The sequence below is a fragment of the Pseudomonas sp. KCJK9000 genome (assembly GCF_046230725.1).
In the GTDB taxonomy this organism is placed as follows: domain Bacteria; phylum Pseudomonadota; class Gammaproteobacteria; order Pseudomonadales; family Pseudomonadaceae; genus Aquipseudomonas; species Aquipseudomonas promysalinigenes.
The window spans coordinates 1-49,866 of record NZ_JBJJLN010000034.1; the positions used below are offsets into that span (position 1 = coordinate 1).

At 61.1% G+C, this 49,866-nt stretch carries 53 protein-coding genes; 31 read left to right on the forward strand and 22 right to left on the reverse strand.

Annotation, left to right across the window (positions count from 1 at the left end):
• Positions 1 to 151 precede the first annotated feature (151 nt).
• Positions 152 to 745, forward strand: a complete 594-nt coding sequence (locus ACK59H_RS15475; RefSeq protein WP_060478722.1) for a biliverdin-producing heme oxygenase — start codon at positions 152 to 154, stop codon at positions 743 to 745.
• A gap of 55 nt (positions 746 to 800) precedes the next feature.
• Positions 801 to 1,214, forward strand: a complete 414-nt coding sequence (locus ACK59H_RS15480; protein WP_060478723.1) for a YbaN family protein — start codon at positions 801 to 803, stop codon at positions 1,212 to 1,214.
• On the opposite strand, the gene arcD (ACK59H_RS15485) is transcribed toward ACK59H_RS15480, so the two are convergent.
• Positions 1,194 to 2,621: an arginine-ornithine antiporter gene (gene arcD, locus ACK59H_RS15485; protein WP_409264616.1), complete on the reverse strand. Its 1,428-nt coding sequence runs from the start codon at positions 2,619 to 2,621 to the stop codon at positions 1,194 to 1,196. The genes ACK59H_RS15480 and arcD (ACK59H_RS15485) overlap by 21 nt on opposite strands.
• 424 nt (positions 2,622 to 3,045) lie before the next feature.
• On the opposite strand from arcD (ACK59H_RS15485), the gene arcD (ACK59H_RS15490) reads away from it, so the two are divergent.
• The 12 genes from arcD (ACK59H_RS15490) to ACK59H_RS15545 all read left to right on the forward strand — a co-directional run bounded on the left by arcD (ACK59H_RS15490) (position 3,046) and on the right by ACK59H_RS15545 (position 17,228).
• A complete protein-coding gene (gene arcD / locus ACK59H_RS15490; RefSeq protein ID WP_060478724.1) occupies positions 3,046 to 4,473 on the forward strand; it encodes an arginine-ornithine antiporter in 1,428 nt (475 codons plus the stop codon).
• A gap of 32 nt (positions 4,474 to 4,505) precedes the next feature.
• On the forward strand, positions 4,506 to 5,765 hold the full coding sequence (gene arcA / locus ACK59H_RS15495) for an arginine deiminase (protein WP_060478725.1): 1,260 nt from the start codon (positions 4,506 to 4,508) through the stop codon (positions 5,763 to 5,765).
• Positions 5,766 to 5,836: 71 nt separating this feature from the next.
• Complete coding sequence (locus ACK59H_RS15500; protein WP_060478726.1) at positions 5,837 to 6,847, forward strand: ornithine carbamoyltransferase; 1,011 nt, start codon at positions 5,837 to 5,839, stop codon at positions 6,845 to 6,847.
• Between the two features lie 105 nt (positions 6,848 to 6,952).
• The gene (arcC, locus tag ACK59H_RS15505) at positions 6,953 to 7,882 is read left to right on the forward strand and encodes a carbamate kinase (RefSeq protein WP_261744052.1); all 930 of its coding nucleotides are present in this window, start codon (positions 6,953 to 6,955) and stop codon (positions 7,880 to 7,882) included.
• 55 nt (positions 7,883 to 7,937) lie between these two features.
• Positions 7,938 to 8,306 carry a DUF5064 family protein gene (locus ACK59H_RS15510; RefSeq protein WP_060478728.1) on the forward strand — a complete coding sequence of 123 codons (369 nt, stop codon included), beginning with the start codon at positions 7,938 to 7,940 and terminating at the stop codon, positions 8,304 to 8,306.
• 83 nt (positions 8,307 to 8,389) lie between these two features.
• Positions 8,390 to 9,901, forward strand: coding sequence for a sigma-54-dependent transcriptional regulator (locus tag ACK59H_RS15515; RefSeq protein WP_060478729.1), 1,512 nt, complete (start codon positions 8,390 to 8,392; stop codon positions 9,899 to 9,901).
• 263 nt (positions 9,902 to 10,164) lie between these two features.
• Complete coding sequence (gene gcvH / locus ACK59H_RS15520) at positions 10,165 to 10,548, forward strand: glycine cleavage system protein GcvH (protein ID WP_060478730.1); 384 nt, start codon at positions 10,165 to 10,167, stop codon at positions 10,546 to 10,548.
• 11 nt (positions 10,549 to 10,559) lie between these two features.
• Positions 10,560 to 13,415 carry an aminomethyl-transferring glycine dehydrogenase gene (gcvP, locus tag ACK59H_RS15525; protein WP_060478731.1) on the forward strand — a complete coding sequence of 952 codons (2,856 nt, stop codon included), beginning with the start codon at positions 10,560 to 10,562 and terminating at the stop codon, positions 13,413 to 13,415.
• A gap of 136 nt (positions 13,416 to 13,551) precedes the next feature.
• Positions 13,552 to 14,928: an L-serine ammonia-lyase gene (locus ACK59H_RS15530; protein ID WP_060478732.1), complete on the forward strand. Its 1,377-nt coding sequence runs from the start codon at positions 13,552 to 13,554 to the stop codon at positions 14,926 to 14,928.
• 26 nt (positions 14,929 to 14,954) lie between these two features.
• Complete coding sequence (gene gcvT / locus ACK59H_RS15535) at positions 14,955 to 16,076, forward strand: glycine cleavage system aminomethyltransferase GcvT (protein WP_060478733.1); 1,122 nt, start codon at positions 14,955 to 14,957, stop codon at positions 16,074 to 16,076.
• A gap of 357 nt (positions 16,077 to 16,433) precedes the next feature.
• On the forward strand, positions 16,434 to 16,643 hold the full coding sequence (locus ACK59H_RS15540; RefSeq protein ID WP_060478734.1) for a cold-shock protein: 210 nt from the start codon (positions 16,434 to 16,436) through the stop codon (positions 16,641 to 16,643).
• A 90-nt stretch (positions 16,644 to 16,733) separates the two neighbouring features.
• Complete coding sequence (locus ACK59H_RS15545) at positions 16,734 to 17,228, forward strand: RDD family protein (protein ID WP_060478735.1); 495 nt, start codon at positions 16,734 to 16,736, stop codon at positions 17,226 to 17,228.
• 207 nt (positions 17,229 to 17,435) lie between these two features.
• On the opposite strand, the gene lptG is transcribed toward ACK59H_RS15545, so the two are convergent.
• Complete coding sequence (lptG, locus tag ACK59H_RS15550) at positions 17,436 to 18,497, reverse strand: LPS export ABC transporter permease LptG (protein WP_060478736.1); 1,062 nt, start codon at positions 18,495 to 18,497, stop codon at positions 17,436 to 17,438.
• Complete coding sequence (lptF, locus tag ACK59H_RS15555; RefSeq protein WP_060478781.1) at positions 18,490 to 19,605, reverse strand: LPS export ABC transporter permease LptF; 1,116 nt, start codon at positions 19,603 to 19,605, stop codon at positions 18,490 to 18,492. The genes lptG and lptF overlap by 8 nt, the downstream gene beginning before the upstream one ends.
• A gap of 289 nt (positions 19,606 to 19,894) precedes the next feature.
• Here lptF and ACK59H_RS15560 point away from each other — a divergent pair, with 289 nt between their 5' ends.
• The 5 genes from ACK59H_RS15560 to rlmF all read left to right on the forward strand — a co-directional run bounded on the left by ACK59H_RS15560 (position 19,895) and on the right by rlmF (position 26,442).
• Complete coding sequence (locus ACK59H_RS15560) at positions 19,895 to 21,388, forward strand: leucyl aminopeptidase (protein ID WP_060478737.1); 1,494 nt, start codon at positions 19,895 to 19,897, stop codon at positions 21,386 to 21,388.
• Between the two features lie 50 nt (positions 21,389 to 21,438).
• Positions 21,439 to 21,867 carry a DNA polymerase III subunit chi gene (locus tag ACK59H_RS15565; RefSeq protein WP_060478738.1) on the forward strand — a complete coding sequence of 143 codons (429 nt, stop codon included), beginning with the start codon at positions 21,439 to 21,441 and terminating at the stop codon, positions 21,865 to 21,867.
• Positions 21,868 to 21,872: 5 nt separating this feature from the next.
• Positions 21,873 to 22,241 (forward strand): hypothetical protein, encoded by a 369-nt coding sequence (locus ACK59H_RS15570; protein WP_060478739.1) that lies wholly within the window; start codon positions 21,873 to 21,875, stop codon positions 22,239 to 22,241.
• Positions 22,242 to 22,465: 224 nt separating this feature from the next.
• A complete protein-coding gene (locus ACK59H_RS15575; protein WP_409264617.1) occupies positions 22,466 to 25,312 on the forward strand; it encodes a valine--tRNA ligase in 2,847 nt (948 codons plus the stop codon).
• 176 nt (positions 25,313 to 25,488) lie between these two features.
• Positions 25,489 to 26,442, forward strand: coding sequence for a 23S rRNA (adenine(1618)-N(6))-methyltransferase RlmF (rlmF, locus tag ACK59H_RS15580; protein ID WP_060478741.1), 954 nt, complete (start codon positions 25,489 to 25,491; stop codon positions 26,440 to 26,442).
• A 51-nt stretch (positions 26,443 to 26,493) separates the two neighbouring features.
• Here rlmF and ACK59H_RS15585 read toward each other — a convergent pair whose 3' ends face one another.
• Positions 26,494 to 26,775 (reverse strand): HU family DNA-binding protein, encoded by a 282-nt coding sequence (locus tag ACK59H_RS15585; protein WP_060478742.1) that lies wholly within the window; start codon positions 26,773 to 26,775, stop codon positions 26,494 to 26,496.
• Between the two features lie 393 nt (positions 26,776 to 27,168).
• Here ACK59H_RS15585 and yejK point away from each other — a divergent pair, with 393 nt between their 5' ends.
• Positions 27,169 to 28,176 (forward strand): nucleoid-associated protein YejK, encoded by a 1,008-nt coding sequence (gene yejK, locus ACK59H_RS15590; protein WP_060478743.1) that lies wholly within the window; start codon positions 27,169 to 27,171, stop codon positions 28,174 to 28,176.
• Here the strand turns inward: yejK and ACK59H_RS15595 are convergent, their stop codons facing one another.
• Positions 28,177 to 28,479, reverse strand: a complete 303-nt coding sequence (locus ACK59H_RS15595) for a GIY-YIG nuclease family protein (RefSeq protein WP_155500278.1) — start codon at positions 28,477 to 28,479, stop codon at positions 28,177 to 28,179.
• Between the two features lie 37 nt (positions 28,480 to 28,516).
• Here ACK59H_RS15595 and ACK59H_RS15600 point away from each other — a divergent pair, with 37 nt between their 5' ends.
• On the forward strand, positions 28,517 to 29,389 hold the full coding sequence (locus tag ACK59H_RS15600) for a hypothetical protein (protein ID WP_155500279.1): 873 nt from the start codon (positions 28,517 to 28,519) through the stop codon (positions 29,387 to 29,389).
• Here the strand turns inward: ACK59H_RS15600 and ACK59H_RS15605 are convergent.
• The 13 genes from ACK59H_RS15605 to ACK59H_RS15665 form a co-directional block, all read right to left on the reverse strand.
• Positions 29,368 to 29,853, reverse strand: a complete 486-nt coding sequence (locus tag ACK59H_RS15605) for a nuclear transport factor 2 family protein (RefSeq protein ID WP_060478746.1) — start codon at positions 29,851 to 29,853, stop codon at positions 29,368 to 29,370. The genes ACK59H_RS15600 and ACK59H_RS15605 overlap by 22 nt on opposite strands.
• Positions 29,854 to 29,948: 95 nt before the next feature.
• Positions 29,949 to 31,229 (reverse strand): CynX/NimT family MFS transporter, encoded by a 1,281-nt coding sequence (locus tag ACK59H_RS15610; protein ID WP_409264618.1) that lies wholly within the window; start codon positions 31,227 to 31,229, stop codon positions 29,949 to 29,951.
• A gap of 14 nt (positions 31,230 to 31,243) precedes the next feature.
• Entirely contained in the window at positions 31,244 to 31,894 is a 651-nt protein-coding gene (locus ACK59H_RS15615; RefSeq protein WP_060478748.1) for a FadR/GntR family transcriptional regulator, read from the reverse strand.
• Positions 31,895 to 31,988: 94 nt separating this feature from the next.
• Complete coding sequence (gene hisC, locus ACK59H_RS15620; protein ID WP_060478749.1) at positions 31,989 to 33,038, reverse strand: histidinol-phosphate transaminase; 1,050 nt, start codon at positions 33,036 to 33,038, stop codon at positions 31,989 to 31,991.
• A 2-nt stretch (positions 33,039 to 33,040) separates the two neighbouring features.
• Positions 33,041 to 34,366, reverse strand: coding sequence for a histidinol dehydrogenase (gene hisD, locus ACK59H_RS15625; RefSeq protein WP_060478750.1), 1,326 nt, complete (start codon positions 34,364 to 34,366; stop codon positions 33,041 to 33,043).
• A 126-nt stretch (positions 34,367 to 34,492) separates the two neighbouring features.
• Entirely contained in the window at positions 34,493 to 35,128 is a 636-nt protein-coding gene (gene hisG, locus ACK59H_RS15630; protein ID WP_060478751.1) for an ATP phosphoribosyltransferase, read from the reverse strand.
• Between the two features lie 93 nt (positions 35,129 to 35,221).
• Positions 35,222 to 36,487, reverse strand: coding sequence for a UDP-N-acetylglucosamine 1-carboxyvinyltransferase (gene murA, locus ACK59H_RS15635; protein ID WP_060478752.1), 1,266 nt, complete (start codon positions 36,485 to 36,487; stop codon positions 35,222 to 35,224).
• 23 nt (positions 36,488 to 36,510) lie between these two features.
• A complete protein-coding gene (locus ACK59H_RS15640) occupies positions 36,511 to 36,750 on the reverse strand; it encodes a BolA family protein (protein ID WP_003255121.1) in 240 nt (79 codons plus the stop codon).
• 118 nt (positions 36,751 to 36,868) lie between these two features.
• Positions 36,869 to 37,171 carry an STAS domain-containing protein gene (locus ACK59H_RS15645; RefSeq protein ID WP_060478753.1) on the reverse strand — a complete coding sequence of 101 codons (303 nt, stop codon included), beginning with the start codon at positions 37,169 to 37,171 and terminating at the stop codon, positions 36,869 to 36,871.
• Positions 37,168 to 37,815: a phospholipid-binding protein MlaC gene (locus tag ACK59H_RS15650; RefSeq protein ID WP_060478754.1), complete on the reverse strand. Its 648-nt coding sequence runs from the start codon at positions 37,813 to 37,815 to the stop codon at positions 37,168 to 37,170. Before ACK59H_RS15650 ends, ACK59H_RS15645 begins: the two co-directional genes overlap by 4 nt.
• A gap of 9 nt (positions 37,816 to 37,824) precedes the next feature.
• The gene (mlaD, locus tag ACK59H_RS15655; RefSeq protein WP_060478755.1) at positions 37,825 to 38,310 is read right to left on the reverse strand and encodes an outer membrane lipid asymmetry maintenance protein MlaD; all 486 of its coding nucleotides are present in this window, start codon (positions 38,308 to 38,310) and stop codon (positions 37,825 to 37,827) included.
• Complete coding sequence (gene mlaE / locus ACK59H_RS15660) at positions 38,310 to 39,107, reverse strand: lipid asymmetry maintenance ABC transporter permease subunit MlaE (RefSeq protein ID WP_186477697.1); 798 nt, start codon at positions 39,105 to 39,107, stop codon at positions 38,310 to 38,312. Before mlaE ends, mlaD begins: the two co-directional genes overlap by 1 nt.
• The gene (locus ACK59H_RS15665; protein WP_043213285.1) at positions 39,107 to 39,916 is read right to left on the reverse strand and encodes an ATP-binding cassette domain-containing protein; all 810 of its coding nucleotides are present in this window, start codon (positions 39,914 to 39,916) and stop codon (positions 39,107 to 39,109) included. Before ACK59H_RS15665 ends, mlaE begins: the two co-directional genes overlap by 1 nt.
• A 245-nt stretch (positions 39,917 to 40,161) precedes the next feature.
• On the opposite strand from ACK59H_RS15665, the gene ACK59H_RS15670 reads away from it, so the two are divergent.
• The 10 genes from ACK59H_RS15670 to ACK59H_RS15715 all read left to right on the forward strand — a co-directional run bounded on the left by ACK59H_RS15670 (position 40,162) and on the right by ACK59H_RS15715 (position 47,176).
• Entirely contained in the window at positions 40,162 to 41,136 is a 975-nt protein-coding gene (locus ACK59H_RS15670) for a KpsF/GutQ family sugar-phosphate isomerase (RefSeq protein WP_060478757.1), read from the forward strand.
• Positions 41,137 to 41,151: 15 nt separating this feature from the next.
• On the forward strand, positions 41,152 to 41,676 hold the full coding sequence (locus tag ACK59H_RS15675; protein WP_060478758.1) for an HAD family hydrolase: 525 nt from the start codon (positions 41,152 to 41,154) through the stop codon (positions 41,674 to 41,676).
• Between the two features lie 8 nt (positions 41,677 to 41,684).
• Positions 41,685 to 42,257, forward strand: a complete 573-nt coding sequence (gene lptC, locus ACK59H_RS15680) for an LPS export ABC transporter periplasmic protein LptC (protein WP_060478759.1) — start codon at positions 41,685 to 41,687, stop codon at positions 42,255 to 42,257.
• Positions 42,244 to 42,768, forward strand: coding sequence for a lipopolysaccharide transport periplasmic protein LptA (gene lptA / locus ACK59H_RS15685; protein WP_008092470.1), 525 nt, complete (start codon positions 42,244 to 42,246; stop codon positions 42,766 to 42,768). Before lptC ends, lptA begins: the two co-directional genes overlap by 14 nt.
• Positions 42,769 to 43,494: an LPS export ABC transporter ATP-binding protein gene (gene lptB, locus ACK59H_RS15690; protein ID WP_060478760.1), complete on the forward strand. Its 726-nt coding sequence runs from the start codon at positions 42,769 to 42,771 to the stop codon at positions 43,492 to 43,494.
• 174 nt (positions 43,495 to 43,668) lie between these two features.
• The gene (locus ACK59H_RS15695; RefSeq protein WP_060478761.1) at positions 43,669 to 45,162 is read left to right on the forward strand and encodes an RNA polymerase factor sigma-54; all 1,494 of its coding nucleotides are present in this window, start codon (positions 43,669 to 43,671) and stop codon (positions 45,160 to 45,162) included.
• A gap of 78 nt (positions 45,163 to 45,240) precedes the next feature.
• On the forward strand, positions 45,241 to 45,549 hold the full coding sequence (gene hpf, locus ACK59H_RS15700) for a ribosome hibernation-promoting factor, HPF/YfiA family (RefSeq protein WP_060478762.1): 309 nt from the start codon (positions 45,241 to 45,243) through the stop codon (positions 45,547 to 45,549).
• Between the two features lie 12 nt (positions 45,550 to 45,561).
• Entirely contained in the window at positions 45,562 to 46,026 is a 465-nt protein-coding gene (ptsN, locus tag ACK59H_RS15705; RefSeq protein WP_060478763.1) for a PTS IIA-like nitrogen regulatory protein PtsN, read from the forward strand.
• 2 nt (positions 46,027 to 46,028) lie between these two features.
• A complete protein-coding gene (gene rapZ / locus ACK59H_RS15710) occupies positions 46,029 to 46,883 on the forward strand; it encodes an RNase adapter RapZ (protein ID WP_060478764.1) in 855 nt (284 codons plus the stop codon).
• Positions 46,884 to 46,903: 20 nt separating this feature from the next.
• Positions 46,904 to 47,176, forward strand: a complete 273-nt coding sequence (locus ACK59H_RS15715; protein ID WP_060478765.1) for an HPr family phosphocarrier protein — start codon at positions 46,904 to 46,906, stop codon at positions 47,174 to 47,176.
• Between the two features lie 125 nt (positions 47,177 to 47,301).
• On the opposite strand, the gene ACK59H_RS15720 is transcribed toward ACK59H_RS15715, so the two are convergent.
• The 4 genes from ACK59H_RS15720 to ACK59H_RS15735 form a co-directional block, all read right to left on the reverse strand.
• Positions 47,302 to 47,424, reverse strand: coding sequence for a hypothetical protein (locus tag ACK59H_RS15720; protein ID WP_261744066.1), 123 nt, complete (start codon positions 47,422 to 47,424; stop codon positions 47,302 to 47,304).
• An 11-nt stretch (positions 47,425 to 47,435) separates the two neighbouring features.
• The gene (locus tag ACK59H_RS15725) at positions 47,436 to 48,047 is read right to left on the reverse strand and encodes a superoxide dismutase (protein ID WP_060478766.1); all 612 of its coding nucleotides are present in this window, start codon (positions 48,045 to 48,047) and stop codon (positions 47,436 to 47,438) included.
• Between the two features lie 87 nt (positions 48,048 to 48,134).
• Positions 48,135 to 49,511, reverse strand: coding sequence for a class II fumarate hydratase (locus ACK59H_RS15730; RefSeq protein ID WP_060478767.1), 1,377 nt, complete (start codon positions 49,509 to 49,511; stop codon positions 48,135 to 48,137).
• On the reverse strand, positions 49,504 to 49,866 hold a 363-nt coding region (locus ACK59H_RS15735), incomplete at its 5' end, for a FagA protein (RefSeq protein WP_409264619.1). The genes ACK59H_RS15730 and ACK59H_RS15735, both read right to left, overlap by 8 nt.

Genomic DNA, 49,866 nt, shown 5'->3' on the forward strand with positions numbered 1-49,866 from the left:
CAAAGGCCCTAAAAGGCTCAGATTGTTAGACCCCAAGCCTGAACTCAAATGCCCAAGTGAACAGCATTACGCAAACACCCGGTTTTTTTACTGTCACCGCATCGCTGTTTCGTCTTGTCACCAGACGCCCTCATTTTCCAAGGACACCCCTATGAACGATCGCCCAGCCCTGCGCTCGCAACGCCTGAACCAAGTCACTCAAGCTGCACACAGCGAGCTCGATGCCCTGGTCAAATCCCACGCCCCCTTCGACAGCCGTGAAAATTTCGCCCGTTTCGTCGTCGCCCAGTACCTGTTCCAGGCTGAACTGCAGAGCCTGTACAACGACCCGCAACTGATCGCCATCGTTCCGGACCTTGCCCAGCGCTGCCGCGCCGAGCAAGCCCGCCTGGACCTCGCGGACCTTGATACCGAAGTGCCGGCGAGTGTGCCTGGGGCGCTGCGCAGCCCGAGCCTGGGTGAAGCACTGGGCTGGATCTTCGTCTCCGAAGGCTCCAAACTGGGCGCTGCGTTTCTGATCAAGCGTGCCGTGGCCCTGGAGTTGTCCGAAAATTTTGGTGCCCGCCACCTTGGCGAGCCGGCAGGTGGCCGCGCCGCAGGCTGGAAGCAGTTCACCCGCATTCTCGATGACCTGGCGCTGTCGCCCGAACAAGACGCCGCCGCCGAGCGCGGCGCGCAAGCCGCCTTCGAGCGCTTCACCGAACTGCTCAAGCATGCCTACGCCGCAGACACGGCACTGGCCTGATTCGCTCCAGCCGGCCGCCTTACCGGTGGCCGGACGTTTTCAATGCAGTGAGACCATGACCCGACCTGCCCGCTCGAAACTGTCCCGCCTGCTGTATGGCATCCTGGCTTACACAAGCCTGGGCATCGGCCTGGTCGCCATCGTCATCCCCGGCCTGCCGACCACCGAGTTCATCCTGCTGGCTGCCTGGGCCGCCACGCGCAGCTCGCCACGGCTGTCGGCGTGGCTTGAGAACCATCGGCTGTTCGGGCCGATCCTGTACAACTGGCGCAACGGCAAGGTGATCCAGCGCCGCGCCAAGGTCAGCGCCACCCTCAGCATGCTGTTGTGTGCAGGGTTGATGCTGATTTTCCTCGAACACCACTGGCCGGTGTTTCTGGCGATCGCCGGCATGACACTTGGCAATCTGTGGATCTGGTCGCGCCCGGAGCAGCCCTGCACCGCAGGCTCACAAGCTCAGCAACCCTGAATACAGCAGGTAGGCAGCCAACCCCGCGCCGGCCAGCACAGCCGCGAAAATCAGCTTCTCCCATGCCGTGAACAGGGTTTGGCCCTGTTCATGTTTGGCCCGAGCGAACAGGATAACGCCTGGCGCATACAGTAGTGCCGACAGCAACAAGTACTTCAGGCCGCCGGCGTATAGCAACCACACTGCGTAAATCAACGCCACCAGCGCCACCATCAGGTCTTTGCGCCTTAGGCCCCGCTGGCCCTGGTAGCTTTCCCCGCGCCACGCGATCAATAGCGCGTAAGCCGCCGACCACAGGTAAGGCACCAGAATCATCGACGAGGCGAGGTAGATCAGGCTGGTATAGGTGCCGGCCGAAAACAGGGTGATCAGCAAGAACCCCTGGATCATGCAGTTGGTCAGCCACAGCGCATTGGCAGGCACGTGGTTGGCGTTTTCCTTGGCCAGAAAGCGCGGCATGGTCTTGTCACGGGCCGTGGCAAAAAGAATTTCGGCGCACAACAATGCCCAGGACAGCAAGGCCCCGAGCAGCGACACCGCCAGCCCAATACTGATCAGCAAGCCCCCCCAAGGGCCGACGATATGCTCCAGCACCGAGGCCAGCGACGGGTTCTGCAACCCGGCCAGTTCCGGTTGGGTCATGACCCCCAGCGACAGTACATTGACCAACACCAACAGTGCCAACACCCCGAGAAACCCCACCACCGTGGCCTTGCCGACATCCGACCGGCGCTGTGCGCGCCCCGAATAAACGCTGGCGCCTTCGATACCGATGAACACGAACACGGTGACCAGCATCATGTTGCGCACCTGGCTCAGCACATTGCCGAACTGCGGGTTGCTCTGGCCCCAAATATCGCGCGTGAAGATATCGGCGCGAAACGCGAAAGCGGCAATGACCACGAAGATCAGCAACGGCACGATTTTGGCCACGGTGGTCACTTGGTTGATGAACGCCGCCTCCTTGATGCCGCGCAGCACCAGAAAATGCACGGCCCACAGCAGCACGGAGGCGCAAGCGATGGCAACCGGCGTATTGCCCTGGCCAAATACTGGAAAGTAGAAGCCCAGGGTGCTGAACAGCAGCACGAAGTAGCCGACATTGCCCATCCAGGCACTGATCCAGTACCCCCATGCCGAGGAAAACCCCATGTACTCGCCGAAGCCAGCTTTGGCGTAGGCATAGACTCCCGAGTCCAGTTCAGGTCTACGGTTGGCCAGCGTCTGGAACACGAACGCCAAGGCCAGCATGCCCACAGCGGTGATTGCCCAGCCAATTAGAACCGCGCCGACGCCGGCACTGGCGGCCATGTTCTGCGGCAGCGAAAAGATCCCGCCACCAATCATCGAACCGACCACCAATGCGATCAGTGCGCCCAGGCGCAGCTTTTGTCCTGGTTCGTTCATGCTGTTCCTTGTTCACATTGTCAGGGGCTGAAACAACCCTGTGCGCCATCTTTTAGTGCTACATAGACCGGCTTAAAATTAAACTCATGCCTGTAATGACGGAAGTAACTTATAAAATTCCTGTAACGCTAGCAGTTGTAACACAACAAGAAAAGAAACCTATAAAACGCACAATTTTTTGTGAAAAATTTGCGAAAACGGTGAAAGCAACTAGCTTCAGAGATCGCAGGTTAAACAGAGCGTTCGCTCTAGCCGTACATGGAGGTGCCAGCGCATAAGGCCTGCAGCTGAGCTGTTGGCATTCTCCAGGAGCGCGTGAAGGAAATTTCCTACCTTCACCTTGCCTAGAACTGATTCACGTCAGTTCAAGGTCACGGCGACGGATTTATGCTGTCGTCAACTTTCTCCTGGCAGGAGTTGTTAAATGTCTGATTCTTCGGGAAAACTAAAGCTAGGCGCATTAGTTGCACTTGTGGTCGGCTCGATGATTGGTGGCGGTATCTTTTCGCTGCCGCAGAACATGGCCGCCAGTGCCGGCGTCGGCGCGGTTCTAATTGGCTGGGCAATCACCGCAGTGGGCATGCTGACCCTGGCATTCGTGTTCCAGACCCTGGCCAACCGCAAGCCTGACCTGGACGGCGGTGTGTATGCCTATGCCAAGGCAGGCTTCGGCGATTACATGGGTTTCTCATCAGCATGGGGGTACTGGATCAGCGCCTGGCTAGGTAACGTCGGCTACTTCGTACTGCTGTTCAGCACGTTGGGCTACTTCTTCCCGATCTTCGGCGAAGGTAACACCCCCGCGGCCATCATCGGTGCATCGGTGCTGCTGTGGGCCGTGCATTTTCTGGTACTGCGCGGCATCAAGGAAGCAGCCTTCATCAACCTGGTCACCACTGTGGCCAAGGTCGTGCCGCTGGTGCTATTTGCGCTGATTTGCCTGTTCGCCTTCAAGCTCGAGGTGTTCACCGCCGACATCTGGGCCGTGGGTACTCCCGAGCTTGGCAGCGTGATGAACCAGGTACGCAACATGATGCTGGTCACCGTCTGGGTGTTCATCGGCATCGAAGGCGCAAGCATCTTCTCGTCACGGGCGGAAAAACGCTCCGACGTGGGCAAGGCCACGGTCATCGGCTTCATCACCGTGTTGCTGTTCTTGGTGCTGGTCAACGTGCTTTCGCTAGGCATCATGACCCAGCCGGAGCTGGCCAAGCTGCAGAACCCGTCGATGGCTGCGGTGCTCGAGCATGTGGTAGGCCATTGGGGTGCGGTGCTGATCAGCGTCGGGCTGATCATCTCGCTGCTCGGCGCCCTGTTGTCCTGGGTGTTGCTGTGCGCCGAGATCATGTTCGCTGCGGCCAAGGACCACACGATGCCGGAGTTCCTGCGCCGGGAAAACGCCAACCAGGTGCCGGCGAACGCGCTGTGGCTGACCAACGCGATGGTGCAGATCTTCCTGGTCATCACGCTGTTCTCCAACAGCACCTACCTGTCGCTGATCTACCTTGCCACCTCGATGATCCTGGTGCCTTACCTGTGGTCAGCGGCGTATGCCTTCCTGCTGGCACTGCGCAGCGAGACATACGAACAGGCCCTGGCCGAACGCAAGAAGGACCTGATCATCGGTGCCATCGCACTGCTTTACGCCATCTGGCTGCTGTATGCCGGAGGGGTCAAATACCTGCTGCTTTCGGCCCTGCTCTACGCCCCCGGCGCGATCCTGTTCGCCAAAGCCAAGCGGGAAGTGGGCCAGCCGATCTTCACCAACGTGGAAAAACTGATCTTCGCAGCCGTGGTCGTCGGCGCCCTGTTGGCAGCCTTTGGCCTGTATGACGGCTTCCTGACCCTTTGACCCACGTCTTCGTTCAACTGGAGGAATGAACCATGTCCGCTGAAAAACAGAAGTACGGTGTCCACTCCGAAGCCGGCAAGCTGCGCAAGGTGATGGTTTGCGCACCGGGCCTGGCGCACAAGCGGCTGACCCCAAGCAACTGTGACGAGCTGCTGTTCGACGACGTGATCTGGGTCGACCAGGCCAAACGTGACCATTTCGACTTCGTCACCAAAATGCGCGAGCGTGGGGTAGACGTGCTGGAAATGCACAACTTGCTGACGGATATCGTGCAGGACAAGCAGGCCCTGGACTGGATTCTCGACCGCAAGATCACCGCAGACAGCGTGGGTGTCGGCCTGACCCACGAAGTGCGCAGCTGGCTCGAAGGCCTGGAGCCTCGCCATCTGGCCGAATTTCTGATCGGCGGAGTGGCCGGCCAGGACCTACCGCAGAGCGAAGGCGCCGATGTGGTGCGCATGTACAACGAATACCTGGGCCACTCCAGTTTCATCCTGCCACCGCTGCCCAACACCCAGTTCACCCGTGACACCACCTGCTGGATCTACGGCGGTGTGACGCTGAACCCGATGTACTGGCCCGCGCGGCGCCAGGAAACCCTGCTAACCACCGCCATCTACAAATTCCACAAGGAATTCACCGGCGCCGACTTCCAGGTCTGGTACGGCGACCCGGACAAGGACCACGGCAGCGCAACCCTCGAAGGCGGTGACGTGATGCCGATCGGTAACGGCATCGTGCTGATCGGCATGGGCGAGCGCACCTCGCGCCAGGCCATCGGCCAACTGGCGCAGAACCTGTTCGCCAAGGGGGCCGTGAAAGAAGTGATCGTCGCCGGCCTGCCCAAATCCCGCGCGGCCATGCACCTGGACACGGTGTTCAGCTTCTGCGACCGCGACCTGGTCACGGTCTTCCCGGAAGTGGTCAAGGAGATCGTCCCGTTCATCATCCGCCCCGATGAAAACAAGCCGTACGGCATGGACGTGCGTCGCATTCACAAGTCGTTCATCGAAGTGGTGGGCGAGCAACTTGGCCTGAAGGACGGGCTGCGGGTGGTCGAGACCGGCGGCAACAGCTTCGCCGCCGAGCGCGAACAGTGGGACGACGGCAACAACGTGGTGGCCATCGAGCCAGGCGTGGTCATTGGCTACGACCGCAACACTTACACCAACACCCTGCTGCGCAAGGCCGGCGTCGAGGTCATCACCATCAGCGCCGGCGAGCTAGGCCGCGGCCGCGGCGGCGGCCATTGCATGACCTGCCCGATCGTACGCGACCCTATCGACTATTAACGCCCACTGCACACCCGGCCGCACTCACGAGGTGGCGGCCAGGCCCCCTACCGAATTCAAGGAGAACCGTCATGGCGTTCAACATCCACAACCGTAACCTGCTCAGCCTCGAACACCACACCACGCGCGAGCTCAAATACCTGCTGGACCTGTCACGCGACCTCAAACGCGCCAAATACACCGGCACCGAACAGCAACACCTCAAAGGCAACAACATTGCGCTGATTTTCGAAAAAACCTCCACCCGCACCCGCTGCGCGTTCGAAGTTGCGGCCTACGACCAGGGCGCCAATGTCACCTACATCGACCCCAACTCATCGCAGATCGGCCACAAAGAAAGCATGAAGGATACTGCCCGCGTGCTGGGTCGGATGTATGACGCCATCGAGTACCGTGGCTTCAAACAGGAAATCGTCGAAGAACTGGCCAAGTTCGCAGGCGTGCCAGTGTTCAACGGCTTGACCGATGAGTACCACCCAACCCAAATGATCGCCGATGTGCTGACCATGCGTGAGCACAGCGACAAACCGCTGCACGACATCAGCTACGCCTACTTGGGCGACGCCCGCAACAACATGGGCAATTCACTGCTGCTGATCGGCGCCAAGCTCGGCATGGACGTACGCATCGCCGCCCCCAAAGCGCTGTGGCCCCATGAAGACCTGGTCGAGCGTTGCCAGCAGTACGCCGAAGAAAGCGGCGCCCGGATCACCCTCACCGAAGACCCCAAGACTGCAGTCAAGGATGTCGATTTCATTCACACCGACGTCTGGGTTTCGATGGGTGAACCGATCGAAGCCTGGGGTGAGCGCATCAAGCTGCTCAAGCCCTACCAGGTGAACAAGGAGATGATGAAAGCCACAGGCAACCCCAGGACCAAATTCATGCACTGCCTGCCCGCTTTCCACAACAGCGAAACCAAGGTAGGCAAGCAGATTGCCGAACAGTATCCGGACCTGGCCAATGGCATCGAAGTGACCGATGACGTGTTCGAGTCGCCGGCGTGCATCGCCTTCGAACAGGCGGAAAACCGCATGCATACCATCAAGGCGATCCTGGTTTCGACCTTGGCTGACCTGTAAGGCTGGGCAGCCCGCGTCACCTGTGGCAGCGGGGTTACCCGCTGCCACGGTGCGGTGTCCGGCCACCCAACAGCGCACATTTCTTTCGCTTAAAGGACATTTCCCATGCGTATCGTTGTTGCATTGGGCGGCAACGCCCTGCTACGCCGCGGTGAGCCGATGACCGCTGAGAATCAGCGGGCCAATATACGCACAGCCACCGAACAGATCGCCAAGATCCACCCCGGCAACGAGCTGGTGATCGCCCACGGCAACGGCCCGCAAGTGGGCCTGCTGGCACTGCAAGGGCTGTCGTACAAGCCCGACGAAGCCTACCCGCTGGATGTGCTGGGTGCCGAAACAGAAGGCATGATCGGCTACATGATCGAGCAGGAGCTCGGTAACCTGCTGGACTTCGAAGTGCCGTTCGCTACCCTGCTGACGCAGGTTGAGGTAGATGCCAACGACCCGGCCTTCAAAGACCCCAGCAAGTTCATCGGCCCCGTTTACAGCAAAGAGGAAGCGCAGCGCCTGGCCAAGGAAAAGGGCTGGGTGGTCAAGGCCGACGGCGACAAATATCGGCGTGTCGTCGCAAGCCCAAAACCCAAACGCATCTTCGAAATCCGCCCGATCACTTGGCTGCTCGAAAAGAAAAGCATCGTGATCTGCGCAGGGGGCGGCGGCATCCCGACTCTGTACGATGAAAACCGCAAGCTCAAGGGGGTCGAGGCGGTGATCGACAAAGACCTGTGCTCGGCGCTGTTGGCCGAACAGTTGAAAGCCGACCTTCTGGTAATCGCCACCGATGTCGATGCGGCCTACATTGATTGGGGCAAGCCAACGCAAAAAGCCATCGCCCAGGCCCACCCCGACGAACTCGATCGCCTGGGCTTCGCTGCAGGCTCCATGGGGCCAAAGGTGCAAGCTGCCTGCGAATTCGCCCGCCATACCGGTAAAGTGGCAGTGATCAGTTCGCTGGAGAACATCGAGGATATCGTCAAAGGCGTCGCCGGTACCCGGATCAGCACCCAGACACCGGGTATCAGCTACCGTTGACTGCAGTTGGCGGGCTAGCCTGGCCCGCCTTTTCAATTTTGTGGAGGTTTGAGCCATGGCCCAATTTCACCCCGGTCACGTACACATCGAGCGCATTGCGCTGAACAGCGCCGACCATAGCTACGACCTGAACATCGAATACGAAGCCGTGCAGGACCCCGGCGAAGGCCTGGGTGTGGCGTTTCACATGCACGGCAGCATCGAAGGCAAGCCGGTGGATGAGACTTTCTTCCTGGCCAAGGACCAGGTGCTACCGAGCTTTCTGATGGTCTTGAGCCGCAAAGCCCAGGCGCACCTGGAGCCGCCGAAAAAATTCGAGACGCTCAGCTCGCCACACAAGCTCTACGACGCGATGTTCGAAGACATCCGCGAGAAACTTCACGTGAAATCGGGCGATCCGATCAAGCCTGAACACTTGGAGTGAAGTCGCCAAGAGGGGCCGTTCTGCGGCCCTGACAATGTTGAGGCATACTACTGCCCTCCCCGGCCACAACGCCCCTCTGCCCCATGCGCATCCACGTCAGTTTCATCGACCGCGTTGGTATCACCCAGGAAGTCCTCGCCCTGCTCGGTGCCCGCAACCTCAATCTGGACGCCGTGGAGATGGTCCCGCCCAACGTCTATATCGATGCCCCGACCCTGAGCCCTGCAGTGCTCGAAGAACTTCACGACGCCCTGTTCGAAGTCAATGGCGTGCAATCGGTGGAGGTGGTCGACATCCTTCCCGGCCAACGCCGCCACCTGCAACTCGATGCACTGCTGGCGGCCATGAGCGACCCAGTGCTAGCGGTCGACAGTGCGGGCAAGGTGCTTTTGGCCAACCCGGCGCTGATCGCCCTTTGCGGCCGCGAATCCGCCGGGCGTACGGTGGGTGAGTTGTTCAACGATCCAGAACTTCTCCAGGCCCTACTGGATAACAACTTCCGCTTGCCGATGCGCGAAATGCAGCTGCACGGGCAAAGCTTGTTGCTGGACGCCACGCCCATCACCCACGCAGGCGGGCTGCTTACACTGTATGCGCCCAGCCGCATGGGCGAGCGCCTGTCGGCGCTGCACCACGACCACGCTGAAGGCTTCGATGCGCTGCTGGGCGAATCACCGGCCATCCGCACGCTCAAAGCCCGCGCACTGCGCGTGGCGGCACTGGACGCACCGTTGCTGGTACACGGCGAAACCGGCACCGGCAAAGAGCTGGTGGCCCGCGCCTGTCACGCCATCAGCAGCCGCCAAGCCTCGCCGTTCCTTGCCCTCAACTGCGCGGCACTGCCCGAAAGCCTGGCCGAGAGCGAGCTGTTCGGCTATGCCCCCGGCGCCTTCACCGGTGCCCAGCGCGGCGGCAAGCCCGGGCTGATGGAGCTGGCCAACCAGGGCACGGTGTTCCTCGACGAGATCGGCGAAATGTCGCCGTACCTGCAGGCCAAGCTGCTGCGTTTTCTTAGCGATGGCAGCTTCCGCCGCGTGGGCGGCGACCGCGAGGTGAAGGTGGATGTGCGTATCATCAGCGCCACCCACCGCGACCTGGAACGCATGGTCGCCGAAGGCACCTTCCGTGAAGACCTGTTCTATCGCCTGAATGTGCTCAACCTGCAAGTGCCGCCGCTGCGCGACCGGGGCCAGGACATCCTCATGCTGGCGCACTACTTCATGCAGCAGGCCTGCACACAGATCCAGCGCCCCGCCTGCCGCCTCACCCCCGCGACTCACTCGGCCCTGCTGGCCAACCCCTGGCCAGGCAACGTGCGTCAGCTGCAAAACGTGATTTTCCGCGCTGCGGCCATCTGCGAGGGCAACCTGGTAGATATCGGTGACCTGGATATCGCCGGAACCTCGGTGGCCCGAGGGCAGGATGGCGAGGTGGCAAGCTTGGAGCAGGCAGTGGGCGATTTCGAAAAGGCGTTGCTGCAGCGGCTATACGCCAGTTACCCCTCGACGCGGCAGTTGGCGGGGCGGCTGCAGACATCACATACGGCGATTGCACAACGGTTGCGCAAATACGGCATCACCAGCAAAAGCTCCTGACGGAACGATTTCAATACGCTGTAATTAATTCAATACAGCCTGGGGCTCACGCCGCCGGACAAGGGTCTGATCAACCTCGGGTTTTAGGCCACCCGTCAAATGTAGCGAATTCATTACAGTAGCCGGGCGCGCCTTTATAGCATTTTCTTACAACTCATTGATTTATATGGCTTTATTAATATTGGCCGCATTATTGCTACGGGATTCGCAATTCAAGAGCGCGGCCGCACCGCGCCCATCGCCCTGCTTCCCGAGGATCCCCCATGAGCGAGTTGCGTTTCACAGAAGATCACGAATGGCTACGTGTCGAAGACGACGGTAGTGTCACCGTGGGCATCACCGCCTACGCCCAGAACGCCCTCGGCGATGTGGTCTATGTGCAACTGCCTGAGCTGCAGCCTTATGAAAAAGGCGCCGAAGCCTCCACCGTCGAATCGGTGAAAGCCGCCAGTGGTGTGTACATGCCCCTGACCGGTGAAGTGGTCGCCGTCAACGAAGGCCTCAACGACAGCCCCGAGCTGGTCAACGAAGATCCGCTGGGTGAAGGCTGGTTCTTCCGCTTCATCCCGGCCGACATGAACCAAGTCAACGCCCTGCTCGACCAGGACGCCTACGACCGCTTGATCAAAGCCAACGACGACGCCTGAGGAGCCCGACCATGACTATCAACCTCGGCACCGCCAACGAATTCATTGCCCGCCACATTGGCCCGCGCGCCGCCGACGAGCAGGCTATGCTCGCCACTCTGGGCTTCGATTCGCTGGACGCCATGACCGCAGCGGTCATCCCTGACAGCATTAAAGGCACCAGCGTGCTCGGCTCGCAAGACGGCCAGAGCGAAGCCGATGCGCTCGCGGCGCTCAAGGCCATCGCGGGCAAGAACCAAGTGTTCAAGAGCTATATAGGCCAGGGTTACTACAACACCCACACCCCGTCGCCGATCCTGCGCAACCTGTTGGAAAACCCGGCTTGGTATACCGCCTACACCCCCTACCAGCCAGAGATTTCCCAGGGCCGCCTGGAAGCACTGCTGAACTTCCAGACCCTGATCAGTGACCTTACCGGCCTGCCGATCGCCAACGCATCCTTGCTCGACGAAGCCACCGCAGCGGCCGAGGCCATGACCTTCTGCAAGCGCCTGTCGAAGAACAAGGCCAGCCACACCTTCTTCGCCTCCGTGCACTGCCACCCTCAGACCCTCGACGTGTTGCGCACCCGTGCCGAGCCGCTGGGCATCGAAATCGTAGTGGGTGACGAGCGTGAACTGGGCGATGTCAGCGCCTTCTTCGGCGCATTGCTGCAATACCCAGCCAGCAACGGTGAGGTGTTCGACTACCGCGAGGTCGTCGCGCGCTTTCACGCCGCCAATGCCTTGGTCGCAGTCGCCGCCGACCTGCTGGCCCTGACCCTGCTCACCCCGCCTGGCGAGTTCGACGCCGACGTTGCCATCGGCAGCGCCCAGCGCTTCGGCGTGCCGCTGGGCTTTGGTGGCCCCCATGCGGCCTATTTCGCTACCCGCGATGCCTTCAAGCGTGACATGCCTGGCCGCCTGGTCGGTGTTTCGATCGACCGCTTCGGCAAAACTGCCCTGCGCCTGGCCATGCAGACCCGCGAACAGCATATCCGTCGCGAGAAAGCCACCAGCAACATCTGCACCGCCCAGGTGCTGCTGGCCAACATCGCCAGCATGTTCGCCGTGTACCACGGCCCGGCCGGCCTCAAGCGCATTGCTGAGCGCACTCACGCCCTCACCGCGATTCTCGCGGCCGGCCTGAAAACCCTGGGCCTGGAAGTGGTTGGGGAAACCGCCTTCGACACCCTGACCCTGGCCACCGGCAGTGCCACCGCCAGCTTGCATGACAAGGCGCGGGGCCAGGGTATCAACCTGCGCCAGATCGACGCTGCCCACCTGGGCCTGTCGCTCGACGAGACCAGCACCCAAGCCGACGTCGAGGCCCTCTGGCAACTGTTCGGCAGCGATCAGGCTCAGCCCGACTTCGCTACCCTGGCCGCCAGCACCGGCTCGCGTTTGCCGGCCACCCTGCTGCGTCAGTCGGCGATCCTTGAGCACCCGGTGTTCAACCGCTACCACAGCGAAACCGAGCTGATGCGCTACCTGCGCCTGTTGGCCGACAAGGACTTGGCGCTGGACCGCAGCATGATCCCACTGGGGTCATGCACCATGAAGCTCAACGCGGCCAGCGAAATGATCCCAGTGACCTGGGCCGAGTTTGGCAATCTGCACCCGTTCGCCCCAGCTGAGCAAAGTCAGGGCTACCTGCAGATGACTACCGAACTTGAGGCGATGCTGTGCGCCGCCACCGGATACGACGCGGTGTCGCTGCAACCGAACGCCGGTTCCCAGGGCGAGTACGCAGGCCTGCTGGCGATCCGCGCTTACCACCGCAGCCGCGGCGAAGGCCACCGCGATATCTGCCTGATCCCTTCCTCGGCTCACGGCACCAACCCTGCCACCGCGCACATGGCCGGCATGCGCGTGGTGGTCACCGCCTGTGATGCCCGTGGCAACGTCGATGTCCAAGACCTGCGCGCCAAGGCCATCGAACACCGCGAGCGCCTGGCGGCGATCATGATCACCTACCCGTCGACCCACGGCGTGTTCGAAGAAGCGATTGGCGAGATCTGCGCGATCATCCATGACAACGGCGGCCAGGTGTATATCGACGGCGCCAACATGAATGCCATGGTCGGCCTTTGCGCCCCAGGCAAATTCGGGGGCGACGTTTCGCACCTGAACCTGCACAAGACCTTCTGCATTCCTCATGGCGGTGGCGGCCCAGGCGTCGGGCCGATCGGCGTCAAGTCGCACCTGGCGCCGTTCCTGCCAGGTCACGCGGCGCTGGAAAACCCCGAGGGGGCCGTATGCGCCGCGCCGTTCGGCAGCGCCAGCATCCTGCCGATCACCTGGATGTACATTCGCATGATGGGCGGTGCCGGGCTCAAACGTGCTTCGCAGATGGCGATTCTCAACGCCAACTACATCGCCCGCCGCCTGGAAGAGCACTATCCGGTGCTGTACACCGGTGGCAACGGCCTGGTCGCCCACGAATGCATCCTTGACCTGCGCCCACTCAAGGACAGCAGCGGCATCAGCGTCGATGACGTGGCCAAGCGCCTGATCGACTTCGGCTTCCACGCCCCGACCATGTCGTTCCCGGTGGCAGGCACGCTGATGATCGAGCCGACCGAAAGTGAGTCCAGGGAAGAACTGGATCGCTTCTGCAACGCCATGATCCAGATCCGCGAAGAGATCCGCGCCGTGGAAAACGGCAGCGTTGACAAAGATGACAACCCGTTGAAAAACGCCCCGCACACTGCAGCGGAACTGGTAGGTGAATGGCGCCATGGCTATAGCCGCGAGCAGGCCGTGTATCCACTGCCCAGCCTGGTGCAAGGCAAGTACTGGCCGCCGGTCGGTCGCGTCGACAACGTGTTTGGTGATCGCAACCTGGTCTGCGCCTGCCCGTCGATCGAGAGCTATCAGGACGCCTGATAGCATCTAGGCTTGACACACAACCTGTGGGAGCGGGTTCACCGGCGAATGCGTTAGTGGCTGCATCGCCCTATTCGCGGGCCAACCCGATCCCGCTCGGTCCAGTGTCCGCCCAAACAACCCAGCTGGAGGCAGCATGTCACTGAGCGTCTTCGACTTGTTCAAGATCGGCATCGGCCCCTCCAGCTCCCACACGGTCGGGCCTATGCGCGCTGCCGCGCGCTTTGTTCAGGGGCTGCGCCGCGATGGCTTGCTGGCCAGCACCGTCAGCGTCAAGGCCGAACTCTACGGCTCGCTTGGCGCCACCGGCAAAGGCCACGGCAGTGACAAGGCGGTATTGCTCGGCCTGCAAGGCGAGCACCCAGATACCGTCGATACTGAAACCATCCCCGCCCGCCTGCAGGCCATCCGCGCCAGCGGTCAGCTCAGCCTGCTGGGTGAGAAGACCATCGCGTTCGACGAGAAGCAGCACCTGGCGATGATCCGCAAACCCCTGGCCTACCACCCCAACGGCATGATTTTCCGAGCCTTCGATGGCGCCGGTCTACAAATTCGCAGCCGCGAGTACTACTCGGTAGGTGGTGGCTTCGTGGTGGATGAGGATGCTGCCGGCCAGGACCGAATCGTCGAAGACAGCACCGTGCTGGCCTATCCATTCACGACCGCCAAAGCTTTGCTCGGCCACTGCATCGCGCACCAGTTGTCGATCAGCCAGGTGATGCTGGCCAACGAGGCCGCCTGGCGCCCTGAAAGCGAAACCCGCAGCGGCCTGCTGCACATTTGGCAGGTGATGCAGGATTGCGTCGAAGCCGGCTACCGTCACGAAGGGGTTCTACCCGGCGGCCTGAAGGTCAAGCGCCGCGCTCCGGCACTGTACCGCCAACTGAGCCGCCACCCGGAAGCCAACCTGCGCGATGCGTTGTCGGTGCTCGACTGGGTCAACCTCTATGCCCTTTCGGTCAACGAGGAAAACGCCTATGGCGGGCGGGTAGTCACCGCGCCGACCAACGGTGCGGCGGGCATCGTGCCGGCAGTGCTGCACTACTACATGCGCTTCGTCCCAGGTGCCAGCGAAGAGGGGGTGGTGCGTTTTCTGCTGACCGCTGCCGCCATCGGCATCCTCTACAAGGAAAACGCCTCGATTTCCGGGGCTGAAGTCGGCTGCCAGGGCGAAGTGGGGGTAGCCTGTTCGATGGCCGCCGGGGCCTTGTGTGAGGTGATGGGCGGCACCGTGCAGCAAGTCGAGAACGCTGCTGAAATCGGCATGGAGCACAACCTTGGGCTGACCTGCGACCCCATTGGCGGGTTGGTACAGGTGCCGTGTATCGAGCGCAATGCCATGGGCTCGGTCAAGGCGATCAACGCGGTGCGCATGGCCCTGCGCGGTGACGGGCAGCACTACGTGTCGCTCGATAAGGTGATTCGTACCATGCGCCAGACCGGCGCCGACATGAAAAGCAAATACAAGGAGACCGCCCGCGGCGGTCTGGCCGTCAACATCATTGAATGTTGACCCGATATACAACCAAGGAGTCATCGATGTCCGAAACACTGCAAAAGACCCCGCTGCACGCCCTGCACCTGGAGCTGGGCGCGCGCATGGTGCCATTCGCCGGCTTCGACATGCCGGTGCAGTACCCGCTGGGGGTGCTCAAGGAGCACCTGCACACCCGCGAACAGGCAGGCCTGTTCGACGTATCGCACATGGGCCAGATCCTGCTGCGCGGCGCAGACGCCGCCAAGGCACTGGAGACTCTGGTGCCGGTAGACATCATCGACCTGCCAGCGGGTATGCAGCGCTATGCGATGTTCACCAACGACCAAGGTGGCATCCTCGACGACCTGATGGTCGCCAACCTGGGCGACGACACCTTGTTCCTGGTGGTCAACGCGGCCTGCAAAGAGCAGGACCTGGCCCACCTGCGCAAGCATATCGGCAACCGTTGTGAAGTGCAGGCGCTGTTCCAGGAGCGAGCCCTGCTCGCACTGCAAGGCCCGGCTGCGGTGAAGGTGCTGGAACGCCTGGTACCCGAGGTTGCTGGCATGACGTTCATGCAGGTGCGCGCAGTGAAACTGCTCGATGAAGACTGTTACGTAAGCCGCTCGGGCTACACCGGGGAGGACGGCTACGAGATTTCAGTGCCTGTCGGCGCCGCCGAGGCATTGGCGCGTCGCCTGCTGGCCGACCCGCAGGTGCAGCCCATCGGGCTGGGGGCACGCGACTCGCTGCGCCTTGAAGCAGGCCTGTGCCTCTATGGCCACGACATGGACACCCAGACCACGCCGATCGAAGCCAGCCTGCTGTGGGCAGTGTCCAAGGTTCGCCGAGCAGACGGCGGCCGTGCCGGTGGTTTCCCCGGCGACGAGGTCATATTTGCCCAGCAGCAAACGGGGGTGGCCCGCAAGCGCGTGGGTCTGTTACCGCAAGAACGCACGCCGGTACGCGAAGGCGCGGAGATTGTTGATGCGTTCGATAATAACGTTGGCAAAGTATGCAGTGGCGGATTTGGCCCGACACTCGGCGCCCCAGTCGCCATGGGCTATATCGATATCGAACACTGTGCATTGGACACTCCACTGTTCGCCTTGGTGCGCGGTAAGAAGATTGCCTTGAAAGTCAGCAAAATGCCTTTCGTTGCACAGCGTTACTACCGTGGTTGAAGACAGGACATAAGGTTCAGTGGCAGGTTGCAGATATTCGATTTCGAACCTGCCCAATAACGTTTGAACAGGGTTGCAGCCCAGGCACTACGGCGTTTTCGGCAAATTTTCGAAGGCCTGGAGAAAGCCCTGTTTTAGACGCGACCCAGGGCTTGTTTTTCTCTCGGGAGTTGGCGTAGAGTCACAACACTGTGTTTGCATGGGTCGCAACAGTTCGTGACCTGGGCCAGTAGCCTAGATTAGCTACAACCCGTTCGACGTCTCTTACTTTCCTGCAACCCAGCCCAGTGCTCTTTGGCGTATATATAACGCAAAAGAAACTGTCATCAATATTTAAGCTTCATAGGAAATAAGACAATGTCCCAGCGTCAGAACGGTACCGTCAAGTGGTTCAATGACGAAAAAGGTTACGGCTTCATCACTCCAGAAAGCGGTCCGGATCTGTTCGTGCACTTCCGCGCCATCGAAGGCAACGGCTTCAAGAGCCTGAAAGAAGGTCAGAAGGTCACTTTCGAAGCAGTTCAAGGCCAGAAAGGCATGCAGGCTGACAAAGTTCAGATTGCCTGAGGCAAACAGCGACTCCCATAAGCCCCTGCGATATGCAGGGGCTTTTTTTTGCCCGTAGAATAGCGGCTTCGTTACTCGGAGCTAATTTGCATGCCCAAGCCCTTGCTCTCTCCCCAGGGTGACTTTCCACCAGTCGGCCTCGGTCGGCGCCTGGCGGCGATGTTCTACGACTTCCTGCTTTGCACGGCACTGCTGATCGTCACCGCCGGTGCCTACAAGATGGTGCAGATGGCCATCATTGGCGAAGCCCGCATGCGCGAGCTGACCGAGGCCGGCGCGCTGGATGGCGACCCGCTGCTCTCGACCCTGCTACTTTTCGCACTGTTCGGCTTCTTTGCCAAATTCTGGACCCACGGTGGTCAGACCTTGGGCATGCAGGTTTGGGGGGTGCGTGTGCAGAACGCCGACGGCAGTGCGATCAGCCTGTGGCAGGCGCTGCTGAGGTTCATGGTGGCCATTGCGTCCTGGCTTTGCCTGGGGCTGGGCTTTATCTGGTCATTGTTCGACAAGCGTCAGCGCAGCTGGCACGACATTTACTCACACACCCAGTTGGTGCGCGTGCCGAAACCGAAAAAGCAGGTGTGAGGCAGCCGACCTTTAGGCTAATGCCATTCAATCAAGGTCGTACGCCCAGCTGTGGGGCCGCGTCGCGGCCCGTGGCGGGAACCCGCAGGGGGTTTTTAGGGGAGACACTGTGGAAGCGGGTTCATCCGCGAAGGGCTGCCAAGCAGCCCCATTGACGTCACTGACCGACTTTGACCCGTAGGCCGGCTCATCTGTCAGTTGTCGCCATCAGCCGGCACGGCGCAACAGCCAGAGACCGGCCACTGCACAGATCCCCGCTGGGATCACCACCGCAAGCAGCGGTGGGAAGCCGAACACTTGGCTCGACGGGCCCAGCAAGTCCTGGCCGATGCGGAATACGAAGCCCACCAGCACACCTGTGAACACGCGCTGGCCGAGGGTCACCGAACGCAGCGGGCCAAAGATGAAAGAAATCGCCATCAGCACCAGCGCTGCGGTGACCATCGGCTGCAGCACCTTGGTCCAGAACGCCAGCCAGTAGCGGGAGTTGTTCAGGCCTTGATCGGACAAGTAATGGATGTAGTCCCAAAGCCCGGTGATCGACAACGATTCAGGCGCCATGATCACGGTATTGAGCAACTGCGGGGTCAGCGACACGTCCCATTGCTCCGAAGGCGCCTTCACCACTTCGGTGTGGTCGCCACGGAAGTAGGTAGTGCTGATGTCGTTCAGGGTCCAGTGATCGCTTTCGAACTGGGCCCGACGGGCAAAGCTCGCCGACTGGATCTTGCGCTCGCTGTCGAAGCGATAGCGCGTCACACCCAGCAGCAAGCCATTGGGCTGCACCGCGTTGATGTGCACGAACTCCTCCCCCTGGCGGTGCCACATGCCATGTTTGGAGCTCTGCGCTTCACCGCCACCCTGCGCCAAGGACCGATCGGCCTGGGCTTTGTTCTCGGTGACCGGAGCGACATATTCACCTACCAGCAGCCCAACCAGCATCAGCACCAGCATGGGCTTCATCACCGCCCAGACGATGCGGCCAATGGAAACGCCCGCCGCGCGCATGATGGTCAGCTCGCTGTTGCTGGCAAGGCTGCCGAGGCCGATCAGGCAGCCGATCAGCCCCGCCATGGGCAGCATGTCGTATAGCCGCCGAGGCGCTGTCAGTAGCACGTATTTGCCAGCGTCGAGCAGGGTGTAGGTGTCGCTCAGGTCGCCCATCTCGTCGATGAAGGCGAACAGCGAGGCCAGGCCAAGGATGATCCCCAGCACCGCCAGAATGGCCAGCAGCACGCTCTGGCCGATGTAACGGTCAAGCTTAGCCACGGGCCACCTCCGCACGACGGGCAGCCATTTTCAGGCGCAGCGGCTCCCAGTACATCAGGCCCAGGCCGATCAGCAGGAACAGCCCATGTACCCACCACAGGCCAAGGCCAATGGGCAACTTGCCCTTTTCCAGAGCGCCACGAACGGAAATCAGCATCGTCAGGTAAGCCATGTACAGAAGAATCGCCGGCAGCAGCTTGAGGAAGCGGCCCTGGCGCGGGTTGACCCTGGCCAGCGGCACCGCCATGAGGGTCACGATGAACACCAGGATCGGAAGCGACAGGCGCCATTGCAGTTCGGCACGTTCGCGTGGGTCGGTCTTGCCGAACAGCTCCAGGGTCGGAATCGCCTCGCGGTCGGTTACCTCTTCAGCCACCTCCGGCTTGGGCAGCAACACCCCATAGGTGTCGTACTTGATGGCGCGGTAGTCAGCCTGGCCCGGATTACCGTCATAGCGGTAGCCATTTTCCAGCACCAGGTAGCGATTGCCGTCGGCCTGCACTTCCTGGTGGCCCTTCTCGGCAACCAGCACCGACGGGGCACGGTCCTTGGTCTTGTCCTGGTTGAAGCGCTTCTCGGAAATGAACACCCCGGCCAGCTTCACGCGGTCGTCAGACAGCTGCTCGGTGTAGGTCACCCGTGAACCGTCGCGCAAAGTCTGGAAGCGGCCCGGTACCAAGGTATCGAACTCGGTCATCGCGTCCTGCTGGGCGATGATCTTTTGTACCTGGGCAACGCCCAAGGGGGACAAGCTCATGCTCAGCCAGGCGACCAGCAGGGCGACCAGTGCAGCCGGCGCCATGGTCAGGGCCAGCAGGCGCTGCTGGCTCATGCCGGTTGCCGACAGCACGGTCATTTCGCTTTCCAGGTAGAGCCTGCCATACGCCAGCAGGATCCCCAGGAACAGGCCCAGCGGCAGAATCAGCTGCAGGAAACCTGGCATGCGAAAGCCCATGATCAGGAACAGCACGCCAGGGTCGAGGATACCCTGGGCGGCCTGGGCCAGGTACTTGATGAAGCGCCCACTCATGATGATCACCAGCAGCACGGCGCTGACGGCGCTCAAGGTCACCAGGACCTCGCGGGACAGATAACGAAAGACGATCAAACCAGACACTCCTGGGTTGTCAGGGGCGGACTGCCAAACATTGGCCTGTGACATCCAGAACCAAAGCCGGTTCGCCTACGGCGAACCTCCATATGAAGTGCGCGCATTATCCTGTGATTGACGGCGCCTGTCACTTGGCCGCGCATCAACAGCCACATCGGGCTTGTCAGCACGCTTGCCCGAGGCTCAAACTGGCAGCTTTTCCACTGGTGCGCGACAACGCGGCCAGGCCCGTCCAGAGCGCGAAAAACCATAGCGCCACCTGCAAAGATCATTCGGGGACCCTGACATGGAACTGGTTGTAAAAAGCGTAGCTGCTGCATCCGTAAAAACCGCCACCCTGGTGGTAGCGGTCGGTGAAGGGCGCAAGCTCGGCACCGTCGCCAAGGCTGTCGACCAAGCTTGTGAAGGCGCCATCAGCGCAGTGCTCAAGCGCGGCGATCTGGCTGGCAAACCTGGCCAGACTCTGCTGCTGCAAGCCTTGCCTGGCCTGAAGGCCGAACGGGTGTTGCTGGTCGGCAGCGGCAAGGACGAAGCACTTGGCGATCGCGCCTGGCGCAAACTGATCAGCAGCGTTGCTGGCGTGCTCAAGGGCCTGAACGGCACCGATGCGGTGCTGGCACTGGATGACATCGCCGTCAGCCACCGCGATGCCCACTACGGCAAGTATCGTCTGCTGGCCGAGACCCTGCTCGACGGCCAATACGTGTTCGACCGTTTCAAAAGTCAGAAAGCCGAGCCGCGTGCCCTCAAGAAAGTCACCCTGCTGGCAGACAAAGCCGGGGTGGCCGAGGTCGAGCGCGCCGTCAAGCATGCCAGTGCCATCGCCACCGGTATGGCGTTCACTCGCGATCTGGGCAACCTGCCGCCGAATCTGTGCCACCCAAGCTACCTGGCCGAGCAGGCCAAAGACCTGGGCAAGGCGCACAAAGGGCTGAAGGTCGAGGTCCTCGACGAGAAAAAGATCAAAGACCTGGGCATGGGCGCGTTCTATGCCGTGGGCCAGGGTAGCGAGCAGCCGCCACGCCTGATCGTACTGAACTACCAGGGCGGCAAAAAGGCCGACAAGCCGTTCGTGCTGGTGGGCAAGGGCATCACCTTCGATACCGGCGGCATCAGCCTCAAGCCCGGTGCCGGCATGGATGAAATGAAATACGACATGTGCGGCGCCGCCAGCGTGTTCGGCACGCTGCGTGCCGTGCTGGAGCTCAAGTTGCCGATCAACCTGGTTTGCCTGCTGGCTTGCGCCGAGAACATGCCAAGCGGCGGCGCCACTCGCCCAGGCGACATCGTCACCACCATGAGTGGTCAAACGGTCGAAATCCTCAACACCGACGCCGAAGGCCGCCTGGTACTGTGCGACACCCTGACCTACGCCGAGCGCTTCAAACCGCAGGCGGTGATCGATATCGCCACCCTGACCGGCGCCTGCATCGTCGCCCTGGGCAGCCACACCTCTGGCCTGATGGGTAACAACGACGAACTGGTCGGTCAACTGCTCGAGGCTGGTAAGCGTGCCGACGACCGCGCCTGGCAGTTGCCGCTGTTCGACGAGTACCAAGAGCAACTGGACAGCCCATTTGCCGACATGGGCAACATCGGTGGCCCGAAAGCCGGCACCATCACCGCAGGCTGCTTCCTGTCGCGCTTCGCCAAGGCCTACAACTGGGCGCACATGGACATCGCCGGCACCGCGTGGATCAGCGGCGGCAAGGACAAAGGCGCTACCGGCCGCCCGGTGCCCCTGCTGACCCAGTATCTGCTGGACCGCGCCGGCGCCTGATGCCGTGAAGCCAGCGGCGCCCCTGACGCCGCTGGCTGGCAGAGCACACCATGAGCAAAGTCGATTTCTACATTCTTCCCACCGACTCGCTGTCGGCGCGGCTCGATTTCGCCTGCAAACTGTGCGAAAAGGCCTGGCGCCTCGGTCACCGGGTCTACCTGCATTGCCAGGACGCCGAGCAGCGTAGCGAGCTGGACCAACGGCTTTGGCAGTTCAAGGGTGAGGCGTTCGTGCCCCATGACTTGGCTGAAACGCACCCGCACACGTCAGTGGCGCTGGGGTTGGCGGACGACGCAGGGGAGCATCGTGACCTGCTGATAAACCTGGGTGCCGATGTACCGGGTTTCGTTGGCCAGTTCGAGCGGGTTGCCGAAATCGTTGTCGAGGACCCAGGCATTCGCCAATCGGCCCGGGAGCGGTTCCGTTTCTACCGTGAACAGGGCTATGCTCTGCAAGACCACCGCTTACAGCGACTTTGACGACGATGGACAAGCCCTCCGCCCTACCCGATTCTGCTCACTTGCTGGATGACCTGGAGTCGATTCGCCAGCTGCTTGGCGATTCTGACCTGCAACCGCCGCTGCTGACCGAAACAGTCGAGCAAATCCCGCTGTTGCTTGATGTGCCCAGCGGACATGCACCACAAGCCTCTGAACAGCCTATGGCAAGCCCACCCCAGGACGACCCGCAGACTCGCCGCCAGGACACTCTGCTGCACCTGGACAGCGAGCTGCGCGCCGCTGCGCAGATGATCATGCAGGACGTGATCAACGACTTCACCCCACACATCGAAAACGAGATCAAACGCCGCCTGGATGCGCGGATCGAGCGCTTGATCAAACGTTCGGAGTGAGCCTGCAAGTGTGCGGTGCCGGTGCCACACACCGCACTGCATGCTTCGCGGGTAAAGCCGATCTCCCAGCTTGGTGCTCACCTTGAGGTATTAGCAGGCCTTGTGGGTTGAGCTAAGCACAAGCCAGGCCCGCCTTGCCAGATAGCAGCAGCTTGTCGCCTGCGGCCCCCAGCTTGGTTATACTTCCCGGCTTTCCCGAATAAATGCACAGGGTCCCGCCGCGCATGGATAAGACCTACCAGCCGCACGCCATCGAAACTTCCTGGTACAACACCTGGGAGTCCGAAAACTATTTCGCTCCACAAGGTGCAGGTGAGTCCTACACCATCATGATCCCGCCACCGAACGTGACGGGCAGCCTGCACATGGGCCACGGCTTCAACAACGCGATCATGGATGCCCTGATCCGTTTCCGCCGCATGCAAGGCCGCGACACCCTGTGGCAGCCTGGTACCGACCACGCCGGTATCGCCACCCAGATGCTGGTTGAACGCCAGCTCGAAGCCAAGGGCCAAAGCCGCCACGACCTGGGCCGTGAAGCCTTCCTGGAGAAAATCTGGGAGTGGAAGGACCAATCAGGTGGCAATATCAGCCGTCAGATCCGTCGCCTGGGCTCGTCCGTGGACTGGAGCCGCGAACGTTTCACCATGGACGACGGCCTGTCCGAGGCGGTGAAGGAAGCCTTCGTGCGCTTGCATGAGGACGGCCTGATCTACCGTGGCAAGCGCCTGGTCAACTGGGACACCAAGCTGCACACGGCCATTTCCGACCTCGAGGTGGAAAACCACGACGAGAAAGGCCACCTGTGGAACCTGCGCTATCCGCTGGCCGACGGCGCCAAGACCGCCGAAGGCAAAGACTACCTGGTGGTTGCCACCACGCGTCCGGAAACGCTGCTGGGTGACGCCGCCGTTGCCGTCAACCCGACTGACGAGCGCTACCAGGCCTTGATCGGCAAATTCGTCGAGCTGCCACTGGTCGGCCGCCGCATCCCGATCATCGCCGACGATTATTGCGATCCCGAGTTCGGCACTGGCTGCGTGAAGATCACCCCAGCGCACGACTTCAACGACTACGAAGTCGGCAAGCGCCACAACCTGCCACTGCTGAACATCTTCGACAAGAACGCACTGGTGCTGTCCGCCGCGCAGGCCTTCAACCTCGACGGCAGCGTCAACGAGCAGATCGAAACCGGCCTACCTGCCCAGTACGCAGGCTTGGACCGCTTCGTCGCCCGCAAGCAGATCGTCGCCGATCTCGATGCCCAAGGCCTGCTGGTCAGTATCGATGACCACGCCCTCAAAGTGCCAAAGGGCGACCGTTCCGGCACGGTCATCGAGCCTTGGCTGACCGACCAGTGGTACGTTTCTACCAAGCCTTTGGCAGAGCCTGCCATCGAAGCCGTGGAAGATGGCCGTATCCAGTTCGTGCCAAAGCAATACGAAAACATGTACTTCTCTTGGATGCGCGATATTCAGGATTGGTGCATCAGCCGCCAGCTGTGGTGGGGCCACCGCATTCCGGCCTGGTACGACGAAGCTGGCCAGGTCTACGTCGGGCGCAACGAAGAAGAAGTGCGTGCCAAGCACAAGCTGGGCAGCGATGTGAAGCTGCGCCAGGACGACGACGTGCTCGACACCTGGTTCAGCTCGGGCCTGTGGACCTTCTCCACCCTGGGCTGGCCGGAGCAGACCGAGTTCCTGAAGAAATTCCACTCCACCGATGTGCTGGTGACCGGCTTCGACATCATCTTCTTCTGGGTTGCGCGCATGATCATGCTGACCATGCACCTGATCAAGAACGAAGACGGCACCCCGCAGGTACCGTTCAAGACCGTGTACGTACACGGCCTGGTGCGCGATGGCCAAGGCCAGAAGATGTCCAAGTCCAAGGGTAACGTGCTCGACCCGCTGGACATCGTCGACGGCATCACCCTCGATGCCCTGCTGGAAAAACGCACCAGCGGCATGATGCAGCCCAAGCTTGCCGAGAAGATCGCCAAGCAGACCAAAGCGGAATTCCCGGAAGGTATCGCCAGCTACGGCACTGACGCCCTGCGCTTCACCTTCTGCTCGCTGGCCTCCACCGGCCGCGACATCAAGTTCGACATGGGCCGCGTCGAAGGCTATCGCAACTTCTGCAACAAAATCTGGAACGCCGCCCGCTACGTACTGGACAAGGGCGAGGACTGCGGGCAGAACGGCGAAGCCTACGAGCTTTCGCTGGCAGACCGCTGGATCATCTCGCAACTGCAACGTACCGAAGCCGAAGTCACCCGCCAGCTGGAGCAGTTCCGCTTCGACCTGGCCAGCCAGGCGCTGTACGAGTTCATCTGGAACCAGTACTGCGACTGGTACCTTGAGCTGTCCAAGCCGGTGCTGTGGGACGAGAACGCTCCGGTCGAGCGCGCCCGTGGCACCCGCCGCACCCTGGTGCGAGTGCTGGAAGTGGCGCTGCGCCTGGCGCACCCATTCATGCCGTTCATTACCGAAGAAATCTGGCAGCGCATTGCGCCGCTGGCTGGTATCGAAGGCAAGACCATCATGCTGCAGCCATGGCCAGTGGCCAATGAAAGCCGCATCGATGGGGCTGCCGAAGGCGATATCGAATGGCTCAAAGAACTGATGGTCGGCCTGCGCAACATCCGCGCCGAGATGAACATCGGCCCCGGCAAACCGCTGCCGCTGTTCCTGAAGAACGCCAATGCTGACGACCAGCGTCGCCTGCAGGAAAACGAAGCGTTGCTCAAGAAGCTGGCCAAAGTCGAATCGTTCACGGTACTGGGCGATGCCGACGAGGCCCCGCTGTCGGCCACTGCCCTGGTCGGCGACCTGCAGGTACTGGTACCGATGGCCGGGCTGATCGACAAGGACGCCGAGCTGGCTCGCCTCAACAAGGAGATCCAGCGCTTGCAAGGTGAGGTTCAGCGCGTGGGCGGCAAGCTGTCCAACGCCGCATTCGTCGACAAGGCACCGCCTGCGGTAATCGAGAAGGAGCGCGCCAAGCTGGCTGAGTCCGAGCAAGCCCTGGCCAACTTCACCGAGCAGCATGCGCGCATTGCAGCGCTTTAATCTCTAGAGAGACCGATGGGCCCGCTTTGTGGCCCTTTCGCGACACAAGGCCGCTCCACAGAACGGCGCCGACTCTAAAGGCGCTACTGTTCTGCTGGAGCGGCCTTGTGCCGCGAAGGGGCTGCCCAGCAGCCCCAGGCTCCATAGCCACCGCTCGTATAGGGCTGGACACTGTCATGACTTCGAACAAACCCACCCTGCACCCGCGCAACCGCCATCAGGGCCGCTACGACTTTCCCAGCTTGATCAAGGCCCACCCAGACCTGGCCCGCTTCACCATCACCAACCCCCACGGCAAACCCAGCATCGACTTCGCCAACCCAGAGGCGGTGCGTGTGTTCAACCGAGCCTTACTCAAGGCGCAGTATGGCATCCAGTATTGGGATATCCCTGCCGATTACCTGTGCCCGCCCATCCCAGGGCGTGCCGACTACCTGCATGTGGCCGCAGACCTGTTGGCCGCAGACAACGCCGGCGAAGTGCCGAGGGGCCCTCAGGTCAAGGCATTGGACATTGGCGTGGGCGCTAACTGCATCTATCCATTGCTAGGCCATAGCGACTACCGCTGGCGCTTCCTGGGCTCGGACATCGACCCGGTTGCGCTGGGCTCGGCCAAGGCCATCGTTCAAGCCAACGGTTTGAGCAAAGCCATCAGCCTGCGCCAGCAAGCCAACCGCAAATGCATTCTCACCGGCCTGCTGAAAACCGAAGAGCGCTTCGACCTGACCCTGTGCAACCCACCCTTCCATGCTTCGCGCGAGGAGGCTACCCGCGGCAGCCAGCGCAAGTGGAAGAACCTGGGCAAGCAAGACCCCAAGCGCAAGTTGCCAGTGCTCAATTTCGGCGGGCAGAACAACGAACTGTGGTGCGAAGGCGGCGAGATCCGCTTCGTTACCCAACTGGTGGAGGAAAGCCAGCAATACGCGCAACAGGTGCTGTGGTTCACCAGCCTGGTGTCCAAAGCCAGTAACCTGCCAGGTATCGAAGCGGCGCTCGAAAAGGCCGAGGCCAAGGCCGTACGCATTACCGAGATGGGCCAGGGGCAAAAGCAGAGCCGTATGGTCGCCTGGAGCTTCCTCGACGATGCCGCGCGCCAAGCCTGGCATGCCCGGCGTAAATCGCAGGCATGAAAAAACCGCGCCTGGGCAACCCGGGCGCGGTTGTAATCAACGCATCGACAATTACTTGTTGATGGCGTCGCTCAGGCCTTTGGCTGGAACGAACTTCACAACTTTCTTGGCAGCGATTTCGATGGCAGCGCCGGTCGAAGGGTTGCGACCGGTGCGGGCAGGACGCTCGGAGACTTTCAGTTTGCCGATACCTGGCAGAGTGATTTCGGCGCCGTTTTCCAGTTGGTCGGCAACGATCTGGCCCAGTTGCTCCAGTGCGTTACGCGCGGTGGTCTTTGGCGCGTCGATAGCTTCAGCGATATCGGCAATCAGTTGGTCTTTGGTCAATGCCATGGTGATGTTCCTTCCCTATCAAATTCAGTGGTTATGCAGCGTTCGACGACGTTATCGGGCCAGCCCCTGAACTGTGGAGGGCCGCGCCAATCGCGCATGTAGATGCGTAATCCGGCGTTTGGTTCGACACCGCGTGAGCACGCTGCCAGCAATGCGCCACACGGGGTGCGCAAGACCGCGCAAAGCTAACACAGGAATGGATAAATATCCGCTACCGGCCTCGATTTAGTGCAGGTTTTTCGGGGGTTTTGGCCGAAAAGCTACAAATCTGAACAAAAAACGAACAACCGACATTTCAGCCAACATCCGGCCACAGCACCACCTGTGGTCTGGGGTAAACTGGCCAACTTTTACAGCGCGGCCTGCGGCCGCCCCGGACTTACCGAGAATTCCATGCCAATCCGTCATTGCATCGTTCACCTGATCGACAAGAAGCCCGATGGCAGCCCCGCCGTGCTCCATGCACGGGATAGCGAACTGGCCGCATCGGATGCCATCGAAAACCTGCTGGCCGACCTCAACGACAGCTACAACGCCAAGCAAGGCAAGGCATGGGGCTTTTTCCACGGCGAGTCCGGTGCCTATCCACTCAGTGGTTGGCTCAAGCAGTACCTGGAAGCCGAAAAGGACTTCACGGCATTCAGCCGCTTGGCGGTCGAACATCTGCAAAAGCTGATGGAAGAGTCCAACCTCTCCACTGGTGGCCACATTCTGTTCGCCCACTATCAGCAAGGCATGACCGATTACCTGGCCATCGCCCTGCTGCACCACAGTGAAGGCGTAGCGGTGGATGCCGAGCTGGATGTGAAGCCCTCGCGCCACCTCGACCTTGGCCAACTGCACCTGGCGGCGCGCATCAACCTGTCGGAATGGAAGAACAACCAGAGCTCCAAGCAGTACATTTCGTTTATCAAAGGCAAGAACGGCAAGAAGGTCTCGGACTACTTCCGTGACTTCATCGGCTGCCAGGAAGGCGTCGACGGCCCGGGCGAAACACGCACCCTGCTCAAGGCCTTCAGCGACTTCGTGGAAAGCGAGGACTTGCCTGAAGAGTCCGCCCGCGAAAAGACCCAGACCCTGGTCGACTACGCCACCACTCAAACCAAATTGGGTGAGCCAGTTACCTTGGAAGAGCTTTCGAGCCTGATCGACGAAGACCGCCCAAAAGCGTTCTACGACCACATCCGCAACAAGGACTATGGCCTATCGCCGGAAATCCCCGCGGACAAACGCACGCTCAACCAGTTCCGCCGCTTCACCGGCCGCGCCGAGGGCCTGTCGATCAGTTTCGAGGCGCACCTGCTCGGTGACAGGGTGGAATACGACGAGGCCGCCGGCACCCTCATCATCAAAGGCCTGCCGACCACCTTGGTGGATCAGCTCAAGCGCCGCAAGGACTGATCACCCGCCATCATAGGAGGCAACCAGAGCCTCCTTGGCCGATTTGCGCAACTTCTTCACCAGGCGCTCCTGACGCAGTGCTTCGCCCTTGTCGGGCCACTGCTCGACATAAACCAGTGCCTGCGCGGGGCTGGTCTTGAAATAGCGGGCGCCCTGGCCTTTCTGGTGGGCCACGAACCGCCGCTGAGGGTCATCGCTGACACCGCAATACAGCGAGCCGTTGGCGGCCCGCACCAGGTAGACATACCAAGGCTTCACTACCTCAGGCGGTATATTTTCACTCACGACGCTCGCTCTTTTCATCATTAGCTTGATGGGCCCAATTCAAAAGGGCTTCATCATGTTTCCTACACTAACCCAATTGCTGGTCAGCGCCACGCTGTCGATTGCCGTGGCCAACGCCAATGCCTCTACCGGCACGCAAGTCGCCGCACAGATGCAGCGTAACCACGACTCGACCCCTACCCAATGTCAAGGCAATGCCGTACCCGCCCATGCCTGCTCAGGTGTGCTGCTGCGCAGTACCCGGCCCTCGCCCCAGTATCACACCTGGCATCACAGCCCCAACTCCAAAGCCAAAGGCGGCGTATCCTTCTCGTATCTGCGGGCAGATGTTCCAACCCTTCAATTGGCAGAAGATGGCCGCAGTGGATACACCTTGTATCCCCTGCTGCAACGACCAAAAGGCTCATTGCGGTACGAGCTGCTCTGCGCCTCGCCAACCGACAGTGACAGCTGGGAACGTGACAGGCACGGTTGTGGCAACAACCGCAAGACCGCAGACGTACAAATGGCCTGCCATGAACGAGGCATCCTAACCGCCGAGGATTGGATCGAACAGTTCAGAGAAAACCCGGACTACAAAGCTCAGTGCACATTCGACATACAACGGGAACGGGTGCCAGAACGCGCCGATGCTTTTTATCAGAGCCTGCGGGTCAAGCAGCTTTATGGCAACGAAATGCCCTACCCCTGGAACGAGGTGATCATACGCGCGTGGGATGAAGATCGCTCGAGCACCTTGCCGATTCAGTCGTTCTTCTACATCGAGGGACCGGGGGGAGCCTTGCAGCAGGCTCAGGCAGACCAGAAAGACTGGCACCGGACCAACGGCACCTTCATCCCGGTTATCCGCATCCGGCTACCCGCCACACTCCAAGAACGTGCTCAGTTCAGCTATCACGAAAGCGATCAGGCGGTGGCGCTGCCTTGACTGCGCTGAAACGCTCGCAAACCGTTGCACGCCTGCTGGCGCACCTTGTTCTGCAGCATCGGCGACCAGCCCAGCAGCAGCCCAGGTGCGCCCAAGGCCTGGCGTGACCAGCGCCACAGGTCGAAGCTGTCATCATGCTGGCAGATTTGCCCGTCGCGAATGACGAAACGCGCCTGAATATCATTGACCACGGTGCGGCCAGTCTGGCTGAACAGGTAGGTTGCAACCCAATGGGCGCACCCGCTGTGCAGGTCGGCCCGCACTTGGTCGAAGGTCAGCGAAAAGTCTTTGGCTCGGCTGGTCAGCATGCGCCACATATCACCCGCATCGCGGCCGCGCAGGGTACCGAACACCGGGTCGCTGAACACGATATCGTCGCTGTAGCAAGCCACCATGGCTTCTGCGTCCAAACGCTGAAAAGCCTGGTAGAAGCGGGTGATCAAAGCACAATTGGCATCGCTCATGGGCTTGTTGGTCCTTGCTCTGGGAAGCTGCACGATAATCCTCCCTGCCGGCATACGCCAGCAGGCGATCGCGCCAGATAAGCGCACCACAGGTGTCAGCGCTGCTCGCACGTCACCTGTACATGCAAGGCTCGCCCTGCCCCCAGCCCAAAGATGATCGCCCCAACGCCAAGCACGGCGAAGATCCAGCCCACTGCCGCCCAGCCACCGGTCAGGTCATGCACCAGGCCAACCGCGAACGGCCCCATGGACGCAACGGTGTACCCCACGCCCTGCGCCATACTGGAGAGGTTGGCCGCCACGTGGGCATCCCTGGAGCGCAGTACGATCAGCGTCAACGCCAAGGCGAAGGTACCGCCCTGGCCCAGCCCCAGCAGCACCGCCCAGCCCCACAGCCCACTGATCGGTGCATACAGGCAACCGAACAGCCCCGCCAGCGTGACCAGCATCACGATCACGATTGCCAGGCGTTGATCCTTGCCCCGCGTGGCCAACCAAGGTGCGCTCAGCGAGCTGACCAGTTGCACGATGACTGACCCAGAAAGCACCAGGCCGGCTTCAGTCGGGCTCAAGCCACGGCCAATGAGAATCGATGGTAACCAACCGAAGACGATATACGCGAGCGACGACTGCAGGCCCATATAGAGGGTCACCTGCCAAGCCAGCCGGTCACGCCACAGCCCGCGCACCCGGTAACTGACCTTGTGCAGGCCATAGCCCTGCCGCGCTTGTGGCAACCAAACAAGCATGGCCAGCAGCGCCGGAATCATCCAGAAGCCCAGGCCGAGGGCCCAGCTATCACCGAAATGCTGGGTCAACGGCACCGTCGCCCCCGCCGCCATGGCTGCGCCCAGGCACAGCGCCATGGTGTATACGCCAGTCAGGGTACCGGCGTGCTGCGGGAAGTCACGCTTGACGATCCCAGGCAAGAGCACGCCGATGATGCCGATGCTGGCCCCGGCCATCAGGCTACCGATGAATACACCGGCTACCCCCATGGCGCTACGCACCAGGATAGCCAATGCCAGCGTGAACAAAATGCCAAGGATCACCCGTTCGCTACCCAGGCGCCGTGCAAGTGCCGGTGCCAGGGGTGCGAACAGCCCCAGGCACAGTACCGGCAGCGTGGTCAGCAAGCCGGCCGCGGAGGCACTCAGGCCAAGGCCTGCCGTGACCTGGTTCAGCACTGGCGCCATGCTCGACAACGCCGGGCGCAGGTTCAACGCCACCAGCACCAGACCAAGCAGCAAGAGCCATGGGCGGTGCAAGGCTGGGGGCTGTTGCTGCACCTGCTCGTCATCGGCCTCGGCGTCGATCAGCAGTTCTTCCAGGTCGGTAGCGCGGGTAGGCGCCTCTCGGGTCGTTGGATCAGTCATGGGCAGTTTTGTCTTCAAGATTCGATAAGGGTCCGGCTGAGGGCCTTGGCCCGCTCCGGATCGCGTTGTTCGATGGCGTCGAGGATCTGCCCGTGCAGGTCGAAGGTCGCCTGACAGCGCGGCACGGTCGCCATGTTGTGTTGCAGCGCAGCGGCCACCACACCTGAAAAGTAACGGTACAGCTCGCTCAGGGCGGGATTGTGCGCGGCGTCGATCAAGCGCTGATGAAACACCAGGTCGCAGCTGACATAGGCGTCGATATCGCCGTGAAAGTGTTCGGCACTACCCGCCAGCGCCGCGCGTAATGCACGCAGGTCTTCGTCAGTGCGGCGTAACGCCGCCAGCCCGATGGCCTCAACCTCCAGAATGTGTCGTGTCTCGCGAGCCTGTTCAAAGGTGCAACGCGACATGGCCTGCACCGCTTGCAACGGATCCTGGCAGGTGCGCAGGTAGCTGCCATCACCTTGGCGCACTTCGACCAACCCACTGAATGCCAAGACCCGCATGGCCTCGCGTACAGTGTTGCGGCTGATGCCCATTTCCAGTGCCAACACCGGCTCGGTGGGCAGGCGCTGGCCCACTTGCCAGTGGCCTTGCAGGATGCGTTCGCGCATGCGCTCTACAGCCAGTTCGACCAGCGAGCGCTTTGCCAATTCGTGACTCATTCCATTCAACCAATCATCCGATGAATTAATCAAGCTTAGTCTTTCGCAGCATTGCCTGCCGGGAGCAGCCTAGCCCGCCCCCGGCAGGTGATCCTCAGTTCAGAGCATCAAGCAGTGCCTGATTCATCTCAGGGGTGCCAATGGTGATACGCAGGAACTGAGCAATGCGCGCTTGCTTGAAGTGACGCACGATCACACCCTGTTCACGCAGGCGAGCGGCCAGCTGCGCAGCATCCTGTTGCGGGTGGCGGGCAAAAATGAAGTTGGCCGCCGATGGCAGCACTTCAAAGCCTTTGGCCAGTAACTGCTCGACCAACGCTTCACGGCTCTCGATCACCTGGCGGCAGGTTTGCTCGAAGTAAGCCTGGTCTTCGAATGCTGCGGCTGCGCCGACGATCGCCATCCGGTCCAATGGGTAAGAGTTGAAGCTGTTCTTGATCCGCTCCAGTGCCTCGATCAAATCTGGATGCCCCACCGCCAGCCCAACCCGCAGCCCGGCCAAGGAGCGTGACTTGGAGAGGGTTTGGGTGACCAGCAAGTTATCGTAACGGTCCACCAGGCTGATGGCGGTTTCGCCACCGAAGTCAATGTAGGCCTCATCAACCACCACCACCGAATCGCGATTGGCCTGCAACAACTGCTCGATCGCCTGCAACGGCAGCAGGCAGCCAGTGGGTGCGTTAGGGTTGGGGAAGATGATCCCGGCGTTGGGCTTGGCATAGTCAGCGATGCGGATCTGGAATTGCTCATCCAGTGCCACTTGCTCAAAGCCTATGCCGTATAGGCCGCAGTAAACCGGATAGAAGCTGTAGCTGATGTCCGGGAACAGCAGCGGGCCGCGGTCGTGCTGGAACAGGCCGTGGAAAATGTGCGCCAGCACCTCGTCCGAGCCGTTACCGACAAACACTTGGGCGGTGGTGACGCCATAGTAGTCGGCAACCGCCTGCTTGAGCAGGTCGCTGTTCGGGTCCGGGTACAGGCGCAGGTTATCGTTCAATTCCCCGCGCATGGCTTCCAGCGCCTTGGGCGATGGGCCATAAGGGTTTTCGTTGGTATTCAGCTTCACCAGGCGGGCCATCTTGGGCTGCTCGCCGGGTACGTAAGGGACCAGTGCCTTGACGAAGGGGCTCCAGAATCGACTCATGTTCAGTTCCCCTTGCCTTGGGTCAGGATACGGTATTCGGCGCTGCGGGCGTGGGCGGTCAGCGACTCGCCACGGGCCAGAACCGAGGCGGTGTGGCCCAGTTCGGATGCACCTTGCTCGGAGCAGAAGATGATCGACGAGCGCTTCTGGAAGTCATACACCCCAAGCGGCGACGAGAATCGCGCAGTCCCGGAGGTCGGCAACACGTGGTTGGGGCCGGCGCAGTAATCGCCCAGCGCTTCGCTAGTGTGACGGCCCATGAAGATCGCGCCGGCATGGCGGATCTGCGGCAACCAGGCCTGTGGGTCAGCGACCGACAGCTCAAGGTGCTCAGGGGCGATGCGGTTGGCCACCTCGATGGCTTGCTGCATGTCACGCACCTGGATCAATGCGCCACGGCCGTTGACCGATTTTTCGATGATCTCGGCGCGCTCCATGGTCGGCAGCAGCTTATCGATGCTGGCGGCCACGCGGTCGAGGAACGCTGCGTCCGGGCTGACCAGAATGGCCTGGGCGTCCTCATCGTGCTCGGCCTGGGAGAACAGGTCCATCGCGATCCAGTCCGGGTCGGTCTGGCCGTCGCACACCACGAGGATTTCCGAAGGGCCAGCGATCATGTCGATGCCAACTTGGCCGAACACATGGCGCTTGGCAGTGGCGACGTAGATGTTGCCTGGGCCGACGATCTTGTCGACCTGCGGCACGCTTTCGGTGCCGTAGGCCAGCGCCGCGACGGCCTGTGCCCCACCAACGGTGAACACCCGGTCGACCCCGGCAATGCAGGCGGCAGCCAGCACCAGTTCGTTAACCTCACCGCGCGGGGTGGGCACCACCATCACCACTTCACCAACGCCTGCGACCTTGGCCGGAATGGCGTTCATCAGTACCGATGACGGGTAAGACGCCTTGCCGCCCGGCACGTAGAGGCCAGCACGGTCCAGCGGTGTGACCTTCTGGCCCAGCACGGTACCGTCAGCTTCGGTGTACTGCCAGGAGTCCTGTTTCTGCCGCTCGTGGTAAAGACGCACGCGAGTAGCGGCTTTTTCCAGCGCTTCGCGCTGAGCGTCAGTGATGCGGGTCAGGGCCAGTTCCAGGCGCTCACGGCCCAGGATCAGATCATCGATGGAATTGGCGTCAACACCGTCGAAACGCTGGGTGAACTCCACCAGCGCGGCGTCACCACGCTCACGCACGGCCTTGATGATGTCGAGCACGCGCTGGTTGACCGCGTCATCGGACACACTTTCCCAGCTCAGCAGATGATCCAGATGTCGGGCGAAATCCGGGTCAGCAGCGTTGAGACGGGCAATTGCAGTGGACACGGTCATGGCGAGGGCCTCGATTATTAGCGAATGCTCAGGCGCCCTAGGCTACCAGTCCATCCGCGCGGGCACCCGAGAAAAATGGCTATGACGCGGATAGACGGGCGCGGCAGCTAAGGCCGCGCGCAGAACTTAGCCGCGGTGTCGCGATTCGACCGCTTGGCGCAGCGTGTCGATCAGGCTCTGGATGCGGGCGTGCTGCATCTTCATCGATGCCTTGTTCACCACCAGGCGCGAACTGATGGTGGCGATCAGTTCCTGGGGCTCCAGGCCATTGGCACGCAAGGTATTGCCGGTATCTACCACGTCGATGATCTTGTCGGCCAGGTTGATCAGCGGTGCCAGCTCCATCGAGCCGTACAGCTTGATGATATCGACCTGGCGACCTTGCTCGGCGTAGTAACGCTTGGCTACGTTGACGAACTTGGTAGCAACGCGCAGACGCCCCTTGGGTTCGGGCGCACCGACCGCACCGGCGGTCATGAGCTTGCAGCGGGCAATCTGCAGGTCCAGCGGCTCGTACAGGCCTTGGCCGCCGTACTCCATCAGCACGTCTTTGCCAGCCACACCGAGATCGGCAGCGCCATGCTCGACGTAGGTCGGCACATCGGTAGCACGTACGATCAGCAGGCGCACGTCATCCTGAGTGGTGGGGATGATCAGCTTGCGGCTCTTGTCCGGGTTCTCGGTCGGCACGATACCGGCCTCGGCCAGCAATGGCAGGGTATCGTCGAGGATACGGCCTTTGGAAAGCGCGATGGTCAACATTGGAACGTCGGTCCTTAAGCGGCTACTGCCGGCCGGGCGACGCTCGCCCGACCGCATTCAATTCGAATGGCACATCCCTGTGCCAGCGGGCAACTAGCCCGGTACACGGCGGATTTTCGCGCCGAGCATCTGCAGTTTTTCTTCGATGCACTCGTATCCACGGTCGATGTGGTAGATACGGTCGATCAGCGTATCGCCTTCGGCGACCAGTGCCGACAGCACCAGGCTCGCAGAGGCGCGCAAGTCGGTGGCCATCACCGGGGCCCCTTTGAGGGCCGGTACACCGGTGACGATCGCGGTGTTGCCTTCGACCTGAATCTGCGCACCCATGCGGTGCATTTCGTACACGTGCATGAAGCGGTTTTCGAAGATCGTCTCGATCACGGCACCCGTGCCTTCGGCGATGGCGTTGAGCGAGATGAACTGCGCCTGCATGTCGGTTGGGAACGCCGGATACGGGGCGGTGCGCAGGTTGACGGCTTTCGGCCGCTTACCGTGCATGTCCAGCTCGATCCAGTCATCACCGGTGGTGAGGTCGGCGCCCGCTTCTTTGAGTTTTTCCAGCACTGCTTCAAGGATGGTCGGGTCGGTATCCTTGACCTTGACCCGGCCACCGGTCACGGCCGCAGCCACCAGGTAGGTGCCCGTCTCGATACGGTCGGGCATGACACGGTAGCTGGCCGAATGCAGGCGCTCGACGCCATCGATGGTGATGGTATCGGTACCTGCGCCCTGAACCTTGCCACCCATGGCATTGATGAAGTTGGCAAGGTCCACCACTTCAGGCTCGCGCGCGGCGTTCTGCAGCACGCTGCGGCCTTTGGCCAAGGCTGCGGCCATCATGATGTTCTCGGTACCGGTCACGCTGACGGTGTCGAAGAAGAAGTGCGCGCCGCGCAGGCCGCCTTCAGGCGCCTTGGCCTTGATATAGCCGCCTTCGACTTCGATGTTTGCGCCCATGGCCTCCAGGCCGCGGATATGCAGGTCGACGGGACGCGAGCCGATGGCGCAGCCACCAGGCAGTGCCACTTCAGCCTCACCGAAGCGAGCGACCATCGGGCCGAGCACCAGGATCGAGGCCCGCATGGTCTTGACCAGCTCGTAGGGGGCTACCAGGGTCTTGATGGTACGGGGGTCGATTTCCACCGCCAGCTTTTCGTCGATCACAGGCTCGATGCCCATGCGCCCGAACAGCTCGATCATGGTGGTGATGTCGTGCAGGTGCGGCAGGTTGCCGACGGTAACAGGGCCATCGGCCAGCAGGGTCGCCGCGAGGATCGGCAAGGCTGCGTTCTTCGCGCCGGAAATGCGGATCTCGCCGTCTAGACGAGCGCCGCCAGTAATAATCAGTTTGTCCATTGGAGTCTCGCCGCCACGTTGGCTCAGGTGCGCTCAGCCCAGGCTGCGCTGCTGAAAAATTTCATGGTTACCGCGTGGATGCTGCCATTGGCGATCCACGGATTCAGATGAGCGTAGATCGCCTGCTGACGTTTGACCGGGCTCAGGCCAGCCAACTCGTCGCTGATCACGTTCAACTGGAAGTTGCAGCCTTCGCCTTCAACTTCGACCCGGGACCCGGGCAATTTTTCTTCAAGGAAGCTCTTAACTTCTACGGCCTGCATGCTCAACCTCAATCGGCGCCCGATGCGCACGGGTCGGCCATCATACAAAAAAGCCCCTCGCCTGCGAAGCCCAACGAGAGGGCACGCGACCGAGGGGCCTCGCTTTACCACCAAAGCATCAGTTTGCCAGCACCTCGTCGAGGTCATAAACCCCGGCGATTTCGCGCATGTCTTCGGGCATCCCACGCACCTCGAAGGCCTTGCCGGCTGCCTGCGCGTCACGAATGAAGGCCAGCAGCAGCGACAGGCCGACGCTGGTCGAGCGCACCACCGCCGAGCAATCCAGCACCAGCCGGACCTCACGGCAACGCTCGATCAACGACTTGCCCTGCTTGCGCAGGGCCGGCCCGCTGCGGTAATCCAGCTCGCCAGCCAGGCGCAGCACGCCCGGCTCGGCCATGGTTACAGCGGCCTGGCTCATTTAACAGCCTTGTCTGGCGAGGTTTCGGCGGTCTGCTTGGCCTTGGCCACTTCGCCAGCCCAGCCATCGATGGTCTTGTCCAGGTCGTTGCCATTGCGCTGCATGGCATCGGCGAACTGATCGCGGAACAACTTACCGACGTTGATGCCGTTGACGATCACGTTACGTACCTTCCACTCGCCGCCGAGGTTTTCCAGGGTGTACTGCACCGGGTACACAGCACCGTTGTTGCCGGTGACCTTCATACCCACACTGGCGCGCTTGCCGTCGTCAGCCTTGGCCGGGTCGACGGTGATGCCCTGGTTGTTGTACTCCAGCAGCGCGTTGCCATAGAACTGCATCAGGCTGCGCTTGAAGTTCTCCTGAAAACGCTGCATCTGCTCGGGCGTTGCCTTGCGCGAATACTTGACGGTCATGATGCTTTTGGAAATGCCCTCGGCATCCACCACCGGCCCAAGGATGCGGTTCAGCGCGTCGTAGAAAGCGTTGGGGTTGGCTTTGTACTGCTCCTTGTTGGCCTTCAGGTCGCCCAGTAGCTCGTTGGTGGTGCTCTGCACCACCTCGTGCGGCGATTGCGCGGCCAGCGCCATCAGAGGGAAGGCCGCCAGCAATACCAGCAAGCCACGTCGCAGGATCGAAATCATGGATACTCCTTAATTAGCCGGTTGTGCTTCTTTAGGTTCCTTGCCAACGGAATTGAGCAGGAACTTGCCAATCAGATCTTCCAGCACCAGCGCCGACTGGGTGTCGTGGATGGTCGAGCCGTCTTTGAGCACCTCTTCTTCACCGCCCACACTGATGCCGATGTATTTCTCGCCAAGCAAACCGGCGGTCAGGATCGAGGCAGTGGAATCGGTCGGCAAATTGTTCACCGACTTGTCCAGCTGCAGCGTAACCCGGCCGGTGAAGGAATCACGGTCCAGATCGATGGCGGTGACCTTGCCGATGGTCACACCCGCCATGGTCACCTTAGCTCTGACAGTCAAACCGGCGATATTGTCGAAGTACGCATAAACTTTATAGGTATCGCTGGTCGGGCTGGCCGACAGCCCGCTGACACGCAGAGCCAGCAGCAGCAGCGCCAGGATCCCGGCCAGAAGGAACAGGCCGACACCGATTTCCAGGGTGCGGTTTTGCATCAGAAATCTCCAAACATCAAGGCGGTCAGAATAAAGTCCAGACCCAGCACTGCCAGCGAGGCGTAGACCACGGTCTTGGTGGTGGCACGGCTGATCCCCTCTGAGGTGGGTTCGCAGTCGTAGCCCTGGAAAACGGCAATCCAGGTAGTGACGAAGGCGAACACCAGGCTCTTGATCAGCCCATTGAGCACGTCGTCGGTAAAGGAAACGCTGTTCTGCATGTTGGCCCAGAACGAGCCTTCATAAACGCCCAGCCAGTCGACCGCCACCCAGGAGCCACCCCAGATGCCCACCACGCTGAAGATCAGCGCCAGCAGCGGCAACGAGATGAAACCCGCCCACAGGCGCGGTGCGACGATGTACTTGAGCGGGTCGACGCCGATCATTTCCAGGCTCGACAGTTGCTCGGTGGACTTCATGTTGCCGATTTCGGCAGTCAGCGCAGAACCTGCACGGCCGGCGAACAACAACGCAGTGACTACCGGGCCGAGCTCACGCAGCAGGGTCAGGGCAACCATCTGCCCCACCGCCTGCTCCGAGCCGTACTTGGTGAGGATGCTGTAGCCCTGCAGGGCCAGCACCATACCGATGAACATGCCGGAAACCACGACGATCGCCAGCGACAGCACGCCTACCGAGTACAGCTGCTTGGTCAGCAACTGGAAGCCGCCACCGATACCGCCACGGCCAATCAGCGCATGGAACAGGAACAGGCACGAGCGGCCGAGCACAGCCAGCACGTCGATCGCCGAACGCCCGAGCAGGCGAATACGTTCGATTAAGGATTTTCTGCGCATCAACGCGCCCCCAGCAGATCGGCGCGGTAGTCAGGCGCAGGAAAATGGAAGGGAACCGGGCCGTCCGGGTCGCCCTTCATGAATTGGCGAATGCGCGGGTTATCCGAGCCCATCAGTTCGTCAGGCGTGCCCTGGCCCAGCACCTGGCCATCACCGACCACATAGATGTAATCCGCGATACTGGCGGTTTCGGCAAGGTCGTGAGACACCACGATGCTGGTAATGCCCAAGGCATCGTTGAGCAGGCGGATCAGGCGCACAAGCACACCCATGGCGATCGGGTCCTGCCCGACGAACGGCTCATCATACATGAGGATCTGCGGGTCCAGAGCGATCGCCCGGGCCAGTGCCACACGGCGCTTCATACCACCCGAGAGCTCGTCCGGCATCAGGTCGATAGCCCCGCGCAGACCCACGGCCTGTAGCTTCATCAACACGATGTCGCGGATCATTTCGTCCGAAAGCTGGGTATGCACACGCAAGGGAAATGCGACGTTCTCGAACACATCGAGGTCGGTGAACAGCGCACCGCTCTGGAACAGCACGCCCATCTGCTTGCGCGCGTCGAACAGATCGCTGCGCGACAGGCTCGGCAGGTTCTGCCCGGCTACCCAGACCTCACCGCTCGAGGGCCTCAGCTGCGCGCCCATCAGGCGCAGCAGCGTGGTCTTGCCGCAACCCGACGGCCCCATGATCCCGGTGACTTTGCCACGCGGGATACGGATGTCGACATTGCTGAAAATGCTGCGCGAACCGCGCTTGAAGGTAACCCCCTTCAACTCGACCGCGTAGGCGCTATCCACACTCATCTAGACTCCTTGCTAGTGCAGCCTCGCACTCAGTGACGCCGGCCTTCATCGTGAAGACACATGCACTCGCGGCAGGCCGAATAGCGGCGAACTATAGCACCGCTGGGCATGCGCCCCAAGGCCATGAAACGTGTCATTCAGGGGTGCGACAGGGTTTGCAGACAATTGTTCAGACAATCGAGTGGGTGAGCCTTTCTTCCATTGCAGCTATAATCGCCGCCTTTTCATCAGGCAGTGCTTTCTACATGAGCCAATCCAACGAGCTGATCCAGTCCGCCCAGCGCACACTGCGCCTGGAACTCGAGGCCATACAAGGCCTGGCAACCAGCATCGACGCGAACTTCGTCAAGGCCTGCGAGCTGATCCTGGCCAGCACCGGGCGAGTGGTTGTAGTCGGCATGGGCAAATCGGGGCACATCGGCAACAAGATCGCCGCCACCCTGGCCAGCACTGGCACGCCTGCTTTCTTCGTGCACCCGGCCGAGGCCAGCCACGGCGACATGGGCATGATCACCCAGGACGATGTGATCCTGGCCTTGTCCAATTCCGGCAGCACGAGCGAAATCGTGACCCTGCTGCCGCTGATCAAGCGCCTTGGCATCAAGATGATCAGCCTTACCGGCAACCCGGACTCACCATTGGCCCAGGCTGCCGAGGTCAACCTTGATGCGCGGGTCGCCCACGAAGCCTGCCCGCTCAACCTGGCACCAACCTCCTCCACCACTGCCGCGCTGGTGCTGGGCGACGCCCTGGCCATCGCCCTGCTCGAAGCGCGCGGGTTCACCGCTGAAGATTTCGCCTTCTCGCACCCAGGCGGCGCCCTGGGCCGCCGCCTGCTGCTCAAGGTCGAGAACGTCATGCATGCGGGCGACGAGCTGCCACAGGTCAAGCGCGGTACACTGCTCAAGCATGCGCTGCTGGAAATGTCCCGCAAAGGCCTGGGCATGACCGTGGTGCTCGAGCAGGACGGCAGCCTGGCAGGGATTTTCACCGACGGCGACCTGCGCCGCAGCCTGGACCGCAACATCGACGTGCATACCGCGCTGATCGACGAAGTGATGACCGTACACGGCAAGACCGCCCGCGCCGAGATGCTCGCCGCCGAAGCGCTGAAGATCATGGAAGATCACAAGATCAGCGCCTTGGTGGTGGTCGACGGCAACGACCGACCGACCGGCGCTTTGAACATGCATGACCTGCTGCGCGCAGGGGTGATGTAACCGGGAGCGATGACGATGAACCAGAACCTGATGCAGCGTGGCAAGGCCATCAAACTCGCCGTGTTCGATGTGGACGGGGTGCTCACCGATGGGCGCTTGTATTTCCTCGAAGACGGCAGCGAATTCAAGACCTTCAACACCCTCGACGGCCATGGCATCAAGATGCTCATGGCATCGGGCGTGACCACCGCCATCATCAGCGGGCGCAAGACCCCGGTGGTCGAGCGCCGCGCCAGGAACCTCGGCATACCGCACCTGTACCAGGGCCGCGAGGACAAACTGGTGGTGCTCGACGGCCTGCTTGCCGAACTGGGCCTAAGCTATGAGCAGGTCGCCTACCTGGGCGACGACCTTCCGGACCTGCCGGTCATTCGCCGGGTTGGGTTGGGCATGGCAGTGGCCAATGCTGCACCTTTCGTGCGTCAGCACGCCCATGGCGTGACCGAGGCACTCGGCGGTGAAGGCGCCGCTCGCGAGTTCTGTGAACTGATCATGCAGGCCCAGGGCACCCTGGACGCTGCCAACGCCAACTACCTTTAAGGCTGCCCATGCTCAGCAAGAAAGCCCGCAACATCGCGCTGTTCGTGGTCATTGCCGCGCTGCTGGCGGCCGTCGGTTACTGGAATGTCAGCCCCGAGCGCTTCCTGGAAGAGCCAGCGGCGCAGGTCGACGAAAGCGCCATCGACTACTATGCGATCAACGCCCATAGCGTGCAGTTTCTGCCAGACGGCAAACTGCAGTACGAAATGACTGCCGACAAAGTCGAACACCTCAAGGCCAGCGAGGTCACTCTGGTGACCACGCCAGACCTGCACATGTACCGCGGTACCCAGTACCCATGGCATGTGCAGAGCGTTCGCGCCGAGGTCAACCCTGACGGCAGCGAAGTCGAACTGATCGATAACGTGCGCATTGCCCGCACCGACGAAAAACAGCGCGATACCATCATCACCAGCTCGCGCATGACCGTATTCCCACAGAAGCAATATGCGCAGACCGAGCAAGCCGTTAGAATCGACGGCGCCGGTGGCACAACCACAGGCAAGGGAATGAAAGCGTATTTGAAAGAAAGCAAGATCGACTTGCTCTCTAACGTAAGAGGACAGTATGAGGCTCGTTAAAACCCTCCCCCTTTTGCTCAGCCTGAGCGCAGCACTGGGAAGCGCGAGCGCCTTCGCCCTGCCGACCGACCGTGACCAGCCTATCCGTATCCAGGCCGACAACGCGCACCTGGACGACAAGCAAGGCGTGGCCACCTACACCGGCGATGTGATCATCACCCAGGGCTCGATGATGATCAAAGGCAACACCGTCACCATGACCCGCGCCGCCAATGGCGACATCGACGTGGTAACTTCGGTGGGCAACCTGGCGTATTTCGAACAGCAGCAGAGTACGGCCAAGCCCGACAAGATGAAGGGGTGGGCGGTGACCATCCAGTACCAGGCGCAGAAAGACACGGTTATCCTCACTGACCGCGCCAAGGTCGAAAACGAAGGCAACACCACCGAGGGCGAGAAGATCGTCTACAACACCAAGTCCCAGGTTGCGACCGCCGGTCGCGGTGGCAACGTGACTCAGCCACGTCAGCGCATCGACATGGTGATCCAGCCTAAGAAGAAGGCCGAGTAAATGGCAACCCTCAAAGCCCAGCATCTGGCCAAGAGCTACAAAGGCCGGCAAGTGGTACGTGATGTCAGCCTGTCGATCGACAGCGGGCAGATCGTCGGCCTGCTTGGCCCCAATGGCGCCGGCAAGACCACCTGCTTCTACATGATCGTGGGCCTGGTGCAGGCCGACCAGGGGCGCGTGCTGATCGACACCCTCGATGTCAGCCACCAGCCCATGCACGGGCGCGCCCGTGCAGGCATCGGCTATCTGCCGCAGGAAGCTTCGATCTTCCGCAAGCTGTCGGTGGCCGACAACATCATGGCCATCCTCGAGACCCGCAAGGACATCGACCGCGAGGGCCGGCGCAAAGAGCTGGAAAGCCTGCTCCAGGAATTCCACATCAGCCACATCCGCGACAACCTCGGCATGAGCCTGTCCGGCGGTGAACGCCGAAGGGTGGAAATCGCCCGCGCCCTGGCCACTGCGCCTAAGTTCATCCTGCTGGACGAACCGTTCGCCGGTGTAGACCCGATCTCCGTGGGCGACATCAAGCAGATCATTCATCACCTCAAAGCCAAGGGTATCGGGGTGCTGATCACCGACCACAACGTGCGTGAAACCCTGGATATCTGCGAGACCGCCTACATCGTCAATGACGGTCAACTGATCGCCGAGGGTGACGCCGAGACCATTCTGGCCAACGACTTGGTCAAAGAGGTTTACCTGGGTCACGAGTTCCGACTCTGACCGCAGGTTCTGCCTGGAGCACTGGCACTGTGCCCCAGTGGGGGCTTAAGTTGTTACAGCGCTCTAGGCAAACGCTACATTTTAAGGCATAAAACTTGCTTGATTTGGCGCCCCGGCGCCCTCGTGTAGTGGATGGCGCATGCGCGCCGGCGAACAAGGTATTAAGCCCCAGCCATGAAACCATCGCTCGTCCTAAAAATGGGCCAGCAACTGACGATGACCCCGCAGTTGCAACAGGCCATCCGTCTGCTTCAGCTCTCCACCCTGGACCTCCAACAGGAAATCCAGGAGGCGCTGGAATCCAACCCCATGCTCGAACGTCAGGAAGACGGCGACGATTTCGACAACAGCGACCCCATGGCGGACAACGCCGAGAACAAGCCGGCCGCCGAAGTTCAGGAGACTAGCTTCCAGGAAAGCACCAGCAGTGCCGAAAATCTGGAAGACGGAGAGTGGAACGAGCGAATCCCCAACGAGTTGCCGGTCGACACCGCCTGGGAAGATATCTACCAGACCAGCGCCAGCAGCCTGCCAAGCAATGATGACGACGAGTGGGATTTCACTACCCGAACATCGGCCGGCGAAAGCCTGCAGAGCCACCTGCTGTGGCAGCTGAACCTGGCCCCGATGTCCGATACTGACCGCCTGATAGCTGTCACGCTGATCGACAGCATCAATAACCAGGGCTACCTGGAAGATACCCTCGAAGAAATCTGCGCAGGCTTCGACCCAGAGCTGGACATCGAGCTCGACGAAGTCGAAGCAGTGCTGCACCGCATCCAGCAATTCGAACCGGCCGGCGTCGCTGCCCGCACGTTGGGCGAGTGCCTGCTGCTGCAATTGCGCCAACTGCCGGCCAGCACACCGTGGATGAGCGAAGCCCAGCGCCTGGTGACCGACTTCATAGACCTGCTCGGCAGCCGCGATTACAGCCAACTGATGCGCCGCATGAAGCTCAAGGAAGACGAGCTGCGTCAGGTGATAGAGCTGGTGCAGAGCCTCAACCCGCGCCCGGGCTCGCAGATCGAGTCGAGCGAGCCGGAATACGTGGTACCCGACGTGATCGTGCGCAAGGACAGCGAACGCTGGCTGGTGGAACTGAACCAGGAAGCCATCCCGCGCCTGCGCGTGAACCCGCAATACGCCGGCTTCGTGCGCCGCGCCGATACCAGCGCTGACAACACGTTCATGCGCAACCAGCTACAAGAGGCGCGCTGGTTCATCAAGAGTTTGCAAAGCCGCAACGAAACGCTGATGAAGGTCGCCACCCAGATCGTCGAGCATCAACGCGGGTTCCTCGACCACGGCGACGAAGCGATGAAACCGCTGGTCCTGCACGACATCGCCGAAGCAGTGGGCATGCACGAGTCGACCATTTCGCGGGTGACCACGCAGAAGTTCATGCACACCCCGCGCGGCATCTACGAACTGAAATACTTTTTCTCAAGCCACGTCAGCACCGCCGAAGGCGGAGAATGCTCGTCCACGGCTATCCGCGCGATCATCAAAAAACTGGTTGCGGCGGAAAATCAGAAAAAGCCATTGAGTGACAGCAAGATCGCTGGTTTACTGGAGGCACAAGGCATCCAGGTAGCCCGTCGCACCGTCGCCAAGTACCGCGAGTCTCTCGGCATCGCACCGTCGAGCGAGCGCAAGCGACTGATGTAGCGCCTGGTTGAGCCATAGCGTTTGTGGGGCAGGTGCAAGTCCTGCCTCTTTATGCACGGGCAACAAAGGAGAAGCTGTATGCAAGTCAATATCAGTGGACAGCATGTAGAAGTCACCCAGCCACTGCGTGAATATGTGCTCGAAAAGCTCGCTCGCGTGGAGAGTCACTTCGACAAGATCACCAACGTGCAGGTCATCATGAAAGTCGAGAAGCTGCAGCAAAAGGTCGAAGCGACCTTGCAGATTCCAGGCGGTGAAGTGGTTGCCAACGCCGAACACGAAGACATGTATGCAGCAATCGATGCCTTGGCCGACAAGCTCGACCGCCAACTGAAAAAACACAAGGAAAAACAGCAAAGCCTGCTGCAAGGTGCAGCCGCTCGCTGATCCCTCTCATCCATGATCCGACTTGAAACCATCCTGACCCCCGGCCGTTCCCTCGTGAACGTGCCGGGCGGCAGTAAGAAGCGCGCCCTGGAAAAGGTCGCCAACCTGATCGCCGAACAAGTTCCCGAACTTGAGATGCAAGACGTCTTCGAAAAGCTCATCGGTCGCGAAAAACTGGGTTCGACCGGCTTTGGCAATGGCATCGCCATCCCGCATTGCCGGCTTCCAGGCTGCTCTTCCCCGGTGAGTGCCTTGTTGCATCTGGATGCGCCCATCGACTATGACGCAATCGATGGCGCCCCGGTGGATCTGCTGTTCGTGCTGCTGGTGCCTGAGGCAGCCACCGACGCACACCTTGAGTTGCTGCGCCAGATCGCCAGCATGCTTGATCGCAAGGAGGTTCGCGATCGGCTGCGCGCCGCCGGCAGCAGCGAGGCCCTGTACCAGGTTGTCCTGGACGCACAAAACGAGCACTGAACATGCGCCTGATCATCGTCAGCGGCCGTTCCGGCTCCGGCAAGAGCACCGCCCTGGATGTGCTGGAAGACAATGGCTTCTATTGCATCGACAACCTACCTGCCGGCCTGTTACCGCAGCTGGCCGAAAATGCGCTGATCAACACCGAGTTACTGCAGCCGAAGGTGGCAGTGTCGATCGACGCGCGCAATCTGCCAAGCCACCTGTCCCGCTTCCCTGAACTGTTGGCCGATGCTCGTGGGCGTCACATTCAGTGCGATGTCTTGTATCTAGACGCCGACGAAGACACGTTGCTCAAGCGTTTCTCGGAAACCCGCCGCCGCCATCCACTGACCAATGCCGATCGCTCGCTGGCCGAAGCGATCCGGGTCGAAAGCGAGCTGCTTGGGCCTATCGCTGACCTTGCCGATCTGAAGATCGACACCACCAGCCTTAACCTCTATCAACTGCGCGACTCGATCAAACTGCGCCTGCTCAACCAACCGGAGCCGGGTACTGCATTTCTGGTCGAGTCATTTGGCTTCAAACGTGGGATGCCGGTCGATGCCGACCTGGTTTTCGACGTTCGCTGCCTACCCAACCCCTACTGGAAACCCGAGCTTCGCGAACACTCCGGCCTGGAACAACCGGTCATCGATTACCTGACCGCACAGCCAGACGTCGAAGAAATGTTCAGCGACATTTCCAGCTATCTGCTCAAATGGTTGCCACGCTTCGCGGCCAGCAACCGCGCCTATGTCACCATCGCCATTGGTTGCACCGGGGGCCATCATCGCTCGGTGTACATTACCGAGCGCCTGGGCCAACTGCTGCAGCAATCACTGAAAAACGTCCAGGTTCGCCACCGCGACCTCTAGCCCACAGGATCTACCGCACCATGCCCGCCCGCGAAATTACCATCATCAATAAGCTGGGCCTGCATGCCCGGGCGGCAGCCAAATTCGTCGGTGTGGCCGGCAAATACCCCTGCCAGGTCCGTGTCGGCCGTGCGCCTGACAAACTGGTCGACGGCAAGAGCATCATGGCGGTGATGATGCTGGCTGCAGGCAAAGGCACGCAGGTGCACCTGCACACCGAGGGTGAACAGGATAACGATGCGCTGGAAGCGTTGGTTGCACTGATCAACAACTACTTCGACGAAGGTGAGTGAAGTACCCGGGGCTTGCGACGTCCTGCAAGGGAACCTATCGTCTGGCGATCGGCATCGGGTATCCCGCCCCCCTGCTTACACACCAAGCAAACCTCGAGTACGTCATGGGCGATGATCGCGATCGGCTAAACGCCTAACCAGGCCATGCCCCGGGCCAGTAGTAACGCACTACCGGCTACCAGCAGCAATACACCCAACGCCAAGCGCAGCAGACGGACACCGCCAAGGGCCATCACTGTAGCGCGCATGCCAGGTCGCTTCACTTCAAGGCTTCGAGATAGCGGCGCTCCACTTGCGGCCAGTCAATCACGTTGTAGAACGCCCCTATGTATTCAGGCCTGCGATTTTGATACTTCAGGTAATAGGCGTGCTCCCACACATCAAGCCCGAGAATCGGCGTATTACCGTGCATCAGGGGGCTATCCTGATTACCGCTGCTCTCAACTATCAACGTGTTCTGTGGCGTTACGCTGAGCCACGCCCAGCCACTGCCGAACCGGGTCAGGGCGGCCTTGGTGAAGGCCTCCTGGAACGCTTGGTAACCCCCAAGCTCGGCGTCAATGGCACGGGCCAGCTGGCCTTGTGGCAACCCACCACCCTGGGCAGACATGATCGTCCAGAACAAGCTGTGGTTGACATGACCGCCGCCATGATTGGTGACCGCGCCGCGCAGGTTCTCGGGCAGTTGCTTGACCGCACCGACTAGCTTCTCGGCTGGCCATTGCGCCCACTCGGTGCCCTCGAGGGCGGCGTTCAGACCATTGACGTAAGTCTGGTGGTGCTTTGTATGGTGAATCTCCATGGTCTGCGCGTCGATGTGCGGTTCCAGGGCATCATAGGCGTAAGGCAAAGGTGGCAGGGTATGCAGCATATCAATGGACTCCTTTGTTAAGAGCAAGCGCACCGCTGCCTGACCCGCCAGCAAGCTTGCAGGCCCCAGCGCGGTGCCTGTGGCGTGTCAGATACCGCCGGCGGTCAGTTTTTCTGGGTCCAGCAACGCCTCGAGTTGATCGCGGGAGAGGTCGGTGTGTTCCAGCGCCACATCGATGATCGGGCGACCTTGCTGATAAGCAGACTTGGCGATTTCTGCGGCCTTGAGATAGCCGATGATGGGGTTCAGCGCGGTGACCAGGATCGGATTGCGAGCCAGGGCCTGCTTGAGCTGGGCTTCGTTGACCTTGAAACTGGCGATCGCCTTGTCCGCCAGCAGGCGGCTGGCATTGGCCATCAGCTCGATGCTTTCCAACAGGTTGCGAGCGATGACCGGCAGCATGACGTTGAGCTCGAAGTTACCCGACTGGCCTGCCACAGCGATGGTGGCGTCATTGCCGATCACCTGGGCGGCGACCATGGCAGTGGCTTCCGGGATTACCGGGTTGACCTTACCAGGCATGATCGAGGAGCCGGGCTGCAAGCCCTGCAATTCGATTTCACCCAGGCCAGCCAACGGGCCTGAATTCATCCAGCGCAGATCGTTGGCGATCTTCATCAACGCGACCGCAGTTGTCTTGAGTTGCCCTGAGAGGGCAACGACGGTGTCTTGGGAGCCAATCAGGGCGAACAGATTACGCCCAGGCGTGAATTCGACCTTGGCGATATCGCTCAACTGACGCGCGAACACCGCGGCGAACTGCGGATGGGCATTGATCCCTGTGCCTACGGCGGTGCCGCCTTGCGCTAGGGCCTGCAGGCTCGGCAAGGTTGCCTGGATATGCGCTTTCGCGCCGTTGATCTGTGCTGCCCAGCCATCAAGTACCTGGCTCATGCGCACTGGCATGGCATCCATCAGGTGAGTTCGGCCAGTTTTCACGTAGCGATGTACCTGCGCTGACTTGGCCTCGATCACTTCAATCAGATGACTCAACGCCGGCAACAGTTGCTCGTGCAAAGCTAGCGCCGCGCTGACGTGGATGGTGGTGGGAATGATGTCATTGCTGCTTTGGCCACAGTTGACATGGTCATTGGCATTGACCGGCTCCCCAAGGATGCGACTGGCCAGGGTAGCAATCACTTCGTTGGCATTCATGTTCGAACTAGTGCCGGAGCCGGTCTGGAACACATCCACCGGGAAGTGCTCAATGAAATCCTCTGCCAGCAGCTGCTCAACCGCCTGAACGATGGCCTGCCCCTGCCCCGGTGAGAGCTGCTGCAATTGCACGTTGGCCTTGGCTGCGGCGGCCTTGGCCAGCAATAGCGCGCGAATGAACTGGGCCGGCATTCGCTGGCCGCTGATCGGGAAGTTGTCGACCGCGCGCTGGGTTTGAGCGCCATACAGGGCTTTGGCCGGCACCTGCAGCTCGCCCATGCTGTCACGCTCGATACGGGTCTCAGTCATGTTCGAATCCTTGCATCAGTTCTTCGGGGGTAATCGAGGGCAGCAGTTGGCAGTTCGCCAACTGCATGGCATAGGGCTGCCACCGTAGATTCTGCTCGTGCCGGTCCAGCTTGCGCAGGTCGAGCAGCGGGCGCCAGGCCCGATCCAGGCACAGGCAGCGCCAGTGCCAAGGCAGCATGCGGTCGCAGGCGGTATCCAGCAGCAAGCGGAACGATGTCAATGCCACGGTCCATGGCGCAGTTTCGGTGCAGCACACCAGGTAGCGCCCTTCGGCCAGGTAGTGTTCGATCAGGCGCGGCTCGTTGGGTTCGAGGGCGCAGCGAATGCGCCGGCTGAGCCAGCGCCAGTTTTCCAG

Bases quoted from the DNA above. Each gene is read 5' to 3' on its own strand.
- ACK59H_RS15475 (WP_060478722.1), top strand. From the start codon at position 152: ATGAACGATCGCCCAGCCCTGCGCTCGCAACGCCTGAACCAAGTCACT.
- ACK59H_RS15480 (WP_060478723.1), top strand. From the start codon at position 801: ATGACCCGACCTGCCCGCTCGAAACTGTCCCGCCTGCTGTATGGCATC.
- arcD (WP_409264616.1), bottom strand. From the start codon at position 2,621: ATGAACGAACCAGGACAAAAGCTGCGCCTGGGCGCACTGATCGCATTG.
- arcD (WP_060478724.1), top strand. From the start codon at position 3,046: ATGTCTGATTCTTCGGGAAAACTAAAGCTAGGCGCATTAGTTGCACTT.
- arcA (WP_060478725.1), top strand. From the start codon at position 4,506: ATGTCCGCTGAAAAACAGAAGTACGGTGTCCACTCCGAAGCCGGCAAG.
- ACK59H_RS15500 (WP_060478726.1), top strand. From the start codon at position 5,837: ATGGCGTTCAACATCCACAACCGTAACCTGCTCAGCCTCGAACACCAC.
- arcC (WP_261744052.1), top strand. From the start codon at position 6,953: ATGCGTATCGTTGTTGCATTGGGCGGCAACGCCCTGCTACGCCGCGGT.
- ACK59H_RS15510 (WP_060478728.1), top strand. From the start codon at position 7,938: ATGGCCCAATTTCACCCCGGTCACGTACACATCGAGCGCATTGCGCTG.
- ACK59H_RS15515 (WP_060478729.1), top strand. From the start codon at position 8,390: ATGCGCATCCACGTCAGTTTCATCGACCGCGTTGGTATCACCCAGGAA.
- gcvH (WP_060478730.1), top strand. From the start codon at position 10,165: ATGAGCGAGTTGCGTTTCACAGAAGATCACGAATGGCTACGTGTCGAA.
- gcvP (WP_060478731.1), top strand. From the start codon at position 10,560: ATGACTATCAACCTCGGCACCGCCAACGAATTCATTGCCCGCCACATT.
- ACK59H_RS15530 (WP_060478732.1), top strand. From the start codon at position 13,552: ATGTCACTGAGCGTCTTCGACTTGTTCAAGATCGGCATCGGCCCCTCC.
- gcvT (WP_060478733.1), top strand. From the start codon at position 14,955: ATGTCCGAAACACTGCAAAAGACCCCGCTGCACGCCCTGCACCTGGAG.
- ACK59H_RS15540 (WP_060478734.1), top strand. From the start codon at position 16,434: ATGTCCCAGCGTCAGAACGGTACCGTCAAGTGGTTCAATGACGAAAAA.
- ACK59H_RS15545 (WP_060478735.1), top strand. From the start codon at position 16,734: ATGCCCAAGCCCTTGCTCTCTCCCCAGGGTGACTTTCCACCAGTCGGC.
- ACK59H_RS15560 (WP_060478737.1), top strand. From the start codon at position 19,895: ATGGAACTGGTTGTAAAAAGCGTAGCTGCTGCATCCGTAAAAACCGCC.
- ACK59H_RS15565 (WP_060478738.1), top strand. From the start codon at position 21,439: ATGAGCAAAGTCGATTTCTACATTCTTCCCACCGACTCGCTGTCGGCG.
- ACK59H_RS15570 (WP_060478739.1), top strand. From the start codon at position 21,873: ATGGACAAGCCCTCCGCCCTACCCGATTCTGCTCACTTGCTGGATGAC.
- ACK59H_RS15575 (WP_409264617.1), top strand. From the start codon at position 22,466: ATGGATAAGACCTACCAGCCGCACGCCATCGAAACTTCCTGGTACAAC.
- rlmF (WP_060478741.1), top strand. From the start codon at position 25,489: ATGACTTCGAACAAACCCACCCTGCACCCGCGCAACCGCCATCAGGGC.
- ACK59H_RS15585 (WP_060478742.1), bottom strand. From the start codon at position 26,775: ATGGCATTGACCAAAGACCAACTGATTGCCGATATCGCTGAAGCTATC.
- yejK (WP_060478743.1), top strand. From the start codon at position 27,169: ATGCCAATCCGTCATTGCATCGTTCACCTGATCGACAAGAAGCCCGAT.
- ACK59H_RS15595 (WP_155500278.1), bottom strand. From the start codon at position 28,479: ATGAAAAGAGCGAGCGTCGTGAGTGAAAATATACCGCCTGAGGTAGTG.
- ACK59H_RS15600 (WP_155500279.1), top strand. From the start codon at position 28,517: ATGTTTCCTACACTAACCCAATTGCTGGTCAGCGCCACGCTGTCGATT.
- ACK59H_RS15605 (WP_060478746.1), bottom strand. From the start codon at position 29,853: ATGAGCGATGCCAATTGTGCTTTGATCACCCGCTTCTACCAGGCTTTT.
- ACK59H_RS15610 (WP_409264618.1), bottom strand. From the start codon at position 31,229: ATGACTGATCCAACGACCCGAGAGGCGCCTACCCGCGCTACCGACCTG.
- ACK59H_RS15615 (WP_060478748.1), bottom strand. From the start codon at position 31,894: ATGAGTCACGAATTGGCAAAGCGCTCGCTGGTCGAACTGGCTGTAGAG.
- hisC (WP_060478749.1), bottom strand. From the start codon at position 33,038: ATGAGTCGATTCTGGAGCCCCTTCGTCAAGGCACTGGTCCCTTACGTA.
- hisD (WP_060478750.1), bottom strand. From the start codon at position 34,366: ATGACCGTGTCCACTGCAATTGCCCGTCTCAACGCTGCTGACCCGGAT.
- hisG (WP_060478751.1), bottom strand. From the start codon at position 35,128: ATGTTGACCATCGCGCTTTCCAAAGGCCGTATCCTCGACGATACCCTG.
- murA (WP_060478752.1), bottom strand. From the start codon at position 36,487: ATGGACAAACTGATTATTACTGGCGGCGCTCGTCTAGACGGCGAGATC.
- ACK59H_RS15640 (WP_003255121.1), bottom strand. From the start codon at position 36,750: ATGCAGGCCGTAGAAGTTAAGAGCTTCCTTGAAGAAAAATTGCCCGGG.
- ACK59H_RS15645 (WP_060478753.1), bottom strand. From the start codon at position 37,171: ATGAGCCAGGCCGCTGTAACCATGGCCGAGCCGGGCGTGCTGCGCCTG.
- ACK59H_RS15650 (WP_060478754.1), bottom strand. From the start codon at position 37,815: ATGATTTCGATCCTGCGACGTGGCTTGCTGGTATTGCTGGCGGCCTTC.
- mlaD (WP_060478755.1), bottom strand. From the start codon at position 38,310: ATGCAAAACCGCACCCTGGAAATCGGTGTCGGCCTGTTCCTTCTGGCC.
- mlaE (WP_186477697.1), bottom strand. From the start codon at position 39,107: ATGCGCAGAAAATCCTTAATCGAACGTATTCGCCTGCTCGGGCGTTCG.
- ACK59H_RS15665 (WP_043213285.1), bottom strand. From the start codon at position 39,916: ATGAGTGTGGATAGCGCCTACGCGGTCGAGTTGAAGGGGGTTACCTTC.
- ACK59H_RS15670 (WP_060478757.1), top strand. From the start codon at position 40,162: ATGAGCCAATCCAACGAGCTGATCCAGTCCGCCCAGCGCACACTGCGC.
- ACK59H_RS15675 (WP_060478758.1), top strand. From the start codon at position 41,152: ATGAACCAGAACCTGATGCAGCGTGGCAAGGCCATCAAACTCGCCGTG.
- lptC (WP_060478759.1), top strand. From the start codon at position 41,685: ATGCTCAGCAAGAAAGCCCGCAACATCGCGCTGTTCGTGGTCATTGCC.
- lptA (WP_008092470.1), top strand. From the start codon at position 42,244: ATGAGGCTCGTTAAAACCCTCCCCCTTTTGCTCAGCCTGAGCGCAGCA.
- lptB (WP_060478760.1), top strand. From the start codon at position 42,769: ATGGCAACCCTCAAAGCCCAGCATCTGGCCAAGAGCTACAAAGGCCGG.
- ACK59H_RS15695 (WP_060478761.1), top strand. From the start codon at position 43,669: ATGAAACCATCGCTCGTCCTAAAAATGGGCCAGCAACTGACGATGACC.
- hpf (WP_060478762.1), top strand. From the start codon at position 45,241: ATGCAAGTCAATATCAGTGGACAGCATGTAGAAGTCACCCAGCCACTG.
- ptsN (WP_060478763.1), top strand. From the start codon at position 45,562: ATGATCCGACTTGAAACCATCCTGACCCCCGGCCGTTCCCTCGTGAAC.
- rapZ (WP_060478764.1), top strand. From the start codon at position 46,029: ATGCGCCTGATCATCGTCAGCGGCCGTTCCGGCTCCGGCAAGAGCACC.
- ACK59H_RS15715 (WP_060478765.1), top strand. From the start codon at position 46,904: ATGCCCGCCCGCGAAATTACCATCATCAATAAGCTGGGCCTGCATGCC.
- ACK59H_RS15720 (WP_261744066.1), bottom strand. From the start codon at position 47,424: ATGCGCGCTACAGTGATGGCCCTTGGCGGTGTCCGTCTGCTGCGCTTG.
- ACK59H_RS15725 (WP_060478766.1), bottom strand. From the start codon at position 48,047: ATGCTGCATACCCTGCCACCTTTGCCTTACGCCTATGATGCCCTGGAA.
- ACK59H_RS15730 (WP_060478767.1), bottom strand. From the start codon at position 49,511: ATGACTGAGACCCGTATCGAGCGTGACAGCATGGGCGAGCTGCAGGTG.